Origin of the sequence: Flavobacterium sp., assembly GCF_965262375.1 — a bacterium.
Classification (GTDB): domain Bacteria; phylum Bacteroidota; class Bacteroidia; order Flavobacteriales; family Flavobacteriaceae; genus Flavobacterium.
The window spans coordinates 1,326,120-1,383,790 of record NZ_OZ253527.1 but is presented as its reverse complement, the minus strand read 5'-3'; the positions used below and the strand labels follow the sequence as shown (position 1 = coordinate 1,383,790).

General features: G+C 35.4%; 53 protein-coding genes (2 of these 53 cut by a window edge). 10 read left to right on the top strand and 43 right to left on the bottom strand.

Annotated features, from left to right (window positions below; genetic code table 11):
- Both ACQY29_RS06420 and ACQY29_RS06415 read left to right on the top strand, forming a co-directional pair.
- Positions 1-1,038: the 3' portion of an HsdM family class I SAM-dependent methyltransferase gene (locus tag ACQY29_RS06420; protein WP_428224405.1), read on the top strand. 990 nt of this gene lie to the left of the window's left edge; 1,038 of the gene's 2,028 nt are visible here — the last part of the coding sequence; its start codon lies beyond the left edge, outside the window; the stop codon is at positions 1,036-1,038.
- Between the two features lie 59 nt (positions 1,039-1,097).
- Positions 1,098-2,186, top strand: a complete 1,089-nt coding sequence (locus ACQY29_RS06415; protein WP_428224404.1) for a restriction endonuclease subunit S — start codon at positions 1,098-1,100, stop codon at positions 2,184-2,186.
- Between the two features lie 818 nt (positions 2,187-3,004).
- Here the strand turns inward: ACQY29_RS06415 and ACQY29_RS06410 are convergent.
- The 33 genes from ACQY29_RS06410 to ACQY29_RS06250 form a co-directional block, all read right to left on the bottom strand.
- Positions 3,005-3,817, bottom strand: coding sequence for an SDR family NAD(P)-dependent oxidoreductase (locus ACQY29_RS06410; RefSeq protein WP_428224403.1), 813 nt, complete (start codon positions 3,815-3,817; stop codon positions 3,005-3,007).
- 2 nt (positions 3,818-3,819) lie between these two features.
- Positions 3,820-5,109, bottom strand: coding sequence for a phenylacetate--CoA ligase family protein (locus ACQY29_RS06405; RefSeq protein WP_428224402.1), 1,290 nt, complete (start codon positions 5,107-5,109; stop codon positions 3,820-3,822).
- Complete coding sequence (locus ACQY29_RS06400; RefSeq protein WP_428224401.1) at positions 5,106-6,755, bottom strand: C45 family autoproteolytic acyltransferase/hydolase; 1,650 nt, start codon at positions 6,753-6,755, stop codon at positions 5,106-5,108. The genes ACQY29_RS06405 and ACQY29_RS06400 overlap by 4 nt, the downstream gene beginning before the upstream one ends.
- Complete coding sequence (locus ACQY29_RS06395) at positions 6,748-8,271, bottom strand: phytoene desaturase family protein (RefSeq protein WP_428224400.1); 1,524 nt, start codon at positions 8,269-8,271, stop codon at positions 6,748-6,750. The genes ACQY29_RS06400 and ACQY29_RS06395 overlap by 8 nt, the downstream gene beginning before the upstream one ends.
- Complete coding sequence (locus ACQY29_RS06390; RefSeq protein WP_428224399.1) at positions 8,272-11,940, bottom strand: 1-acyl-sn-glycerol-3-phosphate acyltransferase; 3,669 nt, start codon at positions 11,938-11,940, stop codon at positions 8,272-8,274.
- Entirely contained in the window at positions 11,941-13,122 is a 1,182-nt protein-coding gene (locus ACQY29_RS06385; RefSeq protein ID WP_428224398.1) for a DUF2062 domain-containing protein, read from the bottom strand.
- A gap of 2 nt (positions 13,123-13,124) precedes the next feature.
- A complete protein-coding gene (locus ACQY29_RS06380) occupies positions 13,125-13,607 on the bottom strand; it encodes a hypothetical protein (protein ID WP_428224397.1) in 483 nt (160 codons plus the stop codon).
- 104 nt (positions 13,608-13,711) lie between these two features.
- Positions 13,712-14,275, bottom strand: a complete 564-nt coding sequence (locus ACQY29_RS06375; RefSeq protein ID WP_428225881.1) for a porin family protein — start codon at positions 14,273-14,275, stop codon at positions 13,712-13,714.
- Positions 14,276-14,437: 162 nt separating this feature from the next.
- Positions 14,438-14,809, bottom strand: coding sequence for a 3-hydroxyacyl-ACP dehydratase (locus ACQY29_RS06370; protein WP_428224396.1), 372 nt, complete (start codon positions 14,807-14,809; stop codon positions 14,438-14,440).
- Positions 14,810-14,812: 3 nt separating this feature from the next.
- On the bottom strand, positions 14,813-15,427 hold the full coding sequence (locus tag ACQY29_RS06365) for an outer membrane beta-barrel protein (protein WP_428224395.1): 615 nt from the start codon (positions 15,425-15,427) through the stop codon (positions 14,813-14,815).
- A 3-nt stretch (positions 15,428-15,430) separates the two neighbouring features.
- Entirely contained in the window at positions 15,431-16,066 is a 636-nt protein-coding gene (locus ACQY29_RS06360; protein WP_428224394.1) for a hypothetical protein, read from the bottom strand.
- Entirely contained in the window at positions 16,032-16,649 is a 618-nt protein-coding gene (locus ACQY29_RS06355) for a LolA family protein (RefSeq protein ID WP_428224393.1), read from the bottom strand. Before ACQY29_RS06355 ends, ACQY29_RS06360 begins: the two co-directional genes overlap by 35 nt.
- Before the next feature lie 9 nt (positions 16,650-16,658).
- The gene (locus tag ACQY29_RS06350; protein ID WP_428224392.1) at positions 16,659-17,333 is read right to left on the bottom strand and encodes a polysaccharide deacetylase family protein; all 675 of its coding nucleotides are present in this window, start codon (positions 17,331-17,333) and stop codon (positions 16,659-16,661) included.
- Positions 17,334-17,404: 71 nt separating this feature from the next.
- Complete coding sequence (locus ACQY29_RS06345) at positions 17,405-18,466, bottom strand: beta-ketoacyl synthase chain length factor (protein WP_428224391.1); 1,062 nt, start codon at positions 18,464-18,466, stop codon at positions 17,405-17,407.
- A 6-nt stretch (positions 18,467-18,472) separates the two neighbouring features.
- Positions 18,473-19,666 (bottom strand): beta-ketoacyl-[acyl-carrier-protein] synthase family protein, encoded by a 1,194-nt coding sequence (locus ACQY29_RS06340; protein ID WP_428224390.1) that lies wholly within the window; start codon positions 19,664-19,666, stop codon positions 18,473-18,475.
- Between the two features lie 87 nt (positions 19,667-19,753).
- Complete coding sequence (locus tag ACQY29_RS06335) at positions 19,754-20,011, bottom strand: phosphopantetheine-binding protein (RefSeq protein ID WP_428224389.1); 258 nt, start codon at positions 20,009-20,011, stop codon at positions 19,754-19,756.
- Positions 20,012-20,014: 3 nt separating this feature from the next.
- The gene (locus ACQY29_RS06330) at positions 20,015-20,629 is read right to left on the bottom strand and encodes a 3-oxoacyl-ACP synthase (protein ID WP_428224388.1); all 615 of its coding nucleotides are present in this window, start codon (positions 20,627-20,629) and stop codon (positions 20,015-20,017) included.
- 2 nt (positions 20,630-20,631) lie between these two features.
- On the bottom strand, positions 20,632-21,747 hold the full coding sequence (locus ACQY29_RS06325) for a beta-ketoacyl synthase N-terminal-like domain-containing protein (protein ID WP_428224387.1): 1,116 nt from the start codon (positions 21,745-21,747) through the stop codon (positions 20,632-20,634).
- A gap of 1 nt (position 21,748) precedes the next feature.
- The gene (locus tag ACQY29_RS06320) at positions 21,749-22,198 is read right to left on the bottom strand and encodes an acyl-CoA thioesterase (protein WP_428224386.1); all 450 of its coding nucleotides are present in this window, start codon (positions 22,196-22,198) and stop codon (positions 21,749-21,751) included.
- Positions 22,173-23,453, bottom strand: coding sequence for an ABC transporter permease (locus tag ACQY29_RS06315; RefSeq protein ID WP_428224385.1), 1,281 nt, complete (start codon positions 23,451-23,453; stop codon positions 22,173-22,175). The genes ACQY29_RS06320 and ACQY29_RS06315 overlap by 26 nt, the downstream gene beginning before the upstream one ends.
- Positions 23,446-24,201, bottom strand: a complete 756-nt coding sequence (locus tag ACQY29_RS06310; RefSeq protein WP_428224384.1) for an ABC transporter ATP-binding protein — start codon at positions 24,199-24,201, stop codon at positions 23,446-23,448. The genes ACQY29_RS06315 and ACQY29_RS06310 overlap by 8 nt, the downstream gene beginning before the upstream one ends.
- Positions 24,202-24,204: 3 nt before the next feature.
- Positions 24,205-25,200 (bottom strand): BtrH N-terminal domain-containing protein, encoded by a 996-nt coding sequence (locus ACQY29_RS06305; protein ID WP_428224383.1) that lies wholly within the window; start codon positions 25,198-25,200, stop codon positions 24,205-24,207.
- On the bottom strand, positions 25,200-25,604 hold the full coding sequence (locus tag ACQY29_RS06300; protein ID WP_428224382.1) for a hypothetical protein: 405 nt from the start codon (positions 25,602-25,604) through the stop codon (positions 25,200-25,202). The genes ACQY29_RS06305 and ACQY29_RS06300 overlap by 1 nt, the downstream gene beginning before the upstream one ends.
- Before the next feature lies 1 nt (position 25,605).
- Positions 25,606-26,067 (bottom strand): ABC transporter permease, encoded by a 462-nt coding sequence (locus ACQY29_RS06295; protein WP_428224381.1) that lies wholly within the window; start codon positions 26,065-26,067, stop codon positions 25,606-25,608.
- Positions 26,060-26,506, bottom strand: coding sequence for a hypothetical protein (locus ACQY29_RS06290; protein WP_428224380.1), 447 nt, complete (start codon positions 26,504-26,506; stop codon positions 26,060-26,062). Before ACQY29_RS06290 ends, ACQY29_RS06295 begins: the two co-directional genes overlap by 8 nt.
- Positions 26,506-27,639, bottom strand: coding sequence for a beta-ketoacyl-ACP synthase III (locus ACQY29_RS06285; protein ID WP_428224379.1), 1,134 nt, complete (start codon positions 27,637-27,639; stop codon positions 26,506-26,508). The genes ACQY29_RS06290 and ACQY29_RS06285 overlap by 1 nt, the downstream gene beginning before the upstream one ends.
- The gene (locus ACQY29_RS06280; RefSeq protein ID WP_428224378.1) at positions 27,632-28,543 is read right to left on the bottom strand and encodes a dialkylrecorsinol condensing enzyme DarA; all 912 of its coding nucleotides are present in this window, start codon (positions 28,541-28,543) and stop codon (positions 27,632-27,634) included. Before ACQY29_RS06280 ends, ACQY29_RS06285 begins: the two co-directional genes overlap by 8 nt.
- 15 nt (positions 28,544-28,558) lie before the next feature.
- Complete coding sequence (locus tag ACQY29_RS06275) at positions 28,559-29,434, bottom strand: lipid A biosynthesis acyltransferase (RefSeq protein WP_428224377.1); 876 nt, start codon at positions 29,432-29,434, stop codon at positions 28,559-28,561.
- Between the two features lie 6 nt (positions 29,435-29,440).
- Complete coding sequence (locus ACQY29_RS06270; protein WP_428224376.1) at positions 29,441-29,689, bottom strand: acyl carrier protein; 249 nt, start codon at positions 29,687-29,689, stop codon at positions 29,441-29,443.
- Position 29,690: 1 nt separating this feature from the next.
- Positions 29,691-30,914 (bottom strand): beta-ketoacyl-[acyl-carrier-protein] synthase family protein, encoded by a 1,224-nt coding sequence (locus ACQY29_RS06265; protein WP_428224375.1) that lies wholly within the window; start codon positions 30,912-30,914, stop codon positions 29,691-29,693.
- Between the two features lie 18 nt (positions 30,915-30,932).
- The gene (gene fabG, locus ACQY29_RS06260; protein ID WP_428224374.1) at positions 30,933-31,664 is read right to left on the bottom strand and encodes a 3-oxoacyl-ACP reductase FabG; all 732 of its coding nucleotides are present in this window, start codon (positions 31,662-31,664) and stop codon (positions 30,933-30,935) included.
- 28 nt (positions 31,665-31,692) lie between these two features.
- Complete coding sequence (locus tag ACQY29_RS06255) at positions 31,693-32,799, bottom strand: WG repeat-containing protein (RefSeq protein ID WP_428224373.1); 1,107 nt, start codon at positions 32,797-32,799, stop codon at positions 31,693-31,695.
- A 15-nt stretch (positions 32,800-32,814) separates the two neighbouring features.
- A complete protein-coding gene (locus ACQY29_RS06250; protein ID WP_428224372.1) occupies positions 32,815-34,332 on the bottom strand; it encodes an HAL/PAL/TAL family ammonia-lyase in 1,518 nt (505 codons plus the stop codon).
- Positions 34,333-34,438: 106 nt separating this feature from the next.
- Here ACQY29_RS06250 and ACQY29_RS06245 point away from each other — a divergent pair, with 106 nt between their 5' ends.
- A complete protein-coding gene (locus ACQY29_RS06245) occupies positions 34,439-35,686 on the top strand; it encodes an NAD(P)/FAD-dependent oxidoreductase (RefSeq protein WP_428224371.1) in 1,248 nt (415 codons plus the stop codon).
- A gap of 52 nt (positions 35,687-35,738) precedes the next feature.
- On the opposite strand, the gene ACQY29_RS06240 is transcribed toward ACQY29_RS06245, so the two are convergent.
- The 4 genes from ACQY29_RS06240 to ACQY29_RS06225 form a co-directional block, all read right to left on the bottom strand.
- Positions 35,739-36,224: a hypothetical protein gene (locus ACQY29_RS06240; RefSeq protein WP_428224370.1), complete on the bottom strand. Its 486-nt coding sequence runs from the start codon at positions 36,222-36,224 to the stop codon at positions 35,739-35,741.
- 145 nt (positions 36,225-36,369) lie between these two features.
- Positions 36,370-36,990, bottom strand: coding sequence for a response regulator (locus tag ACQY29_RS06235; protein WP_428224369.1), 621 nt, complete (start codon positions 36,988-36,990; stop codon positions 36,370-36,372).
- Between the two features lie 116 nt (positions 36,991-37,106).
- Positions 37,107-39,917, bottom strand: a complete 2,811-nt coding sequence (locus ACQY29_RS06230; protein ID WP_428224368.1) for a ligand-binding sensor domain-containing protein — start codon at positions 39,915-39,917, stop codon at positions 37,107-37,109.
- The gene (locus tag ACQY29_RS06225; RefSeq protein WP_428224367.1) at positions 39,917-41,173 is read right to left on the bottom strand and encodes an ABC transporter permease; all 1,257 of its coding nucleotides are present in this window, start codon (positions 41,171-41,173) and stop codon (positions 39,917-39,919) included. The genes ACQY29_RS06230 and ACQY29_RS06225 overlap by 1 nt, the downstream gene beginning before the upstream one ends.
- A 114-nt stretch (positions 41,174-41,287) precedes the next feature.
- On the opposite strand from ACQY29_RS06225, the gene purH reads away from it, so the two are divergent.
- From purH to rodA, 6 genes are all read left to right on the top strand, one after another.
- Entirely contained in the window at positions 41,288-42,820 is a 1,533-nt protein-coding gene (purH, locus tag ACQY29_RS06220) for a bifunctional phosphoribosylaminoimidazolecarboxamide formyltransferase/IMP cyclohydrolase (RefSeq protein ID WP_428224366.1), read from the top strand.
- Positions 42,821-42,964: 144 nt separating this feature from the next.
- A complete protein-coding gene (locus tag ACQY29_RS06215; RefSeq protein ID WP_014164948.1) occupies positions 42,965-43,993 on the top strand; it encodes a rod shape-determining protein in 1,029 nt (342 codons plus the stop codon).
- A 62-nt stretch (positions 43,994-44,055) separates the two neighbouring features.
- Positions 44,056-44,886, top strand: coding sequence for a rod shape-determining protein MreC (mreC, locus tag ACQY29_RS06210; protein WP_428224365.1), 831 nt, complete (start codon positions 44,056-44,058; stop codon positions 44,884-44,886).
- Positions 44,879-45,385 carry a rod shape-determining protein MreD gene (locus ACQY29_RS06205; protein WP_428224364.1) on the top strand — a complete coding sequence of 169 codons (507 nt, stop codon included), beginning with the start codon at positions 44,879-44,881 and terminating at the stop codon, positions 45,383-45,385. The genes mreC and ACQY29_RS06205 overlap by 8 nt, the downstream gene beginning before the upstream one ends.
- A gap of 3 nt (positions 45,386-45,388) precedes the next feature.
- Positions 45,389-47,341 carry a penicillin-binding protein 2 gene (mrdA, locus tag ACQY29_RS06200; RefSeq protein WP_428224363.1) on the top strand — a complete coding sequence of 651 codons (1,953 nt, stop codon included), beginning with the start codon at positions 45,389-45,391 and terminating at the stop codon, positions 47,339-47,341.
- On the top strand, positions 47,341-48,597 hold the full coding sequence (rodA, locus tag ACQY29_RS06195; protein WP_428224362.1) for a rod shape-determining protein RodA: 1,257 nt from the start codon (positions 47,341-47,343) through the stop codon (positions 48,595-48,597). The genes mrdA and rodA overlap by 1 nt, the downstream gene beginning before the upstream one ends.
- Before the next feature lie 145 nt (positions 48,598-48,742).
- On the opposite strand, the gene ACQY29_RS06190 is transcribed toward rodA, so the two are convergent.
- The 6 genes from ACQY29_RS06190 to ACQY29_RS06165 form a co-directional block, all read right to left on the bottom strand.
- Entirely contained in the window at positions 48,743-49,960 is a 1,218-nt protein-coding gene (locus tag ACQY29_RS06190) for an NAD(P)/FAD-dependent oxidoreductase (protein WP_428224361.1), read from the bottom strand.
- Positions 49,957-50,619, bottom strand: coding sequence for a glycerophosphodiester phosphodiesterase (locus ACQY29_RS06185; protein ID WP_428224360.1), 663 nt, complete (start codon positions 50,617-50,619; stop codon positions 49,957-49,959). The genes ACQY29_RS06190 and ACQY29_RS06185 overlap by 4 nt, the downstream gene beginning before the upstream one ends.
- A 31-nt stretch (positions 50,620-50,650) precedes the next feature.
- Entirely contained in the window at positions 50,651-52,099 is a 1,449-nt protein-coding gene (locus tag ACQY29_RS06180) for an alpha-amylase family glycosyl hydrolase (RefSeq protein WP_428224359.1), read from the bottom strand.
- Between the two features lie 234 nt (positions 52,100-52,333).
- On the bottom strand, positions 52,334-52,987 hold the full coding sequence (locus ACQY29_RS06175; protein ID WP_428224358.1) for a hypothetical protein: 654 nt from the start codon (positions 52,985-52,987) through the stop codon (positions 52,334-52,336).
- Between the two features lie 41 nt (positions 52,988-53,028).
- Positions 53,029-53,670, bottom strand: coding sequence for a T9SS type A sorting domain-containing protein (locus tag ACQY29_RS06170; RefSeq protein ID WP_428224357.1), 642 nt, complete (start codon positions 53,668-53,670; stop codon positions 53,029-53,031).
- An 85-nt stretch (positions 53,671-53,755) separates the two neighbouring features.
- Entirely contained in the window at positions 53,756-57,157 is a 3,402-nt protein-coding gene (locus ACQY29_RS06165; RefSeq protein WP_428224356.1) for a hypothetical protein, read from the bottom strand.
- Between the two features lie 414 nt (positions 57,158-57,571).
- Between ACQY29_RS06165 and ACQY29_RS06160 the strand changes: the two genes are divergently transcribed.
- On the top strand, positions 57,572-57,671 hold the 5' end (the start) of the coding sequence (locus ACQY29_RS06160; RefSeq protein ID WP_428224355.1) for a peptidase U32 family protein. 1,772 nt of this gene lie beyond the right edge of the window; the window shows 100 of its 1,872 coding nt (coding positions 1-100); the start codon lies at positions 57,572-57,574; its stop codon lies beyond the right edge, outside the window.

The window sequence follows — 57,671 nt, the reverse complement described above, 5'->3', positions numbered from 1 at the left end:
ATGAGTGGTCATGTAGATATAATGGGGGAAATGTATTCTGAATTTTTAAAATATGCCTTAGGAGACGGTAAGGAAATAGGCATAGTGCTCACACCGCCTTATGTTACTAAAATGATGACCCAAATTCTGGAAGTTGACGAGAATTCAAAAGTTATGGATTTAGCTACGGGTTCGGCTGGTTTTCTGATTTCCTCTATGCAATTGATGATAGAATATACCGAAGAGAAATACGGTAAAAACACAAAAAAAGCAATAGAAAAAATTGAAGAAATCAAAAAGCATCAACTGCTGGGTGTTGAGTTGAATGCGCAAATGTTTACGCTTGCCTCTACTAATATGATATTGCGTGGCGATGGTTCGAGTAACATTCGTAAAGGTTCGTCATTTGATGAACCTGCCGAACTTTACAAAACATTTAATGCGGATAAACTATTGCTCAATCCGCCCTTTAGTTTTAGAGAAAACGGAATGCCGTTTATAAAATTTGGATTAGAAAACATGCAAATTGGTGGTAAGGCGGCTATTATCATTCAAGATTCGGCAGGTAATGGTCGAGGGGTGGAAAGTTGCACGGCTATATTAGCACAGAACCAACTTTTAGCCAGTATTAAAATGCCCGTAGATTTGTTTCAACCCATGGCGGGGGTGCAAACTTCTATTTATGTTATTGAGCATACAGGCAAACCACACGATTATAAAAAACAAGTAAAGTTTATTGATTTTCGTAACGATGGTTACAAACGCACCAAACGAGGGATATTAGAAATAGACAACCCTGTACAACGCTACCACGACATTGTAGAAATATATAAAAACGGGATTACGGCAAATGTTTCGGACAAACTATGGGATTTGAAACAAACCGTTGTGATGAGTGTGATAACTAATAAAGGGAACGACTGGAATTATGACCAATACCAAAAAATAGACACTAAACCCACCCTGGCTGACTTTAAAAAAACCGTGGGTGATTACCTGGCATGGGAAGTAACTAATATACTCAAACAACAAACCGCAGACGAAACTTTGGGAAAGTAGATGCCCTGCTCAACGAAAAATTACAAAATGTTGAGTGGGGGGAGTTTAAATTGGGGGATTTGTTTGAAATAAATCCAACAAATTATTATCGTTTACAGAATAGAGAAATAATTTCAGTAAATGGAAAAACACCTTTAATTTCTAATTCATCAACTGAAAATGGAATTATGGGTTTTTCAAACCTAGAACCTCTTAATAAAGGAAATACTATTACTTGTTCTGACACAACTATTGGAGCAGATACGATGTTTTATCAAGAAAATGATTTTATAGGTTATTCTCATATACAACATTTAGTACCAAAGTTTAAACCTTTTAATAAAGCAATTGCTAGTGTTATTATTTCAGTGTCTAGAGTTGCAACATCAAAACAATACGATTATGGTAATAAATTTAATCGTGACGCAATGAATAGTACAATAATCCAACTCCCCACCCAAAACGGCGAGATAGATTTTGAATTTATGGAAAGTTTTATAGCTGAGCTGGAAGCTCAGCGTATAGCTGAGCTGGAAGCTCAGCGTATAGCTGAGCTGGAAGCTTATTTATTAGCCACAGGCTTAAAGGATTATCAGTTAACCCAGGAAGAGGAACAAGTTTTAGAGGAGTTTGAGAGTTTAGAATTTAAACAATTTAATGTAATTGATATATTTGAAGTCAAAAACACCAAAAATATATTATCAAGAGATATAATCGAAAATAGTGGTGAAATTCCTTACTTGACTGCAAGTAAAGAAAACAATTCTATTGGCACATTCATTACATTTGAAGAGAAATATTTGGATAAAGGGAATTGTGTTTTTATTGGTGGTAAAACTTTTGTAGTAACGTATCAAGAAAAGGATTTTTATTCTAATGACAGTCACAATTTGTCCTTACATTTAAAACATAATAATAAGAATAAACTTAATCAATTGTTCTTGGTTACGTGTATTGATAAAAGTTTAGGATATAAATATTCTTGGGGTGGTAGCATTAGCAATAAGAAAATTCAAACTGACAAAGTCTCTTTACCCGAAATAAACAACCAACCTAATTACGCCATCATGGAAACTTTTATTAGGGCGATACAGAAATTAGTAATCAAAGAGGTTGTACTGTATGCTGATAAAAAAATAAAAGCGACTAAAAGCGTGATTGAGCATTGATACATAATTCAAACCATGAGCAGTAGCCCTACTAACACCTCATACACCTAAGGGATGATGAAGTAGATTGTACTTCACCACAAACACGAAAGACTAATACTACTGTTCTCACGAACGGTATTTTACTTCTTAACAAAAAGCTAAAAAAGCTTGCTGTTATTGAGTGTTTTGCTAAGTTTGAGGCTTAAAAAACAAACCACCTTTTTATCCCCCCTTTGGTCCCCTCGAGGGGACAATCCTAAGAAGAATGATTTGAATACTACTGTTTTAACTTTAAATGTACTGCAAGCAAAAAAAGCTTTAAAACATTAAGGAATTAAGAAAATTCAGAAACAACATAATGAATTAAATGACTAAATTAAAACGGTAATTTCAGAACTTAAATGGTATTACATAACCTATATAGAAACTAACGATGTTTACATAGGGTCTGCTGAAAAACTATAATCCTCATAAAAACCAGTAATTCAGAGCTTGAATTTTATTATTAGGTGCAAGGTTTTTACACAAACATCTTCAAAAACCTTGCACCAAAAAATCAAATGTTTGCAATTTATAATTTTTAAACTCAAATTTACAAGCTCTAATAGAATTAATAACTTTCAAAAGTTACTAAAATTGAAGATTTTTAGTAGAAAATGATAGGATTTTACGTTGAGTTAGTTTTTCAGCAGACCCTACATAGCATTTTACGATACGTATATAAATGTTTACATCACTTAGACAGTTTTTACGACAGAGACTCGAAGTGATGGTTAAAAAAAACCTAACAGGTCTTGAATACCTGTTAGGTTTGGTTAGTATAAAAAACAACTGTTTTACAACACCTGTTTTCTTATTATTTTATTAAAAATTCGATAGCCCAATACCGAGCGTAAGGTACTCATGGCGTTCGCATCAAAACCTACGGTGTACCGTGTAAACTTCACTCGGGGTTTAGTAGCGATGGCAAAAAGAGTTTCCACGATATCGCTAATCAATTGGGGATTTTTGGATTGTTTTTTAAGCAATAATCCCGAAATTTTATCCATCATCGCATCGTAAACGGCTACTCCTGTGTTTTCGCTTTTTACCACATTTTTTTGAAAGGCGGTGGGCGCATTTCCAAATTGTACGGTACTCACTCCGATGCCAAAATTCATCAACTCATACGACATGCATTCCGAGAAACTTTCTACCGCACATTTGGTCGAATGATAAAAACTTCCTAAAGGCAAATTAACCAATCCAGCTATGGAGGTGACATTGATAAAATGTCCAAAACCTTGCTTACGAAACACTGGAATAAAGGCACGGCATACTTTGACACAGCCTAGCCAATTAATATCAACAATTCTGTCAATTTCTTCATCTTTAGAAAACTCCACAAACGAACGGTAACCTACTCCTGCATTATTAAGCACTACATCCACCACGGCATGGTCTTTCAAGATAGCTTCTTTAGCCTTAGCAATACTCTCAGATGAGGTAACATCCAATAAATAACTGCTTACATTAGGCAATTGTACAATTTCTTTACCGTGTTCAAAACAGGTCATAGTAGCAATTACATGCCAGCCGTTTTCAGAAAAATAACGTGCTGTACTAGCTCCAATTCCGCTAGAGGCACCCGTAATTAATATGGTTCTCAATTTTAGTTGCGTTTATCAATAAAAGTTATGGGTTTACGACTCATAGGCGGGAAAATAATTTTTTGAATCACTTCCATAGGCAAAACTTCCAATTTAGGCGCAACCCGTAGTTTGGCTCTAAAATGGTCTTTCACTTCTGTTAAAAATCTATCCGAAGTATCTTTGGAAGCAATTTTAATCACAATTTCATCTGTTCCTAGCTCGTTGGTAGAAATTTCAAATACATGGGCTTGAATGGGTTCAAAACAGGTCATCAAATCATGCATAGCCGGCGGATACAAGGTTGTTCCTTTGTATTTTATCATGTGTTCTTTGCGACCTACTACAGGTCCAACACGATATGTATTACGACCACAAGCACAAGCATCTGTATGTAATTGCACCATATCGCCCGTTTTGAAACGTAATAAAGGCATGCCTTCGACTCCTAAAGTCGTGATGACCAACTCCCCTACCTCACCTAAAGCGACGGGTTGATGGTGTGCATCTAACACCTCCGTGATGATTAATTCAGGATGATGATGCCCTCCATGTTGCTGACTACACTCGGTAAATGCTGTACTCATTTCCGTAGACGCATACGTAGAATACAAAGCGATAGGCCATTGCTCCTGAACTTTTTGTGTTAACAAGCTGGGTGAAAAATCTTGATTTCGCAGGGATTCCCCTATACAAATCACCCCTTTGACACTCGAATTTTTATAATCAATACCGTGTTTTTCGGCATATTCAATCATTTTGAGCAAAAAAGAAGGGACCGCAATCAAATATTTTGGTTGGTATTTCAAAATAGAATCCCATTGCAATTCAGGAATACCAGCGCCTACGCGTATGATACCAGCTTTTAGTTTTCGCAAACCTAAAAAATAAGCCAATCCTGCCATAAAACGACGGTCCATGGTGGTCATTAACTGCACCACATCGCCTTCCTGTACACCCGCACAAGCAAAAGAAATGGCTTCGTTATAGGCCAAACGCTCCAAATCGGCATCGGTTAAACCAAAAGTCACTGGGCTTCCTAAAGTCCCTGATGTAGTGGCATAATCAATAATTTGATGTTTGGGCACACAAAAGAAATCCTCATTATACTGTTGCAAATCCGTTTTAGACGTCACGGGCAATTGCTGCAAATCTTCTAAGGTTTGAATGCTGGCAACATTAATGTTTTGTTCCAAAAAAAGTCGCTGATAATACGGCGAATTTGCTTGGAGATATACCAGTAACTCACGTAATTTTTGCTCTTGAAATGCTTTGATTTCAACTGCGGATGCTTTTTCTATTTCTGGTATCATGGTAATTTCTTTTTTGTTTTGTGCCAATATTTTTCCACCTGTTTTCGGTCTGGCAAGGTAGTAATTTCTAATTGCAATGCCTTTTGAAAAGCGATTTCCGCTTCTTTATATTTTTTTTGTTGGTACCAATATGTCCCGAGTTTATAATGTACACTCCATAAATTTGGATTTGCCTGCACATAATTAGCAATAAAATCGTCCGAAAGGAGTTCTTTATTGGCTAAAACCTTATCGAGCTCCCGGTCCATTAATCGGTATTTTTCATAGCTTTTATACGTCTCCGACTTCAAAAAAGCATCTTCGGCAATTTCAAGCGAAGCGACAGTAGCTACTTTGGGTTCCTTTTGGTCAAACACCATATTCAAATCATACGCTACAAAAGCACCTAATTGGTAGGGATTTGAAGACACCCACATCAAACGACTTTCGGGTTTAAAAATCACCGCATGATGCGCTAACAGTTGATTGATGGCTTTTTCGTTACCATACCCTATAGCCATTTTATGTAATCCTTCTTTATTTCTAAGAACGCTTGCCATTTGCGCTGGTGTTAACTTATCATTATCCTGCAACAATTCTTGCATGCGCTCCATACGGTAGTAGGAATGGCTCTCCTTAATGTGTTCTTGATTCCGTTTATCTGAAAGATAGGATGTACTTTGAAAATGATTAGTACACAAAAGTTGATTGGTATTTTCGACTTCGTACACTCCAAAATTCTTTGGAGAAACTTCAATGAGTACCACTTTTTTATCTTTGGCACTTCCTACCATAATGGATTCCGAAACAAATACAGGACGCTTTTTAGCAATGGCTACCGCTTCCTCAATGGTAGAAGCATATTGGAGAATTTCTCTAGTCAATAAAGAAATGGGCGTTTTAGCCACTAACGGCACTTTGGATTTCCCTGCGTTTATCGTAACCGTTAAGCCTTCTTTATTCATTCCTGACAGTACCCCAACCATACCTGCCCACGCCACCGAAGCATACGGAATTCCTTTATCGGGCTTGACAAAAGTGACTACTTTATCTTGAGCAAATTCATCACCTGCATAAAAATCTAAATTTCTACCGATGAGTAATTCACCATCGGCACTTTTATCTCCCCAAACGGCTAAAGAGGTACAGCCCACTAAAGCCAAATCTTGCATGGCATGACCTATATCGTGTGCACCGTGCAAATACAAACTTCGTAAATAGGGCGGTGCAATGTAATTATATTTGGCATCCGTGTACATAGACAAACCATAGATTTCGGTTTTGAACTCCTCCGTAACATTGAGATATAGCTTTCGATTGTACCATTTTAATACATTACGCAACAACCATTGTTTGGTTTTGGACGGTACGAATTCAGCTACTTTCGAAAAAAAGATTCGTTCTTGTTTTTTCACTAAAGGTTCTGCCAGAGCTCCAGCTAACATTCCTCTAGCGGAAGCGGAACCCGACACATGGAGTTCCCAAATCTTTTTATCATTTTTAACCAAAAAACCATTGGGATGCGTAACTAAAGTATCAGAAAGTTTAAACACTGTAGGTTTTTCCTTTGGTAATTCCACAGGAAGATGATGTATGGATTTTGAAATTCCACACGAACTCAACAAGACGAGTAATAGTACCTGTATGTAGTACCCATACTTACCCATTGGCAATTTCTCGATTAATTTTATTAACCAAATATTCCCCTCCTACTATCTCGGCACAAGTAGCCACCGCACCAATTGTTACTCCTAAAACCCCGTGCATATTGATACTTTGTCCTGTTAGATACAAATTATCGATTTTGGTTTTGGGTGAAATAAAGGTTAACATAGGATTATTAGAATCCTTAACATAACCGTATAAATTACCGTTATGACCGCCTATGTAGTCTCGGTAAGACAAAGGTGTAGAAGCGTGAATCGACTTGATACAGGCACGAATATTCGGGAATTTCTTTTCTACTTCCTTCAGAAAAACTTCTATTTTCTCCTTTTTAAAAGCTTCATACGCTTCCCCTCGAGATTCTTCTTCTGAAACGGTATTATGCGTATCTGCCCATTGTGTCACTTCTTCAAAACGCATGTAAGTAATTCCTGTCAAACTCTCTGCCCATTGCTGGTCATCAGTAGCTACATTCATAGACAGCATATAACTTTCTGGCCAGGATTCCTGTGTATATTCAGCGGCATTCCAAATACGATTAACATCTTTGAAATGATAATAATTATGATTCATATACGGAAACGACTCCGGCTTAAAAACAATATAAATACTAAAAGGCGCAATTTGCACTTCCAGTTCTTGAATACGTTTAAAATAAGATTTTCGAAAATATTTTTCACCTACTAATTTTAAAGTTGTTTTAGGTTCGATATTCGAGATAAATACATTCGCAAAATATTCTTCCCCATTTTTGGTCAAAGCTGAGGCTAATTGACCATCGACCATGGTAAATCCATTTACTTCACGGTGTTTAAAAACATCTCCGCCGTATTTTCGAATAACTTTTATTAATTGTTTCGTAATTTGACTCCCTCCATTGATACAACGCCAAGCACTTTGCATATAGGAGTTAACCGATAACGCATGAACATAAAAAGGAGTTTTATCAGGTACACCCGCGTACAAAAAATTAGAACCCGCTAGTACAGCTTTAAGTTTTGCATCTTGAGTCAATTCATCAAAATAATTTTGTGCATTGATAGACAAAATTTCTTGTTGATACCCTTCACCAATTTTCAAATTATATAAAGGAAATGAATCACAGGTATATTGCAATTTCATACAATAATCATTCAAAGCCTTAATTTGATTTGGGAAAAAAGGTTCTAATTGATTTACAAAATTTTTGTACCCTTGGGCATGCGGATACTCATTAGGGTCTCCGTCAAAGGTAATTAAGTCATACCCATCAGGGGCCATCAATTTTAACTTGAGCTGGTCGATGATTTCGATATATTTGAAATAGCTATGCAAATTTTGCCCTTCAGCCAAACCGCCTATATAATGAATCCCCGTATCAAAAATGGTTTTATCGCGCACAAAAGTCTGCAAATTTCCTCCGTATTGGTTATTTTTTTCCAATACACAAACCTTTTTCCCTTCCTTAGCAAGAATGATGGCAGAAACTAAGCCTCCCAATCCACTTCCTACGACCACCACATCATACTTCCTTTCCATTTATCGCTTTAAAACTATTAAATTCCCTTTTTGGCGTACCACATTAAACCCTTGGGCTTCTATTACCGAAACATACTTTAAGGCTTGGTATAAAATCACTTCATTTACCTGAGTTGATAACTCAACAACTTTCTCATTGCTAAAAACTTCAGCTGAAACCAATAGCAATTCGTAAGGTTTTCGCTCATCTTCCAGCGACAAACAATTGATTTTACGTTTTACATTAAGATAAACCGTAGAAGCAATTGCGCATTTATCATCATTTAAATATAGCGCTTGTATTTTTCGTTTAGGATGTTGTAAGCTCAAAACAGCATTTAACTGTCCATAATCATCTGCTAGATGTAAAATTTTAGCATCTTCTTTTATCAGAGTAAAAAACTCAAAGTAATCTTTTTTATTCTTTTCAAAATCAGATTTAACGGCGGTATAAATTTCCTCTTCCTTATACAAATACCCATCAACGACTTTTCTTCGGAAGAAACTTTCATCTTCTAGCTCTTGACGAACTTTGAAAAATTCAGCCCTAAAAAACTTATTGATTTTTTTGGTTCTCGCTGAATAATCTGCGCCAAAACTACTATCGGCATACGATATATAGTCACCAACAACTACGGTCAAGCTTTCGTTGTGAATCATAAAATCGCCTTTGGGAGAAGTTTCAGCATTACCATGTAAATAGACAGGTAAAATATCTAGCTTAAACTCTTCTGCTAAGAAAAATGCCCCTTTATGAAAACGTTTGACCCCATTATCATCCGAACGTGTTCCTTCAGGAAAAATCATTAACGAATAGCCTTCTTTTATTTTTTCACGCAAATGGTCTACCCCACCTTCTATTCCTTGAGAAACTGGATAATATCCCATGGCTCTTACTGCTTTTCCAAAAATAGGGGAATTGTACACCCAATCATTGACCAAATACACGATTTTATGGGTGAGCATCCCAAATGTCAACGTATCTAAAACAGAAACATGATTAGCAATTACAATGGCTTGTTTGCTAAAATCAATCAAATGCGGATTAATAACTTTTTTCTTTACAATTGGATTCATTTGTAAGACAGTTTTCAGGAAATGTGCCATTACCTTTCTAAAGAAAAGCATTTTCTTTTCCTTTTTCCCAGGTAAAATCCACACAAAAAAACGTCCAATAGTAGACAGTACTATTCCACCAAGAGCATAATAAGTCAACGCTACTATGGAAATAAGCACGGTAAAAAACCGAACGGGCAGATTCCCTTTTTGTTGACGTTTAAAAAACAACCACTTGAAAACTATGGGATAAAAAACAAAAGTAATTAATAACGCACTTACAACCCCCAATAAAGAAACCGACGAAATAGAGACCAATGCTGGATGCTTCGCAAATATTAATGCACCAATAGCTAGAATAGTGGTCAGAGCCGCAAGAATGATAGAAATACGATAAGCAGGCATTTCGTCTTTCCCTGTGGTGTATTGTTTTTGGAGCGCACTGGTCATAAAAATAGTAAAATCAACTCCATGTCCAAAAATCAGCGTACACACAATGGTACTGAAAATGTTTAATGGAATCCCAAAAAGCCCCATTAAACCAGCGGTTACAAATCCCGTAGCGGTAATAGGCAACAAACTAGCCAAAACCAACTCGATACGCTTAAAAAACACAAACAAGATGAGAATGACTGCTAAAAAGGAATAATTGATGAGGTTTTCGAAATCATCACGCAATTTCCCTAAAAAAGTTTCATTGAGTTGTTGACGGTCTATCGCCACAACATTTTCAAAACGGTCAATCGTTTTAACAAAATCATTTTTATGTTGTTCCTCTAATTTCACAACACTTGCTATCGTATATCCCGCTTTAGAATTAGCAACATACTCATCCGCTAAATTAGGAATAGCTTGTTTGATTCCTTGTAATTCCAAAGGTTGTATATCTGAACGAATCAAATCATAAAACGGTTGATGCGTTTCGGGTTTAAAACCAAAAGTGTTTCCTTCTTGTACTAACATCGTTTGTACTTTCTGGCATTGTGCATCGGTCCAAAAGTTGTTCCATAATGCCAATTTCTCTTGTTGTGCTGAGGCTGACGGCAACAAGCCCGCTAAGGAACTATAGGCATTAATTTTATTTACCTTTTTTTGTTGCACCAAAAAGCTATTCAATTTTGCATTAGCTTCTATGGCTTCCTTTTCGGTAGCCCCGTAAGCAACCACATAAATGGCTTTTGACGTTAAACTGGTAGATGCTTCTAATTTTGCTTCTGCTTCTTTAACATCGGCAGGAATAAAATTCAAATCACCTAAATTATTATTAAAAGTAACTCTATTGAAAGTAAAGCAACTGATAATTAACACTAAGAAAGTTCCAATCACCAAAAACTTATTACGTTCAAAAGGAATTTTAGAAAGTCTATCTAAAACCCCAGCATGCGCCAAACCATCATTTTTGGGTTGGTACAAAAGCGGGATAATAATTAATGAAAACAAAGCCGAAATCATAACACTTATGGAGGCAAAAATCCCCAAATCTTTCAATGCATCCGATTTTACAAATAACAAACACAAAAAAGCTATCGCCGTGGTAGAACTACTCATAATAAGCGGTTTGGCTGTATCTTTATACAACTGCTTGATATCGGCATTATGTCGATAATGCGTCATGATGTGCAACGAATAATCAATTGTTACTCCTAACAAGACTGCACCTACACTTAATGAAATAGCGGAAATGGTTTCGCGCAAGAAATACAAACTGGCAATGGCGAACAAAACACCAAAAACCGTAGGGATAAAAATGACAACAGGAATGCTAATTTTTCTAAAAAAGAAAATCAAAATCAGCATTAAGGTTCCCATAGACAGTAAAACCGTAGTGATGATATCCGATTTAATTTGATTTGCATTGGCCACAGCTATAATGGGCGAACCAAAGTACGATAAGGTTGTTTTATCTTTAAAAGAAGCGTTAATACCCGTTTGAAAAGCTTTTAACTGAGCTACAAACTGAGAGTTTTTTTCAGTTTCTGCACCGCCAAATTTTGGATTGATAAACAATAATAGTTTACTTCGGTCTTTCGTTAACAGATACCCATCTTGCATTACAAACTCGTCACCTATAGAGAGTTGCTGCATTTTTTTGAGCCCTATGAAGCTAATGCCTAGCGGGTCATTAATAATAAAATCGCGCGTAATCATCCCCGACGGACTAATTAGCGATTTGTAATTACTTTCTACAATACTTTTAATACTATCCGATTGGATTTTTTGCCCAATATTTTTATAATCACCTTCTTCTAAAAAAAGCGGTGCATTTTGATATACAAAATCAAAAATCCCTTTAATATTTTCCTGTACCACCACACCTTGCACTTCTTTTACAAAAGGTTGAACTGCTTGAAGACTATCCATAAACACAGTGGCTGTTTCGCTCAAATCAGCTTCTGTGCCTTTTCCCGTACGTTCAATAATCACCGTGATTTTATCGGCAAATTTTAATTGCTTAATGATTTTTGACGTGATATCGGCTTTATCATTTTTGGGTAGTACGCGTGTTATATCTTCCTCAAACTTGATTTGAAAAGCAAAAAAAGCCAGTACTACTAATAGCACTAGCGACAATAAAAAAGTAAGAATCTTGTTCTTTTGAACAAATTCGTGTATTTTAATAAAAAAAAGATGCATTTATCCCCTGTTTTTACCCCGATGCGAAAGTACTAAATAACTTCCAACTCCGAAAACAATTGCCATACCGATTGCTAGGATAAAACTACCTACTAGATATTGAAATAAATGTTCTTTGAGTTGAGAAAAATCGAAGGTATCGGCTAATGTAAAAGATGCTTCTTTTTCTACAAATAAACTGCCTACTTTTAGCGAACCATAGACCACCAAAGGAATCATAGGCGGTATACTAACATTAGAAAAAGCAAAGGCAAGGGGTTTATTCAATCGGAGCAAAACGGCAGTAGTAATAACTATAGCGGTTTGAAACCCCCAAAAAGGCGCAATACCACAAAAAACACCTAACGCAATGGACTGTGCCTTGGTCAAAGCGGTATCTTGTGTTGAAAATAAATCTTCTCTTAAAAATACTTTAAAACTTTTTTTTTTAAAATTTCTAATGAAATCTCGAGGTTTGATATATACGAAAAGTAATATTACCAAAACAGTATTTAAAATACTAATTCGGGTAAAATCTTTGAACGGTCGGAAATGCGACACACGTTCATTTGGGTCATATAAAACTTGAATGGGTATGTTTTTCACTGGTACCCCATTCCAAGCGGTGCGCACAATAATCTCGATTTCAAATTCGAATTTATTGGTAAAAAACTTTTTGGGTAACGCATGTAAGGGATACAAACGATAACCCGATTGAGTGTCGTTTAATTTAATTCCCGTTTCGAACCAGAACCAAAAACTCGAAAATCGATTGCCAAAACTACTCTTTTTAGGCACCGAATCGTGTTCCATATTACGACTTCCAATCAACAAGACATCTTCATCCGATTCCTCCAGTGCTTGTACAAAAACCTCCATGTCTTCTGGAAAATGTTGCCCATCAGAATCAATAGTAATAGCATGGTCGTATCCTAATTCTAATGCTTTTCGGAATCCAACTTGCAATGCATTTCCTTTTCCTTTATTTTGTGGTAAATGAATTTGGGTGATTTTATCGGTATAATTTTTTAAAATCTCGGGAGTAGTATCGGTTGCCCCATCATTTATGACAATTACTTTTGATGTAATAGCCAAAACACCATCTAACACACGATTTAAGGTTTTGTGATTATTGTAGGTGGGTATGATGACACAGATATTTAACTTATCGATACGTTCGGTCAAAGATATATTTGTAGTCATTCTTAGTTCAATTTTGCTTTTTCAACTTCAGTAAAAACCTTAGACTGTGCCACATATTTCTGGATATAGTCTTTCAACCCTGCATTTTGCCTGTTGAAATTTTGCATGATTACTTTTTTATCCTCTTCAATATTCGCTTTATATTTTAAAAACTTAGGCGTATTTTCCTGAATACTCAAACGCACCAATCGTATTTCTACATTATTAGTTTCCTTAGCTACCGCTTGTTCAACCATTTTGACACCACTTTGAAACTGCTCTTTACGCTTCTCCTTATTCGTTGCAAAACGAGAAACAAGTAATGTCCCTGCGCCTTTGTAGGCTATAATAACCGCCGATTCGCTATTCATTTTCTGTACATACTCATAAAACTTTTCAGCATTTCCTTTTGATTTTGAAGCTTGATGGTATTTTTCACGAAGTTCCGAGAAATTCTGAAACGATAAAAACATAAGACTAAAACAAACCGCAAGTATAGATTTCATATTATTTTTTTAAAAAAGAAACGACTTAATTGAGTTTGTAAAAATACAAACTTAAAATTAAGTCGTTTGAAATTATTAATTAAGCTTTTAATTTTAAAGAAAAACTATTTGATATCAAATTTATAATATGCTCCTAAGGAGAAAACCGAATTCACATAATTTCTAGTTTCGTAAGAAAAACCATTCGAATTTGCAAAAGTAACTTCAGTCACAGGTAAAAGTCCTCTTTTATATCTTAATTCAACCCCAAAATTTTTGGTAAAATCATATCCTACTCCTAAAGCAATAGCAATATCAGCATCATTTTTAATTTTATAATTATTAGAAACTACAAAATCAACGGCAGGACCAAACTGCAAGTTAAATTTATGCAAACTAAATTTATTCATAATTTGAACGCCCAAATAAGATAAATCAATTGAACTATTCATTGTTTGTTTAGTTAAAGGATCATAAATCAAATCTCTACTACCCCCTTGCTTAGAAAAATTCAATTCAGGTTGTAAAGCATAGCGTCTTGTAAGCTTTAATTCACCTGCAACACCTAAATAAAAGTTAGTTACAGTTGAAAAAGCACTTTTCGGTTCATTACTTGTAGTCTGACCAGAATTTGAATTATAAGTCATATTATAACTCATGTCACTATCGGATAGTTTTGAAAAATTCAGTCCTCCACGTACTAGGGGTTTAAAACTTACTTGGGCATTAGCTCCGATAGAAGCAAAAAAAATAGGGCTGTCCCTAAAATTCTTTTCATTATTTTATTTTTTTACAAAAAAATGACTCCCTTTACATAAATTATACAAAGGGAAGTCGTTTGAAATTATTGATTAAGCTTTACGATACGTATTGGTCAATTTCAAGGCAACCGTATCCCCAAACTTAGTTGTATTTTTCACTTTCATTTCTGAATCCAAATCACCTACTAAATCCAACTCTAAAGTCAATTCAGGGTTAGTCTCTGGATTGATGATAGCCATAAACTTCACATTCGAAGATGCTGTCATTTGCAAAGGCACACCTACAATTTCTTGAGTAAGTTCCTTTATAATTTGCATCATACATACACCAGGTGTTACTGGATTACCAGGAAAATGCCCTTTAAACACCTCATGTGAGGCATTCAAAAATACCTGAGCCTGATATTTATTTTCAGCCAGTTTATCTAACTGATTTACGGTATAAAAATCTTTTAGAAGCATTAATTACTTTATATCAAATTTATAATAAGCACCTGCTGAAAACACTAAATTAGTTCGTGAATCATTTATGTCAATAACAGGCAATATTCCTTTTTTCACACGAGCTTCAAGCCCAAAATTTTTAGTAATATCAAATCCAGCTCCTAAAACAAACGTAAAATCTACAGGCACCTCTTCTTTGAAATTACTTTCCATCATAAAATCTAACCCTGGACCAACTTGTATGTTAAATTTATTAAAATTAAACTTATTCATAACTTGAACTCCCATATAAGAAGTTTTATACTCCCTATTTGCTATAACACCTCCATCATAATAAAACGAATTGTAGTAAACTTTATCGGCGATGGCTCCTTGACGAGAATAATTAATTTCTGGTTGTAGCGTATAAACTTTTGACAAGTTCAAAGCAGCAGCAAATCCTAAATAAAAATCAGTAGTGGTTTTAAATTTTGTATAATTATTACTTGAATTCCCATAGTAATCATAAGTCTCGCCACCATTTGTAAAACGTGAAAAATTTACACCTCCACGAATCGTCGGATTAAATGTTACCTGCGCTTGTGAAGCTGTGATGCCAGCTACTACTAAAGCCAATGCTAAAAATACCTTTTTCATTTGTTACTCTTTAATTATTTGTTTTAAATCTATTTTTATATCGAAATTATAGTGTTCTATCGTTATTTGCTCGGAAAAATTAGTATTTTTAGCATCAAATACTATAGAAAACTTTGCTTTGCGTTTGGAACTTTGCACCAGCTTCAATAATTTATTTTCTTTTATATCAAAGAAAAAATAATTGCTTCTGGACTGTTGCTTGACTTGACTTACCGTTTCATTTCCTTTCTGATATTCTGCCAACGTCTGATGCTTTTCTTTTACCAACAGCCTTAAATCATTAGTTAGAATGTTTAAAATCATTTTCCGATTCAAATCTTCAACCACATAATTCATCAAGACCTCTTCAGCTGTAATGGTAAAATCCATTAGTTTGTTCCCAAAATCGGTGGTCATTACCACACGATGAGTGTCCTCTGCCGTTTTTTTAACCACTAACAATCCACTTAAGGCATTGCCGTAGACGTCAATTTGTGCTTTGTACACATAGTCCAAAGCGGGGTTTGCAAAATAGGGATTGGCAATCTCTTTGACGACCATTTCCTTCTTAGCATCGGCAATAGGCTCATAGCTTTTACAGCTTTGTAGCCCTACACCTAAACTACTAATTATCAAAAACTTCGTCGCTAAACTTCGCATTTACTTGTTTATTTTTAAAAACAATACGGGTAAAATCGCCCGAAGGCTCTACCAATTTCACTTGAGAAACACTTGGGTCTTCTTTAGGGAAAGTCAATTCAATTTGCTTGATGTATTTCTTCACTTGATTCGCTTTTGACAACAATTTTACCACATAAGCCTCTTTAGTTTTGAAATACGAAATCGCAAACTCCTTATCATCAAACATATTTCCGCTCACACTCCCTATTATCATTTTGTTGATTTTCTCAAAAAGCTTCCCGTCCACTGTGCTTTTCTTTCCTTGGTCGTTAATAAAAACCTTATTATTTTTAAAAACGATACTGTATTGATACGGTTTGTTGTATTGCCAATTCAACAAATTAGGCAACTTGAAATACATTTTCCCTGAACTTTCAATATCTTTTGATAAAAAGTCCATGTGTTTGTATTGCACAAAATCTGTTTTAATCGTTTTAATGGTTTTATTTTCTTTTTCTACTGTAGCTTTAAATTGAGCAATTTCAGCATCCGACAATTTTTGTTCTTGTGCAAAAAACACTAAAGAACATAAACTCGTTAGTAGGATAAATATATTTTTCATGCTGTATATTTATTTTTTTAATGAGATGCATTCCGCAATGGTAACGGATTTGTATTTTTTTTCTTTCATGAATACCAATAATCGTTCCAAAACTGCAATGGTTTTCAGTGAAGTGTCATGCAACAGCACAATTCCTCCTTTGTTAACTTTAGAAACGATTCGTTGATAAATCACTTCTTCCTCTTCAATCACCGTATCTAACGACCTGATATTCCAGCCAATAACTTGATATTTCATTTTTCGAACGGCTTGAGCAATATGTGGATTTGTCACTCCAAAAGGAGGTCTGAAAAAATTATTTTTTTTCCCCGTAATTTTTTCAAGCAAAATATCAGTTTGTTCAAATTCTTCAATCAATTTTTGTGTTCCAAAGAACCCCATTTGATTGGAATGACTATAGGTATGATTGGCTAACTGATGTCCTTCTGCTTGTATTCTTTGGGCTATTTCAGGATACGATTCCAATTGTTTGCCTATACAAAAAAAGGTAGCTTTCATTTGATACCTGGCAAGCAAATCTAATACTTGTGGCGTAAACGCCGTAGGCCCATCATCAAAAGTTAACGCAATGCTATTTTCATTGGTTTTAAAACTTGAAATAGCGGACAAAAAATAATTCAGACGAATATCAAAAGCCCCCCAAGCGGTCATACCCAAAAATCCTAACAAAAGTACTACATACATCCACCAAGCTATTTGCATATAAATACACCCCAATAGCAGAACACAAACAATTATACTTATGTAGGTATGTTTTAACATTGAGACAACAATACTAAACTATGGTCAATTCCTTGATATTGATTGTATAAAAGTACTTTTTTCAAAGACGCTGGCTTAACAGTGTTCCATTGCAAAATTTCAGGTACTACTTGATTTTTAATCACATGAGAAGCCATCCATAATCCAAAAGCTGATGCCGTATTGTATTCCCCCGAAATGTTCTTATAATACAATTGCGACGTATTAGTAAATAACGATGCTACTTCATCATAGTACCCATCAAAATTCACATCGCCATTGTACCCTAAAATCACTGCATCTATATCTTGCGTTGTTAAATTTTGGGAAACTAAAAATTCTTGTACAAAACCTGCAACATCCTCTTTAGCTAACACATTTCGTAACTCTACCGCTTCTAATTTAGCATAAGTCGATTCCTTTTGCTGATTGTCTAAGGCAAAGAAAGTAGCTCCTTCGCTAAACACTACTCCAGGAGTTTCAGTATTCTTAATCGCATAAGGCTGAGCTTCCTCTTTTTTAATCAAATCAATTAGTTTGAATAACTCTAAGGTATGCGCCGAGGTTTCGTCAATTCCTCCTACTAAAACACTTTGAGCTTCTTCGGTCTCAATTTGCATTTTTCCATCTAGCAAAGCAGTTTCAAAAGAAACAGCTCCGTTAACATACGTAAAATTGTAACTCTTACACTGTAAACCTAAGGCTATTTGCCCTGCCACCGTATTGTGAGTCGATTGAATAAAAGATGTTGGCGTAAGAAACTGCTCTTGATTATCTATAATCGCTTTCAAGAACTTTTCTGAATCTTCCACACATCCCATACCTGTACCCGTAATAATTGCATCAGGATAGGTAATTTCAGCTTCCGCCAAGGCTTTATTTGAAGCAAAAATTCCCATTTTAACTCCTTTAGCCATACGACGAATCATAGCTGGCGGAATCATTTCTTTATAAGAAGGTTGTTGAGCAAAACGTACGTTTAGTGTTTCATCGATAGCAATCTCTGCTAAGAAATCCCCTTCAAAAGTTTTCTGAGAGGATACAGAACCCAGACCATTTATATAACAAGCTTTCATGTCGTTCTAGTTTTTTGAAAAAATCAAGGTTGAACAATTTCCACCAAATCCAAAAGAATTAGACAATACACAATTGATTTCTTTGTCTTTTACTTCTGTTTGCGGAATCAAATCAAACTCTTTCATAGGCGTTTTGAAGTTCAAGTTTGGAAAAACTTTTCCATATTGCATCGCCAAGACACTGTAAACCGCCTCAATAGCAGCTGCAGCAGCCAACGTATGACCTGTAAAAGCTTTCGTTGAACTAAAATCCGGTACGGAATTGCCTTCAAATGCTCGTAGAATAGCACGTCCTTCAGATAAATCGTTATTAGGTGTTGCCGTTCCATGGGCATTGATGTAGTCCACAGATTCGGGAGTAATTTGAGCCATAGCAAATGCTTTTTGCATCGCTAAAAAAGCCCCATCGCCGTTTTCTGAAGAAGCGGTTTGATGGTAGGCATCATTTGCATTACCAAATCCTTTTAGGTATGCCAACACTTTTTTCCCCTGTTGCGCCACCACTTTATCAGATTCAAGTACGATAAAAGCCGCCGCCTCCCCTAAATTCAATCCTTTTCGATTATCGTCAAAAGGAGTATTAAAGGTATCTGAAAGTATCATTAAGGTTTTAAACCCATTGATTGTAAATTTTGACATGGCATCAGTTCCACCAACAACCACTCGGTCCAATTGTCCAGAAGCAATCATTCGTGCGCCTAACATAATCGCGTTTGCCGCTGAAGAACAAGCCGTACTTACGGTGGAAACGAATCCTTTTAATCCAATATAATCGGCTATTTTATGCGAACTATCTCCTGCATCATGCGCGCGTATGTATTTTTGTACGGCTGGATTTTCAAAATATTCGTAATAATAACGTTCCGTCATATCCATCCCGCCAACACTAGTTGCAGAAATCAATCCTGTACGGTATTCATTAATATCCGATATTTGGGCATCTTCAACAGCTTTCTTAGCAGCATACGCACCTAAGAGCGCCGTACGACTAAAACTATTTGACGCTGGTAAACCTAAAAGAGATTCTAACTGTTGATTCGTCATCTTGATTTCGCCAACTTTGATAACCTCTTTGTGTAAGGTATCAAAATTTTCAATTTCCGAAATACCCGATTTCTTTTGTAGCAACGCCTCATAATTTTCTTCTACTGTTTTACCAATAGCAGAAATAATTCCCATACCTGTAATAGCAATTTTCATTTGGATGAACGTTTATATATTCGTATTCCTGTAAGCTTTTAATAAAAAAGGCTGTTTAAAAAAGAATTTCTAAACAGCCTAATGTCTTTATTTTGTTCTATTCTTTGCAATAAAGTCAGCCATTGTTTCCACTGAAGCGAAAATAGTTTTACCTTCTTTCGGGTCAGTCAATTTGATACCGTATTCTTTATCTAATAAAACAATTAATTCTAAAGCGTCGATTGAATCCAATCCTAAACCATCGCCAAAAAGTGCATCGTTATCTTGGATATCTTCTACAGCTACATCTTCCAAATTTAATACTTCGATAATCTTCGCTTTTAGTTCTTGTTTTAATGCTTCCATAACTTAATTAAAAATTTGATTTATATTCTCAATTTGGTGTTGCACACCATTTTCTTGTTTATCTACTAAATATAATACTGCTTTGTAGTTGTCTTGATACAACTCCACCCAACCGCATAACACCTTATCCGCTTTGTCCGTTTTTAATAGTTGCTCGGTATAGGTATGCATAAACGACGCTTGAAAGGAATCGAACACAAAGAACGCATTTTCTGAATTCAATTTATGCTTGATACTCACTTCACCAATACAAATATTAGCCAAGGTGTACACAAAAACAGCAGGACTTGGAAAATAATTTTCTTTATCCGCAATGGATTCCTGATGTTTTACATCGGTATCCAAACTAGCCGACTGGTTGGCAAATATAAGCGCAATATTATTTTCTTCCCCTTCTTTTACAAACCCTGACAATACAATTTCTGATGCCAAAAAAGCCAACTTACTTAAGTTATCCATTTTAAAAAACTTAGGATAACTCATTTCATAATGCTTGTAAATACGCTTTGCAAATTCGGAAAAAGTATCACTGGAATTTGCCATTACAGCAACTCCATCAACTTTTAACCCTTCATTGGAAAGGGTACAAACTTTTTGTATGTTATATTTTGCTTCCAAAATTACTGTATTTTTTTAAAAACTACCGCGGTATTACAGCCTCCAAAACCAGAAGCCGTTTTTAAAACGGTATTTATTTCTAAGCCATCCGCTTGTGTAATTACGTGTATGGGTTGACTTACGCCACAAGATTCATAGCCTTTTGAAACGATTAATTGATTGCGTTTGGCACTTTCTAAAGCCAGTACTGTTTCTAACAGCCCTGACGCTCCTAAAGTGTGCCCAAAATAGCCTTTCATACTATTAACAGGCGTATTTTGCAATCCTAAACGATTGAAAGCGATGGCTTCCATTTCGTCGTTATATGGAGTTGCTGTTCCATGTGCAGAAATCGTATCTATAGTGTCAGATTCTAGGTTAGCTTCTTTCAAAGCAGATTGGATACTACGAAACAAACCTTCGCCGGTACGCGAGGGTCCTGAAATATGATTCGCATCGTTGACTGCACCTTCACCTAGAATTTCAAAATCATTTGGTTGCACTTCCTCTTCATTAGAAGTTACATAAACTGCCGCAACGGCTTCGCCTAGCGTTACTCCAGTACGATGCACATCGTAAGGTTTACAAGGCGCATCGCTCATGGCTTGAAAAGAATTGAATCCAGAAAGTACAAACTCCGTAACTTCATCACCTGCAATCACATAAGCATTATCATACAAACCTCCTTGTATCAAACGTTTTGCTACCGAAATGGCTAGAATACCCGAAACACAAGCATTAGACACCACTATAGGCTCCGAACTAAATCCGAAATGGCGTGCTACTTTTTTAGCAAGGGTAGATAAATGTGCTTTTTCAATGTTAGCTGATTTATCTTCTAACTGAACAATATCACCTTTGGTCGTAGAAAAAACAAATGCCGTACGTGCATTGATTTTAGTTGTATCCAGGATAGGTTCTAAAACTTGGATTAATAACTTTTCCATTTTAGAACTTGATTCAACACTTTCCTGCAACAAATCCGCTGGAATAATAGAAGCATAAAAGTCTCTTAACATCCCCATTTGAGTATGCTTCTTGATACCTGAATTACCAGCTTGCATCGCCTCCCAGTTAGTTACCACAGAACTTCCAAGGGGTGTTATACAATTGGTTTTTGTAATATAACAGCGTTTCATTTTATTCAATTAATCCACATTTACGTTTCCATGCCTCAAAAAAAGGAGGAAGACTTAACGATAAATCGCCATTGCTATCCAGAAAGACTTGTACCGTTTCTCCCGAACAAACCACTTGGTTATCGTTATCGTAAATTTTATATCTAAAAATCATTTTTGCCGCAGGCGTATCCACAAAAGTGGTTTCTATTCTTGCTACATCGCCATAACGTAGTGACAATTTATGCTCACACGACGATTTTACAATAGGCGTTGTATAGCCATTAGCTTGCACATCTAAATAAGAAATTCCATGCTGACGACCGAATGCTTCGCGACCATCTTCAAAATAAGTAATATAATAGCCATGCCAAACGATACCCAGTGGGTCGGTTTCATTAAATCGAACACGAATATCATGCGCAATCGTTAATTCGGGGATTTCTTTACACAGCTCTTTTCTTTTTATCATAAGTAATGGCAATCGTAATGGTTAAAACAAAAAATAACACCAATAAAAACAAATTGGGCAAAATGGTCGTCACATTTGCATTTCGTAACAAAACATCATAAAACGCATTAAGTCCCCAATTCATAGGTGAAATATGTGAAATGTACTGCATGATTTTAGGCATAGCAAAAACTGGTACCCAAACTCCTCCTACAGCCGCTAATATAACCACAGAAGTAGCTCCAAATGGCGCCGACTGTTCTTGTGTGGTAGCGATAGTTCCTAATAAAATTCCTAAACCAATAGCCGCTAATCCTGCGCAGATGGCTACTAAATTCATCAACAGAAAACGTCCGTTGATGTCCAGTTGAGGCAAGCCCAAATAAGGAAATACAAATAAACCTACTAGCATCATTAACCAAAACTGGATGAGACAGATGAGTAAATAAGTAATGGTTTTTCCCAAAACTACGGTACTATACGAAACTGGATTAGTAATTAATCGAATAAAAGTTCCTTGACTTTTTTCTTTAACAATATTGATAGACAAAGGAACAATGATAAAGAAGATAGCAAATAACGTCCAGGCTGGCACATTGTGTTGCACCGAATTTGGAATCACTTCCTTGTCATCAATTTTAGGTACAATTTCTTTATAATTGATAAAACTTTTCTGTTCAAAAAGTTCTCCCTCTGTTTCCCCCATTTGCTCTTGAAAAGATGCATAAATAGTTTTGTTCTCAATAGTGGCTACCATTTTATCAATAGCATTCTTGATACCATTTTTAAAACTTACCTGAGTAGCTGGGTCGAAATATAATTTAATTTCTTTAGAAGCAATATTTTGAACCTTTTGGGTAGAAGTTTCTTCTGACATCCCAAAACTACTCATGATTTTTTCTACATTTTGATTGACCTTTGCTTCTAAATCTGTACTTAGTTTTGCAGGAACAACAATAGCTAGTTGATACTTACCTGCAAATACTAAATCTTTTGCTTTATTTTCCGTTAAAGCTTTCCCTTCGGAAGTAGTAATTACTTCAAGAGAACCGCTTTTATTAAGATTTTCGATTATCGTTTTTGAAATATTCCCGTTATCTTGGTCTACTAATAAAACTGGAATTTTAGCATCCGAAACCGTTTTGAAAGCCCCATCTTGAATCAATGTAATGGTAATAATTAACACCAAAGGCATGACAAACAAAATGACCAAACCGCCAAAATCACGTTTGAGCAGTATCATTTCTTTATATATGGACATCCACAACTTATGCATTGTCTCGTAATTCTTTTCCAGTTAAAGCAATAAAAACATCTTCCAAATTATGTGCATTGGGAGTGTTTTGAATAAGTTCCTCAGGGGTTCCTTCTGCAAAAATAGTTCCTCTATCGATAATGGCTATTTTATTACAAAAATCCTGAGCTTCTGTTAAATGGTGCGAGGTGTACACGATAGTGGTACCTTGTGCATTTAACTCTTTTAGAAAGTCAATAATCACATTTTTAGATTGCACATCAACCCCAACAGTAGGCTCGTCCAAAAAAAGCACTTTAGGATTATGCAAAATCCCAGCGATTAAATTCACACGACGCTTCATCCCTCCCGAGAAGGTTTCGACACGTTTGTCGGCAAATTTCAACAACCCTAGGTGTTCCAAATATTCCTCTACTTTTTGGCGAAGTTCCTTCCCTTTCAACCCTAACATACTTCCAAAATATAGCAAGTTTTCACGAGCTGTCAAGGTAGGATACAAAGCGTATTCTTGTGGCACTACTCCAATGCGTTGTTTAATCAAACGTGCATCGGTAGCATACGTAAGTCCATCGATTACAAAAGTCCCCGAAGTAGGTTTTACGAGTCCACACAACATAGAAATCAAGGTGGTTTTCCCAGCACCATTAGGCCCTAACAATCCAAAAATATCATTTTGAGCAATGGCTAAATTCAAATCGTTGACCGAAAAAAAATCAGCGCCTTTATATTGTTTATACAGCTTGGTAATATGTATGATATCAGTATCCATCAATTACACTGCTTTTTTAAGTTTTTTGAAAAATTGTTCTTCCAACTGTGCAAGTGCTTCTAGCTCGGTTGCTAAGGCATTATATACATCGTGTTGGTTACTTCTATTTTTATATACGCGAGCCGCCATCACAGCAAAATCTCTCCAACGGTCGCCTATGGCGGTCATTTCTTTTGATAATTCTGACAACACCTCATTTTTTAACACCACAGAAGCTTCTTGCAAAAATGCGGCATAAATGAAACGAAATCCACCACCACCGGTTCCAATTTCTTCTTGCATACGCACCATTTGAGCCAAATAATGATTAGCTACTTTTACCCCACGCTTGCTAGGCCAAAGGCGAATATGTCTAGCCAAACGACGCATAGCGGCAACACCTACAAGAGGCACAGGTGCAAGCATATCTTTACACGTATTTTTTATTCCTTTTACAATAGCTTTTTCTAAATGTAATTGATTAGGAATATTGACAGGGAAATACATGTGCCCTTTTGGCGCTAAAGCACCTTTTGCAAAACGTACTTTTTCCAATTCTTTTTCGGACAAAGTGGTTACGGTTTCCATGACAGGGTCGCTAATTAGATACGTATCGTTTTCTTTGCCATACACAACCAAATTGTGTGCATTAAAATGAAAACGATATTCGTCTGGGAAATAGGTAAGATTATATACTCCTACTTGTAGTCCTGTAGGGATATTATTTTTTAAATTAGTATCTAATGCCAATTGCGCTTTAGTTTCCGAGCCAAAACGTTGCCTTTTTACCGTAATCCCTAAACGCTTTGCAGCTTTGTTAAAGATACTTCCAGGCATAGGACGATAACTGATAGCGGGTGCGTGGTTAACTTTCAATAAAGGAAAATAAAAGAAAAACAAACCAGAACCAATCCCGAAAACCATAGGTTCGCTCAAATTGATACCATGAAACTTTAACAAGTTTGAGGCTACTCCATTTTCACAATGTGCAGACTGATGATGTGTAAAATTAATCTCCATTATATCCCTCTAAAATTTTTCAATTCATCTATCGTGATTTCAAACGCATCGGCATAACGCTGCAATTGTTTTTGAGAAAGTTTTTTAAAAACGTTAGGTTTACCATGACGTTTTACCCGCCATGTCCACATAGAAACATAGCCTGCTAGGGTTACCCAGTCCATTTTGTGTAACTCCATAAAATATACAATGGGACTTGCCAAGCCTTGCTTCACTAGCTCATTAGCCACTTGCACTCGTTCTTTAATATCTTCCATGGTATGCTCCAAAGCAATTGCTTTAGGTTCCCATCCACTGCTTAAAGCCGTAGTATAGTTCCCGTCGGTATCAACTGCATAACAAAGTTCTTTCATATTATTTTTAGAAAGATTACTTTGGTCTTGAGGCACTTCTTCTTTTTTCATTTTAATTCGTTTCTTGTATAAACAAATTCAATTCTGCTTCCAACAATAACTTGTCAGCCACAAATGTTTTGCACTCCATGGTACAAATACAATAATTATCACTATCAAAACGCGATTTTAACACGGATTCCGTAATTATTGTTTCGCCTACTTTAGGCAAATCAAAAAGCGTTACTTTTTTAATTCCGCTTATAAAACCGATAACTTTTACATCTTCTTTTACTTGTTGATTTTCATCTACAAAAAAGGTTTGACCTACAATAGAAGAGCAAGTTTGTGCGGCATTCTCCACCATTCCTGCTTCTGCAAAAACACCTTCTGCAACAAATATGTTATCTGTTTTAATCTCGAATACTGTTTTTACAGTAGTATCTGAAAGATTCAAGATATAATCCACCATAAGCATAGGAGCTCTGTGGGGCAAAAAATTTTGAATTTGAATGAGTTCTTCCGTATTATTCATTTGCTCCTGCAATTACAGTTTTCATTTTTCCAGTGGCAATAACTTCACCAGCAATCGTCGAACACATTTCAACTAAAGTCACGCCCATAAATTCTTGCAATATGGTTACTTCCGTCACAACATCTTCGCCTAACTTAGGCAAACGCTGGATTTGAATTCCATTAATAGAACCGATATACCCCGTAGGTGCAGGTTCATTTTTTAAAAAATATTGGTAACCCGTATAAATCGCTACCGACTGCGCCATGTGCTCTATCAGTCCAGATTCCTGAAAAATAGCCTCCGCAGTAAAAATATTATCCGTTACTATGGTAAGTCCAGCTGTAACGCTTCCTTCTTCATACAATAGCAACTTATCTACCATAACAAAAGGAAATTTCTGCGGAATTAATTGCTCCACAAAAGTTTTATCTAGAATTGGAAACACTTGAGTTGTCATTAGCAAACAGTTAAATAAGCATACGAATAGGAAAATCTTCCACTTTCAGGAACAGACAATAAAATCTTATCGCCTTTTTTCAAACGGTCAGAATGCATAAGTTCTTCTAGCATTAAATAAATAGAAGCAGAACCCACATTTCCTACTTTATGTAAATTCATAAACCAATTTTCCATAGGTACTCCTACCCCTACTTTTTCTAATTCTTCTGCCAATCCTTTTACAAAATAATGCGAAGACACATGCGGTAAGAAATGATCAATTTCAGTTGAACTTACATTATTTTTTTCAAGAGCCTTTTTCATACTCTCTGCCCCTTTAATCAAAATTTGGGCATCTAATAATTTTACATCTTGTTTGATAGAAAACACCGATTGCTCTAACCACTCATTAGTAGCATAATCACTCCAAGGTTTGATAGAACCATCTTCTCTTTTGTCGCCACCAGCATACATACACGCTTCTAATTCGTGAGCATACGAGTAAGACTCCATCCACTCTACTTTCAAGGAACGCTCCCCTCTGGGTTTATTTTCTAACAAAAAAGCACCCGCACCATCAGACAACATCCAACGTAGAAAATCTTTTTTGAATGCTATAATGGGTTGTTCTTCTAAAGCTTTTAGGTTGACAATTTCATTTTCAAAACGGTCTGCTAACATCCAAGTAGAAACACGTTCCGACCCCGTAGCAATAGCATTAGCCGTATTACCTGATTTTACAGACATATACGCAAATTTCAACGCTATCATGCCCGCATTACAAACTCCAGAAGAAGAATTTAACTCCACAGGTTTGTTTTGCAACAATCCATGCACCATAGCCGCATGCGACGGCAATAAGTGGTCAGGAGTCGATGTCCCGCAAGACAGTAATTCGATGTTTTGCGCATCAAAATCAGTATCAAACAAGGTCTCGATTGCTTTTTGAGTTAAATCAGCATTAGAATGTGTAGGCACTCCTTGGTTATCAATAGCATAATAACGTGAAGTAATTCCGTTATTACGCAAAATGATACGTCTTGCTTTAGAGGCTTTATTGTCAATTAATCCCAAATACGATTCCATCTCCTCATTGGCAATGGGATTATTAGGTAGAAATTTTCCTGAACGAGTAATGTAAACGTCAAACATAAGTTTTAACTCCTTGATAATAGGCTTTTAGTTTCTTAATTTTAGTATTAATAAATGGGCGTTTTAAAAGGTATATTAAATACACCAAGGGTGAAATAAACCATATCGCTACAAACAAATAAACATTGAAGACTTTTAACCAAGTAGGTCGACTTGCCTTCTTTTTAATGATAAGATTCGCCCAAATCTTAAACATTTTATTTGCTTTTTGGTCCATTTCTATTAGAAAAGGTCGAATTTCCACAGCCCCTTGCTCAAGCAAAGCTGGTTGCAAATCTGTACCCTTTTCATGGAGGTACGATTGCATTACACGACCAAACTTACCCGCACCTTCGATTTCTGATTGTGCCACGCCAGGTTTAGGAAAAACACCCAAATATTTTTCTTTTTTCCCAGTAAACATCCATTGTACAATGGTAATCACACTGATATGATTGATATTTCTATCCACCAGTACAATATTCCCTTTCAAACGAGCGCCTACTTCTAGCAATTGCTTTTTAACTTTTTCCTGTGCCAAAGCCCACATATTACGAGCACCAATAACGGTAACTACTTCCGTATCTTTCAATAAGCGTTTAGCTTGAGGACTCTTTAAAAAAGAATTCATAGGAATCGAAGGGCTCAAATACCATACTTGATAGGCTAAAATAACCAAATCGTATTTTTGGTACAACACCTCGTTTTGAGGGTCTTTTAAATCATACGGAATTTGCAAAAAAGATTCAGGAAAAGCATCAAAAAAAGAGGCTTTATCCCAAGGGAAAGGAAAACTACGTTCAATGGAAATTGTATAATAACTCAGCTCCACAGCACTATCTTCTACTAATGGTGTTACCAAATGGTGAAGAATATCTGTTAATTGTCCAGACTGACTAAATTGAACGACTAAAACTTTTTTCATTGTTTTTATTGGCTCTTATAAGGCCTTCCAAAAATCAAAATAATTAAACCATTGCAACGGATATTTTTTCAACATCCCTTCCACATTTTGCGTATATGCTTTAAGCAAGCCTTTTTCGTCTCTTTGTTTCACTTCTGCCACACGAGCATACAAATGATAATGTAAATTGACTTCTTTCATTACGTAAACAAATACAACCGGTGCTTTCAAGCGAGAAGCAATTAAAAACGGTCCTGCAGGAAAAAGTGCTTTTTCCCCTAACAATTCCTCTTCAAAACATTTGTTCCCTTCAAAATAACGGTCGCCAGTAAAACAAATCAACTCATTATTAGCTAAAGCTTGATTAATTTCAAAAATGTGCGATAAATCTTCGCGAACGATGATGAACTTCACCGAAGGCTTTTTAGTAACCGATTCTAAATATTTTTTAATAACCGAATGTTCTAAATCGGTAGTAACCAAATTGATTTGACAATCGAAATCGATTTCACCGAAAAAATGTTCCGCTATTTCAAAATTCCCAACGTGCGCACTAATTAAAACACCACCTTTTTTTTCAGCTAACAACTGCTTGAGTGTTTCCACCCCGTCAAACTCATAGGTAAACTTATTTCGTAAACCTGCTGAAATGGCGGTTTTGTCAATCAAAGTCTGTCCAAAAACAAAATAACTACGATAAACATTGAAAAATGCTTGGAACTTATTTTGCTTTTGACGTTGGTGCAAATAATAAAAAATGGCTCTATTAGACTTGAACTGCGTTAGAAAATAATAAAAAGCTACGAAAACGAGAACGCCGTAAGCCATTCTGATTCCTAGCTTTTTAATACAAAAAACAAAAATTTTGTACCCTAACAGAGTCCCTTTGGATTTACCATCCCACTGACTCATCGTATATTATTTTTGTGCTATTTTTGCTTCAATTAAATTGTAAAAATCTTGAAACGTTTGGATACCTGCGAAATCCGCTTCTACTAATTTTACGCCAAAGCTAGACTCAATAGAAACTACTAAATCCACATAATCTAAACTGTCTAACCCTAAGGTTTCCTTTAAATTAGCTTCTGGTGCAATAGCATCCCCATCCACTTCAAATTCATCTACAAGAATTTCATTAATTTTTTCTAAAATAACCGTTGCTTCCATTTTACTCTTTAAATTTCTTAACTATTACGGCAGAATTAGTTCCACCAAACCCGAAAGAATTTGACAAATATAGGTCAAAATTTTGATTCACTGTTTCTTTGACGATATTTAACTTGGCTGAATCCTCATCAGGTTCGTCAAAATTAATATTAGGCGCGATAAAATCATTTTGCATCATCAAAGTTGAATATATCAACTCACTCGCACCAGCCATCCAGCATTCATGTCCTGTCATGGACTTTGTAGAACTCACATAAGGCTTACTACCAAACACTTCATAAATCGCTTTTGCCTCATTAGCATCGCCTAAAGGGGTTGAAGTAGCATGTGCATTAATGTAAGTAATTTCGTCAGGTGAAACTCCAGCTTGCTCTAAAGCACGACGCATAGCAGTTGATGGACCATCAACATTCGGTGTAGAAATATGTCCTCCGTTAGAAGAGAAACCATAGCCTACCACTTCTGCAATAATAGGCGCACCACGTTTTACTGCAGATTCATAACTCTCTAAAATCAAGGTAGCCCCTCCGCCGCTTGGCACGAGTCCGTCGCGATTTTTATCAAAAGGTCTTGAGGCTTTAGTTGGGTCTTTTTCTCTTGGTGAAAAAACACCTAAGCCATCAAAACTAGCCATTCCAAACTTATTGATTTCTTGCGCTCCACCACAAATGATAATATCTTGGAGACCGCTTTTTATCAGATGAAAACCAAGTCCCACCGAATGCGAACCACTGGCACAAGCCGCACTGATGGTCATATTTACCCCTCTTAATCTAAAGATAGTGGATAAGTTCATGGTTACCGTAGAATTCATTGACTTGAAAATAGCTCCTGAACCTATAAGAGCTGTGTCTTTTTTTTCACGAACAATATCGGTTGCTTCAATAACAGCTTTAGAAACGCTATCGTTTCCATAAAGAATCCCTACTTCATTTTCATCAAAAAAAGAATCCTCAATTTTGGCATTTTTCAATGCTTCTATCGTCGCCATATACGCATATTCTGTTTCTTGTCCAATGCTAATACGCTGACGTCTATTCAGAAGTGCCTTCAATTCAGGATTTGGCACCATTCCGGTTAATGCAGACTGGAAACCAAATTCTTTTCTTTCTTCGTCAAAAATAATTCCTGATTTCCCTTGATACAAAGACTCCTTTACTTCTTCTAAAGAAGTTCCAAGACAAGAATAAATCCCCATACCGGTAATCACTACCCTTCTTTCCATCTTATTTACAAGTACTAGTTACGAATAAATTCCTCCATTAATATTTATCACTTCACCAGTGATGTAACCTGCATTTTTAGAAGTTAAAAAACCTACTAAAGCAGCCACTTCCTCAGCTTCGCCAAAACGATTCGCTGGAATCATTTTTACCAATTCCTTTTCATCTAAATCTCCAGTCATATCCGTACGAATAAAACCTGGTGCCACCGCATTCACCGTAATATTTCTTTTTGCTACTTCTTGCGCTAAAGCTTTAGTAGCCGCAACTACAGCACCTTTAGCCGCTGAATAATTAGTTTGTCCAGCAGTTCCTTTAACTCCAGAAACCGAAACCATATTAACAATACGTCCGTATTTGTTTCGCAACATTTTCTGGATAAAGAAATTAGTTACATTATAAAAACCGTTCAAACTGGTGTTGATTACATTATTCCAATCATCAGGGGTCATCCACATAAACAAACCATCACGCGTAATACCAGCGTTGTTTACTAACACTTCCACTACCGCATTCGGATTAGCCTCTTGCCATTGGGTTAACACTTCCGTAACTTCGGCATGGTTACCTACATTGAATTTTAGTATTTCTCCAGTAGCCCCTAAAGCTTCTACTTCTTTCAAGGTCGCCAAAGCTGCTTCTTGATTACCTTGATAGTTGATTAAGATATGATAGTTATTTTCGGTAGCTAACTTTTTGCAAATTGCACTTCCAATTCCTCTTGACCCTCCAGTCACTAATGCACACTTCATTTTATATAAGTCTATTTATTTAATTGTATTATTTTGAAAAGAGTTCGGCGTTATCGTACCATCTTTCAGATAACAAAGTTCCATCCGTTTTTAAAAACCCCCAACGGTTTTCGTACTTAACCCTCATTAAACCATTCTTGAAACACTTATCTTTCCAAGACATCCCACTATATTCCGGAGTTATGAGATACTTAAATGGAATAATAATTTTACCTGTTTTATTTATAAAACCCCAGCTACCTAATTTTACAGCAGCTAATCCATCTTCACTAAAAGCCTCTGCATCTTCAAATGCTGGATTAATTATCCAGTTTCCTTTCAGATCAATATACCCCCAACGGCCATTTATTTTTGCAGCAGCAAGACCATGAGTCAATCTCTTTAATTTATCATATTTGGGTTCTAAAATCCAGTTTCCTTCGGCATTTATAAAACCAAAGAGTCCATCTTTTTTAGCAGGTGTAAATTCTTGATCATCAAAATCTAAAATCTTATCTACACCTTCTATTATTTTAAATGTGTTATCCTTAATAATTCCGAATGAATCTCCTTGTCTCGCCCAAGTTACATTTTTAGAATAATCACCAATCTCATCATATTGTACGGACACAACTTCCTTACCTGTATTATCAATAATACCCCATTGCTCACCTAACTTTACTTTAGCAAAGCCTTGATAAAAAGAACGAATCAAATCATACTTTGGTGCAACTATAACTTGCAAATCAGTATTAATTAACCCCACCATTTCTTCAATTTTTATAAAAGCCACCCCGTCTTCAAAATCAAATAATTTTTCACTTACAGGAGCACCTACTTTATTACCCTTCTTATTGATGTAAAACCAATTCTCATCATTTTGAACAATACACAATCCATCATGAAAAGCCCTGACTCTATCAAATTGAGGTTGAATTACAAAATTTCCAGTATTATCTATGAATCCCCATTTTTTTTCAACCAAAACAGCAGCTAAGCCTTCCGAAAACTTTTTAGCGTCTCTATACAAAGGAGATTTGAAATAATTTCCAGATTCATCTATATAGCCTGATTTCCCCTCATAGCGCACTAAAGCATATTCCTGCCCAAAAACACTATGTACAACAAGTAAAAAACAAATTAAAAACTTATTCATCTAAACCACTAACAATTACTGCATTAAATATTCTTTTACGCCTTGAACATAAGGATACATTACCATATCATCTTTAAAAGTAGGTACAATGGCACGTACTTCATCATAAATTTTACGCGTTTGTGTTGAAATTTGACCAGCATACCCTAAAGCATCGATAGCTTGAACTATTGTAATCATTTCGATGGCTAACACTTCAAAAGCATTTTCAATTACTTTTCCTGCCATTACTGCAGCATTAGTTCCCATAGACACGATATCTTGATTATCGTTGTTGTTTGGTATACTATGTACATACATAGGGTTAGACAATGTTTGCGATTCTGCCGTAGTAGAAACTGCTGTAAACTGTACACCTTGCATCCCGAAATTAAACCCTAGCGTACCTAAGTTCACAAATGGCGGTAACAATTCATTGATTTTAGAATTCAACAAATAATTTAATTGTCTTTCCGCTAACATAGTCATTTTAGCCACTACAATTTTCAATTTATCCATTTCCAAAGAAATATAATCGCCATGAAAATTTCCTCCGTGATAAACATGCTTGTTTTTTACATCAATAATTGGATTATCATTAGCAGAGTTGATTTCATTTTCCAATACTTTAGCCGTGCTATTAATTGTATCCAACACAGGCCCTAAAATTTGAGGCACACAACGCAACGAATAATATTCTTGTACTTTTTCTTTAAATACCTCTTCTGTATTTTCGCCACTATACAAATGTTCTTCGCGTTTACGCACTAGAGTACTATCACTCAAATGCTCACGCATCATTTTAGCGATTTCTTGTTGTCCGAAGTGATGTTTGGTATTATTTAATTCTGCTGATAGATGGTCGTCATACGCTTGTACGATTTCATTAATCGCACTTGATATTTTTACCGACCAATCCAACGCTTTTTGCGCATTATACACATTAACGATACCTATTCCCGTCATCACAGAAGTTCCGTTCATTAAAGCTAAACCTTCACGCAATTCAACTTTAATAGGTTGCAATCCTTCTATTTCTAAGACTTCTTTAGTCGCTCTTCTTTTTCCTTTATAAAAAACTTCGCCTTCCCCTATCAAGGTAAGCGCTAAGTGTGCCAACTGTACTAAGTCTCCACTAGCACCAACACCACCATGTTCAAAAATCAACGGCGTAATATCTCTATTGATAAATTCTTTCATCAAAGCAATTACAGAAGGATGCACCCCTGAATTCCCTAAAGAAAGCGTATTCAATCGTGCCAAAATAGCTGACTTTACATTTACAGGACTTAAAGGTTTTCCTGTACCCGAAGAGTGACTTCTAATTAAGTTGTATTGCAATTGCAAACGGTCTTCATCCTTAATACGGTATTGTGCCATAGGACCAAAACCAGTATTTACACCATAAATCACTTTATTCCCTGAAAACTCTTTTAAGAAATCAAAACTCTCCTCTACTCTATTTAAAACCTCGTTGCTAATTTCTACTTTTTGGTTTTTAAATACTATAGCAACAAATTCTTCTAGTTTTAAATATTCGTGTATCACTGCCATTTCAATATTTTTTATACGATTGATTGAATATCTTTTTTTATTTGATATTATGTCTTTAATTTTGAACCTGCAAAGTTAATACATTCTGAAAAAGAAAAAAGAAAATATGAAACAAGAATTTGTTGATGTTTTGGTAATTGGGGCAGGACCATCAGGTTGCGTATCAGCATCTTATCTACATAATAACGGCACCAGAGTAAAAGTGGTCGAAAAAACAAAGTTTCCAAGGCTCGTTGTAGGCGAAAGTTTGATTCCTCGAGTAATGGACCATTTTTATGAAGCAGGTTTATTTCCTGCTCTAGACGCTATGAATTTCGAAAAGAAACTAGGCGCTCGTTTTATTAGAGGGGAAGAAATATGTGTTTTTGATTTTAGTGTAAAACATGGCGATGGTTGGGATTGGACTTGGCAGGTACCTCGTGCGGATTTTGACAATACTTTAGCACAAGAAGTTATTCGTAAAGGTATTGATTTAGAATTCGAAACTGAAGTATTAGATGTAAAATTCAATGGTTCAGACTCAATAACGACAGTTAAAGACAAAAACGGGGAAATGAAAGAAATTCACGCAAAATTCATCATTGACTCTAGCGGTTATGGTCGCGTGTTACCTCGCTTGTTAGATTTAGACACCCCTTCTAAATTAGACCCACATTCCTCTATTTTTACTCACGTGAAGGACATCAATAGACCTGAAGGCGAAGAAGGGACTTTAATTTCTTTTGATATTTTAGAAACGGAAGTTTGGTTATGGGTTATTCCTTTTTCAAACGGAAACACAAGTTTAGGGGTAGTAGGCCCTACCTCGTTTATTAATGATTTGTCTGAAAACAACGATACTGCTGAAGCTTTAAAAAATGCAATCCAAAAATCGGATTATTACATCAAGCGTTTTGGCGGTGTTGAGTTCTTATTTGAGCCCGTGAAATTAGAAAACTATTCGCGTTCTGTAAAGAGTATGTATGGCGATGGATTTGCATTGACTGGAAACAGCTCCGAATTCTTAGATCCAGTTTTCTCCTCTGGAGTTGCTTTTGCCACGGAATCAGGAATGTTATCTGCCAAACTAGTTCATAGACAACTACAAGGCGAAAAAATTGACTGGGAAGTTGAGTTTACACAATACATGCGTTCGGGTATTGGCGTGTTTACCACTTATGTAAAGGAATGGTACACAGGTAACTTGCAAACTTTATTTTTCCACCAACCTGAAAACCCAGATGTGAAAAAGAAAATTTGCGCAGTACTTGCTGGTTATGTTTGGGACCAAACTAATCCTTTTGTAAAAAAGCACGATAGTGTTATTAAAAATATGGCCCATTTATTACGAATGGAAAAAGAGCAAAATATTTAACAAACAAAGCCGTCTCAATACAACTGAGGCGGCTTTGTTTATTATATTAGTTTTATCCTCTTTTAAAAATAAAATAATTATAACTCATCGCTTTATTCGCATCCTTTTGAGGCAATACAGTACCATAACGTTCCACCCACTTCAGTTTTAAAGTAGTGGCATCTAATTGCAAAACTTCATAAACATCACCACGCTTAGAATCTACATTTTCAATAAAGATTTTCTTTCCAGCTTCTTTCCATCCCCATTTTAGATTAGTGTAAGCATTAGGATTATCACAACCATTCCAATAATAAGTTTCATTAACTTTAGTATCAGCCGAAAAAATTCTAAAATCCTTAGTCGTACTACAACCATGTTTATAATCCACATATTTAGACGGGTCTTCAGCAACATCGTAAAATCCTGCTTGCTTCTCAAAAGTCCATTTACCTACTAATGATGGTTGTTCAACTGTTGGTTGTTCCTCATCTTTTGAACAGCTAACTAAAGTAACTACGAATAAAAAAGCTACTGCTAATTTTGAAATTAATTTCATGATTTATAATATTAAAATTTAGTTGAGGCAAAAATAACTTCTAATACTCTACTGCGCATCACCCGTTTTGGGTGATGTCTTTTGTTTTTTTAACTAAAAAGCCCCAGCAAAATTTACTGAGGCTCTTATTAATCTTTTTAACTTTTTAATTTCTTTGTTGCATTTGTTGGTAAATGGCAATCACTTCACTTTTACTATTTACATGCAATTTTTCATAAATCTTTTTAATATGCGTTTTTACAGTATTAAGTGTAATTTCTAATTCTTCAGAAATACTCGAATACGTTTTTCCTTGTGATAACAGGCGCAACACATCGTTTTCCCTGTCGGTCAAATCTTCTGCTTTCTTTTGCTGAAAAGATTCCACAATCAATCGAGCAATTTTATTACTCATGGGAGCGCCACCGCTTTCTAACTGTTCTAAAGCTTCTATTATTTTTTGTTTGCCACTCACTTTAGTGATATAACCAATAGCTCCTGCACATAAGGCCTCAAACACAAACTTAGACTCCTCATTTACCGTTACCACAATTACCGCAACCTCTGGCATCATTTCACGAATCTTCTTAGTTCCCTCAATACCATTCATGCCTGGTAAATTGACATCCATAAAAACCACATCAGGACATAAGTCTTCCAATTGTAAAAAGGCTTCCTCACAAGATGCAAAATCCCCAACTACTTTATACTTTTGGGTACTATCTATAATCTCCTTATATGTTTCTCGGACTAATTCATAGTCTTCTATAAGCACAATCCTTTTCATTTTTTTAGTTTTATCGCACTTCTGACATTAAAGATACGAATGTATATGATTTATATTGACTGTAAAATTAGTTTTCTTCATAATGCAAAAAATCACCCATTATGGGTGATGAAAATTCATAAAAACTTAGGACAAATTAGCTTGATTAAAGTTCCTTTTTCAGAATGAATCTCTAAAACAGCATTCAATTTTTGTGCCCGTTTTTGCATGTTTTTCAATCCATTAATACGCTTTAATTCATTTTCTTTAAAGCCAATACCATCATCATCAAAGGCAACCCTCAATTGATTATCGATAATTTCAAAACTCAATTGACATTTTTGAGCTTTGGCGTATTTCATCGTATTGGTCATCGCTTCTTTAAAGAGCAACAAAATTTGTCTGGACCAATAATAAGGCAATTTAAACTGAGTATTATCAACTAAATTAATTACGCTAAAAGCCGTATCTGTATACATAAATAGTTCATCACCGAAATCCTTTAAATAAAAAACCAATTCATTTAAATCATCATTTTTACTATCTATACTCCAAATAAAATCTTTAATTCCATAATACAATTCTTCAGAATCTTTATGAATTCGGGAAATTTGCTGGAATTTTTTAGAATCTTTATTCGACACATCTTCTTTCATTAGTGCCGACAACACCGTAATACCTGCCAATTTATTTCCTAATTCGTCATGAAAATCTTGCGCTACATTTTCTCTAACTTCTTTCAATTCTTTTTCCAGTGTTTCTTTGGCAGAAATGGTATTTCGCAAAAATTCATTGCGTTGTTGAATTTTCTTAAATCGAATTAACCCTATTATAGCCAAAAGAAGCGCTGTTAAAAAAACTATCAACGTTAGTCCCCACCATTCTTTATACCAAGGCGCTTTGTTTACCATTTGAATTTTAGAAGAATACTCCCAATTGGAATCACCCAAACGGTTACGAAATTGGACGGTATAGTTGCCAAATTGCAATTTAGAAAAATCTATTTCATTGCCCGTAACAGGTTTCCATGTCTCATCATTCCATCGCACTTGCACCCACTGCGCATTTTCTGAATAAGAAATCACCTCATGAGTTAATTTCTTATTGTTCTTGTACAAATATAGAGACGAAGTTTTTACCGGTTGAAATGGTCTTTCATTGGGCATCATAAACACACCTTTGTTTCCTGTTCCCCATATTTGTCCTTTAGCATCGCAATAAATTTTAAAAAGATAACTAGAAATGGAAGGATTACTAAAACGGAACGTATAAAAAGTATTTTCTTTGCAAAGCGCTAATCCTTTTTGAGTTGCAATCCATAATACTCCATGCTTGTCTAAACACATAGAAAAAATACTTTTAGAAGGCAATATATCTGCTTCTGGAGACGCATAAATACGGTTATTTTTTAAATACACCAACCCATTTGCGGTAGCAATCCACAATTTATCTTTCTGCAAAACCAAATCAATGATTTTATCATTAGCTAATCCGTTTTGTTTGAGAAGGTATTTAATAAAAGTTTCTTTTCGAATATCAAAAACTAACAGTCCTTTGTCCAAAGCTATATAAACATAATCCCCAAAAGGAACAATATCTACTACTTCTTTAATCAACCTGTACGTTTTTGCTTTAGTTTGATTTAAAATAGTTAAATGAGTACCCTTATATTGAAAGCGCCAATTTCTATAAGCAAATTCCGAGAAATCATAAGTCCCACCAACCTCATAGCTTTTTCCATTGATAGTGACTTTTGTTAAACTATGAACATCTTTAGTTAAGAAATTCAAATCACCTTGTCTATTTCGATAACTTTTCCAAACCACATTTGGAAAAGTATACGTACTTGTTTTTTGAGTGTGTTTATTAAGGGCATGTATTTTATTACCAGCTATAAAAAACAAATTGTAAGCATCTTCGTTTATATCAGAAACATTTTCATTTGGGAAATAAAAATTATTGACCCCAAAATTCTCTTCAAATATTTTAAACAAACCTGCCCCATACGTACTTACCCAGTAGTTCTGGTCTTTGTCTATCAGGATGTCACTAATAAGCTTGTTTTCAAAAACTTCTGGTTGCCAAGTTTTAAATTCACCAGATTTTAAATCCAGCAAAGCGACAAAGTCCGTTGCTTTTCCAGAATCAAACAACTGAAACAACGCTTTATCCTTTTTAACCATGACCCTTTTTACCTTCACATTCCCAAAAGGCAATTGGACAACTCGCAACAATTTTTGATGATTAAAAAGAAACAAATGCGTATGGGTACTCGCATAAAAATTACCATCAGCCGTACTACCAAAATACTTAATCGTTAAATTTTTAAGAAATGGGAATACAGGTCTTAACGTATAACCAGTAGTATTAAATTTGAAAATTCCTGATGTACTTTTTTCAAAGGCACTAAAAAAATAAACGCCATCCCAAGCTTTTTCAAATTCAAAATTGACAGCTTCTTCTAAGAGAGCCTTCTCTCTTAACTTATAAAGGTTTCTATCAACAACAAAGGCTCCTGAAATGGTTTTTTTGGCATCTAATATATAGAAATCGTTACCAATACTTTTACAAATAAATTTCCCACCGAGAACAGCTACTTTACTAACTTTTTTCTTATCCCCAAGAGGAACAAACTTACCTTTTTTAAACTCATGCAAACCAGCTCCCCAAGTGGCAGCGTAAATTTTAGCATTCTGCGTTTGAAAAACATCTATTACATAATTCGATTCAAATCCTTCTGAGTAGCCATAGGTTTGAAACTGATTTCCATTGTAGCGCATCAACCCATCATCAGTACCTAACCAAATGCGTCCTTGACGGTCTTGCATCATGGCATAACATAAATCGTGTGCTAGCCCATCTTTAGAAGTATAGTGCTTGATACTATACTGCGCCTGGCTAACAAAAGAAATTAAAAAAAATAAAAATCTGATTACATTTTGATGCATTACATTCCGCTTCTAATCGCTTCCACAGGGTCAAGTTTAGAAGCTGCTATTGCTGGAATAATTCCAGAAATCAAGCCTATAAATCCTGCTAAAACAGTCCCAAATATAATATTTGAAAGACTTAAAACGAAATCAAATTCTAAAGCATTAGTCAAAATTATTGAAATTATCCATACTAAAAGTATCCCTACAAGTCCGCCAATAACACATAAAACAACAGCTTCAAACAAAAATTGCAGTAAGATAAATTTGTTTTTTGCCCCTAATGATTTTTGAATCCCTATTAGATTGGTACGCTCTTTTACCGAAACAAACATGATATTAGCAATACCGAAACCACCAACTAAGAGAGAAAATCCAGCAATAATCCACCCTATCAAATTCATCTCCCCTATAAGTTCGTCCAACATATCAGTAGCCCCTTTTAAAAAGTTTAAGAAAAAATTATTCAATTCACCAGTTTTCAAACCTCTAAAAGCTCGCAATTTTTGTGTAATCTCACCTTTTATTTCTGCTTCATCAATTCCTTTTTTAGGTTTGATAATGATAACAGGCATGAACTTATCGCTATTATCTCCATAAAGCGAACGGACTTTGTTCAAATTGGTATAAATACTCACATCAGGATTTGCACCAAAATTCACCATACGCGTACCTATTTTTTTCAAAACCCCTACTACTTTAAAGCGTTGTCCGTATAATCTGAGTTCTTTTCCTATAGGTGACAATCCATCGAAAAGTGTTTCCGCTACTTCGGCTCCTATCACCACTACATTAGTACCTGAATTCGACTCTTGTTCCGTAAAGAAACGCCCTTCGGTAAAATCCATTTTATCAATTTCTATAAACTCGTGGGTACAAGGTACCACACTGGCAGACCCCATAGATTTTTCTTCGAATTTCACATTTTCTCTACCTGTAAAATACTGATAACATGCGGTTTCAATAATAGAAACTTGATTTTTAAGGTATTTATATTCTTCATAATTCACCGTCGGGAATTGTTCAATTTTCCAATCTGGAACTTCCGTAGGTGCAAATGAATATTTGAATAAATAAATCGAACTGTTGTCCAAACTACCAATGTCATTTTTAAATTTTCTATCCAAAGAATCAACCGCAGACAATACGGCAATAATGGAAAAAATACCAATTGTAACCCCCAGCAACGAAAGCAAGGTTCTTAATTTATTATTACGCAAGGCATTTAAGGCAAATCCTAGACTTTCTTTAAATAAACGCAGGTAGATAATCATAAGTTCGTTTTTACTATTCGTATGCAAAAACCTCTATTTGTTACACTTTTAACTTTCATATTTTGAATAGGCAATAAAATAAACTATTTTTGCGCCTTAAATCACAACAACACAATGAATACAACAAAAACCATCAAATCGGCATTGATTTCAGTGTTCGATAAAACCGGATTAGAACCAATTGTAAGAAAATTACACGAACAAAATGTAACTTTTTATTCCACTGGAGGAACAGAAGAATTTATTCTAAACTTAGGCATTCCTGTAGTACCTGTAGAAGAAGTTACGGATTACCCTTCTATCTTAGGAGGTCGTGTAAAAACGTTACATCCAAAAGTTTTTGGTGGTATCCTAAACCGTCAAGATAATGAGAGTGATGTTGCACAAATGCAAGAATATGCGATTCCTCAAATTGACTTGGTCATTGTTGATTTATATCCATTTGAAAAAACAGTTGCTTCAGGCGCTAGTGAAGCAGATATTATTGAAAAAATTGACATCGGTGGAATTTCATTAATTCGTGCAGGTGCAAAGAATTTCAAAGACACTGTTATTATTCCGTCAGTTAATGAATATTCATTATTATTAGATATCATTTCAGAACAAAACGGAGCCACAACTTTAGAACAAAGAAAAGTTTTTGCAACGAAAGCATTCAATGTTTCTTCGCATTACGATTCGGCTATCTTCAATTATTTCAATAAAAACCACGAAGAAGCAGTTTTGAAAATCAGCGAGACTAAAGGTGAAGTATTACGCTACGGAGAAAATCCTCACCAAAAAGGGTTTTTCTTTGGTGATTTAAATAAAATGTTCGACAAATTAAACGGCAAAGAATTATCATACAACAACTTGTTAGATGTAGATGCGGCCGTTAATTTAATGTCAGAATTCAAAAACGACCAACCTACATTTGCTATCTTAAAACATAACAATGCATGTGGTGTGGCTACACGTCCTACAATGAAAGAAGCGTATGTTGATGCATTAGCTGGCGACCCTACTTCTGCCTTTGGAGGTGTATTAATTGCAAACGGCACTATCGATTTAGCTACTGCAGAAGAAATTAACCAATTATTCTGTGAAGTTATCATTGCACCAAGCTATAGCGAAGAAGCGGTAACTTTATTAAAAGAAAAGAAAAACAGAATCATCTTAATCCAAAAAGAAGTTGAATTACCTCAAACCACTGTACGTACTTGTTTGAATGGTGCTTTAGTTCAGGATAAAGATTTAATCACAGATTCTGAGACTATTTTAAAAACCGTAACAACACTTTCTCCTTCAGAGCAAGAAATTGAAGATTTGTTATTTGCTTCAAAAATTTGTAAACATACCAAATCAAACACTATTGTTTTAGCTAAAAACAAACAATTATGCGCTTCAGGTACTGGACAAACGTCACGTGTAGACGCCTTACGTCAGGCTATTGAGAAGGCAAATTCATTCCAATTTGAATTAAAAGGAGCCGTGATGGCGAGTGATGCTTTCTTCCCATTCCCTGATTGTGTGGAAATTGCAAACAACTCAGGAATAAGCGCGGTGATTCAACCAGGAGGTTCGATTAAAGATGAATTAAGCATTACCTATTGCAACGAAAACAAAATGGCAATGGTGTTTACTGGAGTAAGACATTTCAAACATTAACAGTTTGCATTTTTTTTATAACAAAATCGCGTTAAAAAAAGTTATTTTTAACGCGATTTTTATTTTCATATATACCAAAATAATTTCATACTTTTGCGTATTAGTAAAATACTTTTAAACATAAGTAACCCGCAGTAGGAAAATATGGGATTTTTTGACTTCATGACTGAGGATATAGCAATTGACCTTGGTACCGCAAACACACTGATTATTCACAACGACAAAGTTGTTATAGATAGCCCTTCAATAGTAGCTCGCGACCGCATTTCTGGCAAAATCATTGCTGTAGGAAAAGAAGCGAATATGATGCAAGGGAAAACCCACGAAAACATCAAAACCATCCGTCCCTTAAAAGATGGAGTTATTGCTGATTTCGACGCATCGGAACAAATGATTAAAATGTTAATCAGAAGTATACCTGCATTACAGAAAAAATTGTTCACCCCTGCTTTACGCATGGTTATCTGTATTCCATCAGGTATTACCGAAGTGGAAATGCGTGCGGTAAAAGAATCAGCGGAGCGTGTTAATGGAAAAGAGGTGTATCTTATCCACGAACCTATGGCAGCCGCTATTGGTATCGGTTTAGACATCATGCAACCTAAAGGAAACATGATTGTAGATATAGGAGGAGGTACAACTGAAATTGCAGTTATTGCATTAGGTGGTATTGTTTGTGACAAATCCGTAAAAATTGCTGGTGACGTTTTCACAAATGACATCATCTATTATATGAGAACCCAACATAACTTATTTGTAGGGGAAACTACTGCTGAAAAAATCAAAATCGAAATAGGTGCTGCCATCGAAAATTTAGATTCACCACCAGATGATATGTCGGTTCAAGGTCGTGACTTATTAACTGGTAAACCAAAACAGGTTGAAGTTTCTTACAGAGAAATTGCTAAAGCCTTAGATAAATCAATTCAGCGTATTGAGGATGCTATCATGGAAACCTTATCGCAAACACCTCCAGAATTAGCTGCTGATATTTACAACACAGGTATTTATTTAGCAGGCGGTGGATCTATGCTAAGAGGCTTAGACAAACGTATTTCTCAAAAAACAGACTTACCGGTTTTCATCGCAGAAGATCCATTAAGAGCCGTTGTTAGAGGAACTGGTATGACTTTAAAAAACCTAAACCGTTTTAGAAGTATCTTAATAAAATAATACCCCTACTCCTTCAAGGAGCAGAACAGTATATTTATTTTTAAAAATTTATATTTTTTTAGATGCAGCAAATTCTAAATTTTATATTAAAAAACAGCACAAGGTTGCTGTTTTTGCTGCTTTTGGTCACCTCATTAACCTTAACCATCCAATCACACTCTTATCACAGGAGTCAAATGGTTAATTCCGCTAATGCCGTAACTGGAAGTATATATGAAGAAGTAAATGAAGTTCACTCCTATTTTGGTTTACGAGATCAAAATGATAAATTAGCCAAAGAAAATGCTTATTTAAGAAAATTACTTTTCAACAAAAAAGACAGCAGTTCTACTTTACTTAAAGATTCGGTTAAAGGGTATGATAAATTAGAAGTATTACAATCGAAAGTAATCAATAATTCCTACAACAAAACAGAAAACTACCTCACTCTTAATTCAGGCGCTATAAAAGGCATAAAACCTGATATGGGGGTAATTAGTAGCGAAGGAATAGTTGGGGTGATTGAAAAAGTATCACCGCGCTACGCTACAGTGATTAGTGTTTTGAATTTAAAATCTAAAATCAACGCTAAAGTTAAACGAACCAATCATTTTGGTTCTTTAATTTGGAAAGCTAAAAATGCAGGATATGCACAATTAATAGAAATTCCAAGATTAGCTACGGTGAAAAAAGGAGATACGATAGTTACTGGTGGACGTTCTACGATTTTCCCAGAAAACATACCTGTAGGAATCATAGACCGTATCTATATGGATACGGAAACCAATTACTATACGCTTGATGTACGTTTGTTTACAGATATGACTAACTTAAATCATGTGTATATCATAAAAAACAAAGAAGCAGCCGAAATTAACAAACTTGAAGCCGAAACTATAAAGAAAGATGAATAGCACGATTATAACCAACATAATTCGATTTATCTTATTGGTAATCGTACAGGTCGTTATTTTTAATCATATCGATCTATTCGGATTTATTAATCCTTTTCCGTATATACTATTCATTTTATTATTTCCTGTTAATTCTAACAGAGCTGCATTGTTAGTTGCTAGTTTTCTATTAGGGTTATCTATCGATTATTTTGAAAACTCAGGAGGGGTTCATGCAACGGCTTCTCTAGTTTTAGCCTATTTGAGACCAAGTTTTTTTAAATTCGCATTTGGTTTGAGTTATGAATACCAAACTATTCGAATTAACGACAGAATTTCCCCTGAACGCTTGACTTTTATAGTTATTTCCATAATTACACATCACATTATTTTATTTACACTTGAATTTTTCAAGTTTGTATTTTTATTAGACGCTTTAATTAGAACCTTGTGCGCCACTGCATTTACCCTAATTATAAGCATCACTTTAATCTATTTGTTCAAGCCTAGTAAACGATAAAAAATGAGAAAGCTTTTATTACCCGTTATGGTTATAGTTTCTGCTATTTTAATCATAGCAAGGCTTTTTTATTTACAAATCATAGATGAAGAGCTTCGTTTAAAATCAGAAAATATCTCCATAAAAATCAAATATGAATACCCTGAAAGAGGATATATTTTTGACCGAAAAGGTGAATTATTAGTGGCCAATCAACCATCATATGATATCATGGTTGTACCCCGAGAGATAAAAAAATTAGACACTTTAGAGTTTTGTAAACTTCTTGGTATAACGAAAGACGATTTTAAAAAGCGAATTGAAAAAGCTGTTGTTTATTCTCCATTATTACCATCAGTTTTTATGGGGCAATTAAACAAAATGGAATATGCTGCTTTCCAAGAAAAAGAACGCAAGTTTGACGGTTTTTACATTCAAAAACGTTCGTTAAGAGACTATCAATTTCATCATGGTGCTAACATTTTTGGCTTCATTACTCAGGCCAATGAACGTATTATTGAAAAAAATCCTTATTACAAAAGCGGCGACTTATTAGGTAAACAAGGGGTTGAAGAAATGTACGAAGAAGTACTTCGTGGACAAAAAGGAGTAAAACACATTCAAAGAGACCGTTTTAACCGAGAAATTGGGTTATATAAAGAGGGAAAATACGATACTATTGCTGTTCAAGGTAAAGATATTACCTTAACCATTGATTCCAAACTACAGCAATACGGCGAACAATTGATGAAAAATAAACGCGGTGGGATTATAGCTATTGAACCTAAAACAGGTGAAATTCTATGTTTAGTAACTGCGCCTACTTACGACCCAGCAATTTTAGTAGGCCGACAACGCTCAAGAAATTACACTAAACTTTACAACGATTCATTAGCAAAACCCTTATACGATCGCAGTTTATTGGCAGAATACCCTCCAGGATCTCCTTTTAAAATCTTAACAGCTTTAATTGGACTTCAAAAAGGCGCAATTGACACAGAAACAGGAGTAAGTTGTCGACATGGTTTTAGCTACGGTCGTCGTTTTATGCGTTGTCACTGTGGCGGTGGTGTACGAAAACTCCATATGGGTATTGCTAAGTCATGTAATGCCTATTTTGGGACTACTTATCTGAGAACTTTAGGCATGTTCCCTAACGCTTCACAAGGTGTAGACTATTGGAGCGACCACTTAAAAAGCTTTGGATTAGGTCAATTTATGGGTTATGACTTACCTACAGGCAGAAAAGGAAACATTCCTACGTCAAAAACCTATGAAAAATATTACCCTAATGGTAGTTTAAAATCTACAATGATTGTTTCCAATTCTATTGGACAAGGTGAAATTTTGATGACCCCTATCCAATTGGCAAATATGATGGCCACCATTGCGAATCGCGGTTATTATTACACCCCTCATATTATCAAGAAAATCAAAGGACAACAAATTGATAAAAAATTCCGCACAAAACATGTCACTACAATTGACAAAAAACACTTCCCTCCTGTTGTTGAAGGTTTAGCCGAGGTATTCAAAACAGGTACCGCCTATTTCTTAGGGGTAGAAGGCATTGAAATTTGTGGTAAAACAGGGACAGCTGAAAATTTTGCCATTATCAACGGAAAGAAAAAACAATTAGAAGACCACTCTATCTTTGTTTCTTTTGCCCCAAAAAACAACCCAAAAATTGCTCTAGCTGTTTTTGTTGAAAACGGGGGCTACGGAGCAACAACCGCAGGTCCAATCACCTCATTAATGATTGAAAAATATCTAAAAGGGAAAGTATCTAACAAATACAGAGAGGAGAGTGTTATAAACAAAAGTTTACAACATCAGTATAATAAATTCACTCGAAAATATATAGATTCTATGTACAAAATTAGGCTTCGAAAAGACTCTTTAAACCGAGTAAAAGCTAAATTAAAATTAGACTCTATCAAAAAAGCAGGAAGTACAAACCCTACAAAAACTAATTAATGAAAAATCAAAGTGTAAGCAAAAATATTGATTGGATCACTGTATTAATTTACAGCTTGTTGGTATTAATCGGTTGGGTAAATATTTACTCAGCAGATTTAGTTCCCGATTCTGATTACATTTTTGATCTTTCACAAAACTATGGAAAACAACTCATTTTCATAGGCTTTACCATTATATTAATAATAGTTGTATTAAGCATTGATGCTAAATTTTACGAAAAATACACCAGTATTATTTATGGAGTAGCTTTGCTATCACTAATGGGGCTTTTTGTAGCAGGAAAAACTATAGCAGGACAAAGATGCTGGTATGGTATAGGACCTTTAACACTACAACCCTCAGAATTCACTAAATCGGCCACAGCTTTAGCTCTAGCAAAATTTTTAAGTGATAGCCAAATTAACCTCAAAAATTTCAACCATCAACTCATAGGATTGGGCATTCTTTTTTTACCCATTGGCCTAATCATGCTACAACCCGATGCGGGGAGTGCACTAATTTTCATCATGATGGTCTTTGTATTACACCGCGAAGGTTTACCAGCATGGTATTTATGGACTGGCGTTGGGGCAATTGTACTTTTTATAATGGCATTACTTTTAAAACCGCAATATGTAGTTTTAATAACATTAATTGGGGTTATCATTCAATATTTTTACTCAAAACCAGTAAGACGTAATGTAATAGCTAGCGGTATTGTTTTTGTTTTAATGGCTGGTTTTAGTGTATCTGTTGATTATGTTTTTGAAAATGTGTTCCAGCAACACCACCGTGATCGCTTTAATATCCTATTAGGCAAACAGGTAGACATGGCAGGTATCGGTTACAACACGAATCAATCGGAAATTGCTATTGGTTCAGGTGGCTGGATAGGTAAAGGCTGGCTGGAAGGCACACAAACCAAAGGAAATTTCGTACCTGAACAACATACCGATTATATTTTCACTACCGTAGGAGAAGAATGGGGATTCGCAGGCTCAGCTATAGTTATACTCCTATTTGCGGGTTTATTATTGCGTATTTTATATTTAGCTGAGAACCAAAAAACAAAATTTAGCCGTATCTATGGTTATGGCGTGGCATCAGTACTCTTTACCCATTACTTTGTAAACATTTCAATGGTTGTTGGTATTTTCCCTACGATTGGGGTTCCTCTTCCATTTTTATCTTATGGAGGATCTAGTTTATGGTCCTTTACCATTTTGCTTTTTATCTTCTTAAAAATGGATGCAAATAAAGTAAATGAATGGTAGAAATCATTGTAATGTTATTTCAACAAATAAGTCTGACTTGCTTTTGTAAAACAAAAAAATGACCAATATTGATTTTCAAATTTTGGTCATTTTGTTAAATTAAATAACAACTTACACAATTTCTAATTTACCTTTTAATCTTTGCCTAAACCTCAAAATTCTTTGCAATGACAAAACCACCCGTCCAAGCATTTTGGAAGTTGAAACCACCTGTAATTGCATCAATATTCAGAATTTCACCAGAAAAATACAAGTTAGAAAACAATTTGCTTTCCATGGTTTTGAAATTAATTTCTTTCAAATCGATACCTCCAGCCGTAACAAACTCTTCTTTGAAGGTACTTTTCCCATTTACTTGGAATTCAGCTTGAGTTAATTGTTGTGCTAAATCCGCGAGTTGTTTTTTAGAAACATCTGCCCATTTGGTTGTTGTAGTAATTCCTGATGCCGTCAATATGCTTTCCCATAAACGTTTTGGAAAATCGAAGGGACAGAACTTATTGACCAAGCGTTTGGCATTTTCTTCTTTAATCTCTTTTAAATCTTCTAAAACCGTATCAAAATCCAAGTCGTTTAACCAATTGACTTGTAAAACAAATTGGTATTTCTTGTCAAACAATTCGCGAGCTCCCCAAGCCGAAACACGTAAAATTGCAGGGCCACTCATGCCCCAATGCGTGATTAATAATGGACCTGTAGCTTTCAACTTGGTTCCTTTTACTTTAACCGATGCCAAAGCAGTAGAAACTCCCATTAAATCTTTAATGCGATTGTCTTTGATATTAAAAGTAAAAAGTGAAGGTACAGGCGAAACTATCGTATGCCCAAACTCCTGTAGCATATCCCAAATCTTAGGATTACTCCCTGTAGATAAAATCAGTTTACCACATTTAAAAGTACCTTGATTGGTGGTAACTTTCCAATAGGTGTCGCTTTTAAATAATTCTTGTACACTTTGTCCAGTGAGCACTTCTATTTTAAGCTTTTTAGCGGTATTTAAAAAACAATCAATAATGGTTTGCGAACTATCCGTTACAGGAAACATACGTCCGTCCTCCTCAATTTTTAAGGCTACACCATGCTTTTCAAACCATTCGATGGTATCCCCACTACAAAATTGATGAAAAGGGCCTTTTAATTCCTTTTCACCGCGTGGATAAAACTTTGCTAATTCATTTGGTATAAAACAAGCATGGGTTACATTACAACGACCGCCGCCTGAAATACGTACTTTAGACAATACTTCTTTTCCTCGTTCTAAAATGGCTATTTTCAAGTGAGGATACAATTCGGCCAGGTTGATTGCCGTAAAAAAACCAGCGGCGCCACCGCCTACCACTACCACATCATAATTTGCTATCATACTCTATCGGGGTAGTCGGTAATAATGGCATCGACACCCATTTTTTTTGCAAAAGTAATATCTTCTGGAGAATTTACGGTAAAAGTATGCACTTGTATTTGATGTTGACGTGCCAAAGCGATGAGTTCCGGCGTGAGTAGTTCAAACCAAACATTGACAGAATACGCTTCGATTTCCTTAGCAAACGCCAAAGCCTCCTTGCTATTTTCTTCTGACAAAACGCCTAATCGAATATCTGGATTTATCTGGGAGAGTTTTCCCAACACCTCCCAATGAAACGATGAAACAAGAACATTTTCATAGTGGATTTCCCCGAGTCGGACAAACTTCTCAATTTCATCAGCAACCACCAAAGTTGCCTCAGGATTTTTAATTTCAATATTTAAAAAGGCATCTTCGGGTAACACATGAAAAACTTCCACCAAAGTAGGAATTCCCACTTTAGAACAATCGGCTACAGTAAAATCTTTGATAAATCCAGAAGCATTTTTTATAGTTCTGTCTACCGTTTCATCATGTATCACCACGGCTTCACCATCGGCAGTCAAATGAATATCGAGTTCAATTCCGTCAGCTCCTAACTCAAAAGCTTTCAGAAATGACTCCATCGTATTTTCGGCTACATGCCCTTTGGCTCCTCGGTGTCCTATATTTAGCATAACAAAAAAAGTAGGCTAAATATCGTAAAAATTATTGGTTTACTAAAATTTTATACGCCCAAGATTTCAAATTAAGCGATTGATTATCATTTATTTGAATAACTTCACCCGTCATATAGTCTCGATAAGCACCTTTTTTATTTAAAGCAACTATTTTCTCTTCTTTCGAAAGATTAGCCACAAAAAGGAGTTTTTTCCCTTTTTTAACCCGTTCAAAAGCAATGATGTGATTGTCGTCAGAGGTTTTTATACGTGTATACGTGGAAGCATTTTGACCACTATGCAAAGCGGGATGCGTGGTCTTCAACTGGCCTAATTTTTCATAAACACCCCACATGTTACCCAAGGTATGAGGCACTGTATCTTTTTGATAGGGACGCAATCGTTTGTCCATATCATATTCTTGCCCGTTATAAATTAATGGCATTCCGTTAATCATATAGGTCAGAGCCGTCATTACCTCCACCGCATCACCCATGCGCTCGTATTCAGAACCGTTCCAAGAATTTTCTTCACTAGTACTTATAAAATTCAAGAAAATTGATTCAGGCAGATGCGTCGCTTGTAAATTTTGAAGATAAGTATCTAATTCCTTTACTGACATTTTTCCTTGGGCGATGTTGTTAAGGATATAATGTCCTTCCCAAGCATATTGAGCATCAAACGCTTTTTTAAGCAAACTAGGCTTTTCAGCTTCTGCCAACATAAAAATCGGGCGTACTTTTTGTAATTCTGCTTGAGCACGTTCCCAAAACTGTGTAGGCACTTCACCAGCAACTTGACAGCGGAATCCATCTAATTGATAATTCTTTAGCCAATAGCGCATTTCTTCAATCATGGCATAATGCACAGCAGGTTTAGTATAGTTTAACTGTACTACATCCCTCCAATCATAAGGTGACTGCATCAAACCCTCATTGCCTTTCACATAAAAGTCGGGGTGTTTTTTCACCCAAGCATGGTCCCAAGCGGTATGATTAGCCACCCAATCCATGATGACATACATTTGATGATGATGTGCCGTTGCAATGAGTTTTTTTAAATCATCAGCCAAACCGTAACTAGCTTGTATACTTCGGTAATCTTTTAGGGCATAGGGATTCCCCATGATTTTCTTTTGAAGCACAGAATCTTTGAGTTGTGCTGCCAAAAGTTTCCGTCCAGCCTTTCTATTTTCTAAACCTATTTCCTGTACGGGCATCAGATAGATAATTTTGACTCCTAATTTTTTTAGCTTAGGAATATCTTGAGTAAAAGCATTAAATGTACCTTCAGGACTATAATTCCGGATGTGCACTTGGTACATCACGGCATTTTCTGCCATTTCAGGGCTAAAGGTTTTGATGAGATTTTTAGGAATGATAACCGCTTGGGGCTCTTGCTTACAAGCAACACCCAAAAGCATCAGTAATAGTAAAACTAGTATTTTTTTCATTCCTCCTTGCAAGGCGTTTGCCACTGCTTCCTTTTTAAGTTGCAAAAGTAAAAATACCTTTTCAATTAAAGAATTTTGACTGATTAAATATTGATTCTAACAACAGTTATCATTTTACTTTTAAATCGCTCCAAGCTTGTCTAATTTTTAAACCTAGGAATTCAGAAGATTTCTATTCTTCTCTAAATCAATAATTCCTACACAAACCAAGATGCCTAATAAAAAAACCTAACAGCTTATTCATGCTATTAGGTTTCAAATAATACAAACGTACTGTACTTATTCTACTTGGTCGTCGTCAATGTAGGTTTTATTTCCATTTTTGTTAATGTAATATTTCCCACCACGAGGTCCTTCATATACTTTTCTTTCTTTATATTTTCCTATCACTTTGTCAGTCGTGTTAGGATTAGCCTTTTCAGTAGTTTCTCTAACTTTTTTAGTGGCTTTAGCTTTAGCTTCTTTAGCTGGTTTTTCAACTTTTTCAGCAACTTCCTCTTTCGCTTTTTTAGCTTTTGACTTTGCTTTGTCAGCTTCGTCCTTTACTTTAGCGTCTGCTTTGTTTGCTTCCGCCTTCGCTTTTCCAGCAGTCGATTTTGCTTTTCCTGTTGTAGAAGTACTATTTTCTTTAGCTTCTTTCTCTTTCCTAGCTTTTGCGGTTTCCTTTTTAGCTTTTGCTTTTTCTGCGGTTGCTTCAGCTTTTTCTTTGTCTGCTTTCGCTTTTTCCTTATCTGCTTTAGCTTTCTCTCGCTTCGCTTTTGCTTCTTCTTTTTTTGCTTTAGCTTTTTCTTCGGCAGCTTCTGACTTTTCTTTAGCTGCTTTTTCTGTTTTAGCTTTTGTTTTTCTTGATTTTTTAGCAACTGTTTCTGTTTCTTGGGCTAAAAAGGAATTCGAAAACAAAAACATCAATGTCAGTAACAATAATTTTTTCATACTAGTTTGATTTTATTCAGAATAAATATACAAATTTTAAATTAGTTCTTTAAAAGACGTTTTACATTTTTTTTGTTATCCACATCAATTTGCAAAAAATAGACACCTGCAGATAAACCACGCAAATCCATAACCGCTTGATCAGTTTGAGCAACCCTTTGGGTAAAAACCTTTGCACCAGTCATATCAAAAAGATTTAACTCAACATTTTCTTTACTTGCTTTAAATATAATTTTTAACTCATCTTGCACCGGATTAGAACTCGAAAAACTAAAATCATTATTATCAAAAAAAGTCTCTGTGCCCAAAGGGAAAGTCAAATTTAAGCGGTTGTTATAATATTTATTTTGTTGAAAATGATCGTGTATAAAAGTATAATTTGTAATACTCTGATCAATAATAGGTATTTCAACATAAGCATTAGGCGCAATAGTTTTATATTGTGTTTGACCAATTGAAGGCACCAACATACAATCCATCACCCCATTTGTATTCGTAATTGTATAGGGCAAATTATTAGTAAATCGGATTATATCACCTACAACAACATTCTCTGTACGTTGATATAAATTACCCGTTGAACTCCCATTATTGATATTAAAAACAATAATTCTTGAAAAAGTCACTTGTGAAAACATCAACAATACTGTTAAAACAAACAAGGAAAAGTAATTTTTTTTCATTTTATTATATTTTTAGGATTAATTCAACCGCAAACATAATAATTAACTAAACACCAAATACTTAGATAGAAATCTTTCTACAAACTTAGAAATAAGCTCTTAATTGCACATTACCTGTGTGTATGACTTGGGAAGTTTCACTTTTGCGTCCTTGGTAATTTACATTGAGGTCTAAATACTGCGTTAAATTCTTTTGTAGCAACAAACGCCAAGTATAATTTTTATTGATTTGTAGCCCTTCTAACATTTGAAAACCAACAGGAGAATTTGGGTTTCCATCGAAACTATTGTTAACATAAGCAAACTCGCCACTCATGGTAAAACGTTTTTCTGTAGCCACATTAAAAGAAGTGCCTAATCTTGATTTATGCAAGAATTCATTTTCTCCTATTTGATTTTGCTTTTTTTGATATTCGTAAAAGAAATCCCAACTGGCATTTTTAGAAAACAAATACCCAAGTTTGAATTCCAATTCATTTCCATCGATGGTATAATTCCGACTCGCATAATTCAAGGAACTTACACGGGTTGAAAGAACACTTGCTTGCGCATTGACCAGCCAAGATTTTTTGAGAAGATGTGTATACAACAATTGATGCGTACTGTTGGTATTTTGCAATTCATCAGCTAACAAAAGGCTTTTTAAATCATTTTGAATAAAATTGTAAGTCACAGAGTGGGATTGTTTTCCACGATTATAGTACAAACTATTTTTAAAACTAGAGGTTAATCCCAATAAGTTTTCTACGGATTGGTTAAAAGGATTTAAATCGAAATTATCTCCAATTCTTTTCACTTTGCGTTCCATTAAAAAGGAAGTCTGATTGTAAAAATGCGACAACACTTTTAGCGTCCCTTTGCGATTTATCCAAATATTTGGATTCAAAATAAGGGCTTGCGAAAACCTATTTTGATGTGTTTTCACAAAGGTTTGATTCGGCAAAAACACTTTCACATACTTGGCTTGGTCTGGAAACTTAGCGATTTCAAACTCTTGCAATTCTTTAATTCCGTTTTGGTTGTAATCATTCCAAGCATAAATCCCTCGACCCGCCTCAACTTCAATAAAATTAAATTCTTGCTGAGGAATAGTTCCTGAAGCTGTTTCATACGAAGTAGTCCACTGTACCAGTTGTTTGAAAAAGCGGTCGTTGTACAACACACGAGAATTCAAAGAAGATTCGGCACCTCTCGCATCCTCAAAGGTAAGCTGGCGATAATTGACAAAAACCCATAAATCAGCTTTTTCATTCTGAATCAATTTTGATTTCAAATAATACGAATTCGAACGATTCACCCGTTTCAGCAAACCCAATTGCAAACTATCATTCAAACGGTGCAATAAACCTAACTCGGCATATACTTTAGTAGAATCGCCTCGCCCCATAAAAGCTCCCCATTCTGAAAAACGCTGGCTTAAAGAAGTTAGTTTTTGTGTTGCTTTTTCACGTTCTTGATTGTTTTCAAGACGCTGACTTCCCCCTATCCAGTTTTTTCTAAAGTGCCATTTGGTTTGCAATTGATTGCGTAAAAATTGAGAAATTGCTTCGGTACCATTGCTTTGCATCAAACTTCCTTGTTGATGCAATTGCCATTTTCCAGTTTTTATAAAACCCGAAACACTATGACGATTTCCTGAAAAGGATTCTGAGAAATTCAAATTTTCATATTGGTACTTCCAAAATGATTTTTTAGGCAATTCAAAAGTCAAATGGGTTGCTAATAAACTTTGATTTCCTCTAGTGTTCTTTAAATTCCAATCCCGGTCAAATTCTATATTGAATAAACGCTCTACAGTTTTGTACTTAGCTTGTACATATTGCCAATCGCTCGAGGCATTGACTAACCATTTTTTAGCGAATAACTGTTGCTTCCAGTTTAATTTCCCAGCTACCCCTTGATTATTTGCATCATCTAAACTAGAAAAAAGATTTTGGTCAGAATTACTCATTCCTAACTCAAAATCGACGGTTGTTTTCTTAAAGGGAGCGAATTTTCCAAGTAGCGTAGCAATTTGCAATTTGGTAGGTGCTATCAGTTTGATTACGGGTTCATATTCTCCTTGTAACACTCCAGAAACAGGAGCTTTGTATTCATAAATCCTCCCGTTGCCTACCGAAGCTTTTATAATGTAATTTCCTTTGTTTTTTCCGACTTGACTAAAACGCACATTGTATAACTCGTCTTGAGGGTTAGCACTATATTCGTATACCAATACGCCATTTATAGTAGTTTTTTTATACAAAATCTTTTTATCAGAATACGCTTCCAAAGTGGCTGAAGGAGCATTCATTAGCAAAGGATTGTCGCCTGCTTGTGCTAACACTTGTACCTGTTCAGGCGAGAGATTTTGCTGTAAAGGCTGGTTTTTTGAATCGTTTTCAGAATACAAATAGGCTCCTAAACTCCATTTTTCATTCTCATGCTGTGCCCCACCATAAGTTACAAATCGCGTATAACTGCGTTCTGAAAATTGATATTCAATCACGATACGCATTTCGGACGTAATGGGAAACAGCGAGGTAAAAGTCACTTCACCCGCATTGTAATCAATTACATACTGGTTGTTTTCACCTCGTTCCAATAAAATACCGTTCACATATACCCGTTCAGAGCCAGAAATTACTAAAACATACAATTCGCCATTAGGTCCACGTAACTTATACGGGCCTTGATTTCCTTCTTGTCCTGTAAAAGTACTTTTAGCATATTGCCCGCGTACTACAGCACCCGCTAATAGTGTTTCGGTCTTACGTTCTGGATTCCCGAGTTGCAAACGAGCAGAAACACCTTGCACTTTTTTATTGAAATTCAAAAACCGCGACTTGCGATTTTCTAAAAACAAATCGCCTCCACGAATACTCCATTTGTCAGCAAAAAGTTCTATAAAAATTTGGTCAAATTCATCCAGTCGCTGGGAATAGCCCCCTTGTTGTAGCGGTATGTTATTATCTTGCAAGGAAGCACGAATACTCACTTTGTCCGAAAGCTTACCCGTAATCTGTAAATCTAAATTGGAATTGACCGAAGCATTTTGGTTGTTTCCAATGGTTACACCCCGTGTGATACTTCCAGAAGTAGTTAGTCCATCAAAAGGTTTAAATTGAGTTCCAAAATTAGACTCCGCTCGATAAACCACTCCCGAACCCGTGGTATTCACTAAGCGTTTGGCATCGTAAACGGAATAAGTTTTGGTTAAGAAATCTGGGAAATTAAGAAAACGCACCGTCAGCGAATCTGTAGTAAGTGCTTTATTTTTAAGCACCAAGGTCGCCTTAGAAAAATCGACTTGATAGTTCGTAGAGTCTAATTCAACCTCATTTTTATCCAACAATTTAAAAAAAGAAGCGTTGATACTTACGGTATCCAAATGGATAGTATCTTGGGTTACTTTGATTTTCTTGCGTTGGTATGGAGTGTTTTGTGCTAAAACCAATAGCGGAAAACATAGGAACAGGCTAAGGATTTTGAACTGTTTTAGCAACATATAGTATAAACTCTAAGTGTTCAAAGATATTGTAAATAGAAAAAATATACTACTAAGACGATTTAAACTTAAAATTCACAGATCAATACATCAAGTTCAATTTTGCAACACCTCGATATATTTTCTATTTTCATTTCAAAAAACACAACCACTCACACTTGAATCATAGTAAGAATCTCATTTAAAAAATAAAAATTTATCCTGCGAGGGGTTGCTCATTAAAAACGATTCGAATGCACAAACTGCAAAAAATCGCTAGTAAAATTTCCAAAAACATTTTACGGTAATGCATAAATATTCGGGTACCAATTTTGAATACTTCTTAAATTTATTCCATAATTATCATTTTTATCTTTTTTTTCGGAACTTTGCACTCGTTTTTTTGGTAACCTCCAAAAAATTAGCTTTTTAAAGATGAAGAAGAAGATTGAAATTTTAGCTCCGGCAAAAGATTTAATTACAGGTATCGCAGCTATCAATGCGGGTGCTGATGCGGTTTATATTGGCGCACCTC

Coding starts and splice junctions, on each gene's coding strand:
- ACQY29_RS06405 (WP_428224402.1), bottom strand. CDS start 5,109: ATGATACCAGAAATAGAAAAAGCATCCGCAGTTGAAATCAAAGCATTT.
- ACQY29_RS06400 (WP_428224401.1), bottom strand. CDS start 6,755: ATGGGTAAGTATGGGTACTACATACAGGTACTATTACTCGTCTTGTTG.
- ACQY29_RS06395 (WP_428224400.1), bottom strand. CDS start 8,271: ATGGAAAGGAAGTATGATGTGGTGGTCGTAGGAAGTGGATTGGGAGGC.
- ACQY29_RS06390 (WP_428224399.1), bottom strand. CDS start 11,940: ATGCATCTTTTTTTTATTAAAATACACGAATTTGTTCAAAAGAACAAG.
- ACQY29_RS06385 (WP_428224398.1), bottom strand. CDS start 13,122: ATGACTACAAATATATCTTTGACCGAACGTATCGATAAGTTAAATATC.
- ACQY29_RS06380 (WP_428224397.1), bottom strand. CDS start 13,607: ATGAAATCTATACTTGCGGTTTGTTTTAGTCTTATGTTTTTATCGTTT.
- ACQY29_RS06370 (WP_428224396.1), bottom strand. CDS start 14,809: ATGCTTCTAAAAGATTTTTATACCGTAAATCAGTTAGATAAACTGGCT.
- ACQY29_RS06365 (WP_428224395.1), bottom strand. CDS start 15,427: ATGAAAAAGGTATTTTTAGCATTGGCTTTAGTAGTAGCTGGCATCACA.
- ACQY29_RS06360 (WP_428224394.1), bottom strand. CDS start 16,066: ATGCGAAGTTTAGCGACGAAGTTTTTGATAATTAGTAGTTTAGGTGTA.
- ACQY29_RS06355 (WP_428224393.1), bottom strand. CDS start 16,649: ATGAAAAATATATTTATCCTACTAACGAGTTTATGTTCTTTAGTGTTT.
- ACQY29_RS06350 (WP_428224392.1), bottom strand. CDS start 17,333: ATGTATGTAGTACTTTTGTTAGGATTTTTGGGTATGACCGCTTGGGGG.
- ACQY29_RS06345 (WP_428224391.1), bottom strand. CDS start 18,466: ATGAAAGCTTGTTATATAAATGGTCTGGGTTCTGTATCCTCTCAGAAA.
- ACQY29_RS06340 (WP_428224390.1), bottom strand. CDS start 19,666: ATGAAAATTGCTATTACAGGTATGGGAATTATTTCTGCTATTGGTAAA.
- ACQY29_RS06335 (WP_428224389.1), bottom strand. CDS start 20,011: ATGGAAGCATTAAAACAAGAACTAAAAGCGAAGATTATCGAAGTATTA.
- ACQY29_RS06325 (WP_428224387.1), bottom strand. CDS start 21,747: ATGAAACGCTGTTATATTACAAAAACCAATTGTATAACACCCCTTGGA.
- ACQY29_RS06320 (WP_428224386.1), bottom strand. CDS start 22,198: ATGATAAAAAGAAAAGAGCTGTGTAAAGAAATCCCCGAATTAACGATT.
- ACQY29_RS06315 (WP_428224385.1), bottom strand. CDS start 23,453: ATGCATAAGTTGTGGATGTCCATATATAAAGAAATGATACTGCTCAAA.
- ACQY29_RS06310 (WP_428224384.1), bottom strand. CDS start 24,201: ATGGATACTGATATCATACATATTACCAAGCTGTATAAACAATATAAA.
- ACQY29_RS06305 (WP_428224383.1), bottom strand. CDS start 25,200: ATGGAGATTAATTTTACACATCATCAGTCTGCACATTGTGAAAATGGA.
- ACQY29_RS06300 (WP_428224382.1), bottom strand. CDS start 25,604: ATGAAAAAAGAAGAAGTGCCTCAAGACCAAAGTAATCTTTCTAAAAAT.
- ACQY29_RS06295 (WP_428224381.1), bottom strand. CDS start 26,067: ATGAATAATACGGAAGAACTCATTCAAATTCAAAATTTTTTGCCCCAC.
- ACQY29_RS06290 (WP_428224380.1), bottom strand. CDS start 26,506: ATGACAACTCAAGTGTTTCCAATTCTAGATAAAACTTTTGTGGAGCAA.
- ACQY29_RS06285 (WP_428224379.1), bottom strand. CDS start 27,639: ATGTTTGACGTTTACATTACTCGTTCAGGAAAATTTCTACCTAATAAT.
- ACQY29_RS06280 (WP_428224378.1), bottom strand. CDS start 28,543: ATGAAAAAAGTTTTAGTCGTTCAATTTAGTCAGTCTGGACAATTAACA.
- ACQY29_RS06275 (WP_428224377.1), bottom strand. CDS start 29,434: ATGAGTCAGTGGGATGGTAAATCCAAAGGGACTCTGTTAGGGTACAAA.
- ACQY29_RS06270 (WP_428224376.1), bottom strand. CDS start 29,689: ATGGAAGCAACGGTTATTTTAGAAAAAATTAATGAAATTCTTGTAGAT.
- ACQY29_RS06265 (WP_428224375.1), bottom strand. CDS start 30,914: ATGGAAAGAAGGGTAGTGATTACCGGTATGGGGATTTATTCTTGTCTT.
- fabG (WP_428224374.1), bottom strand. CDS start 31,664: ATGAAGTGTGCATTAGTGACTGGAGGGTCAAGAGGAATTGGAAGTGCA.
- ACQY29_RS06255 (WP_428224373.1), bottom strand. CDS start 32,799: ATGAATAAGTTTTTAATTTGTTTTTTACTTGTTGTACATAGTGTTTTT.
- ACQY29_RS06250 (WP_428224372.1), bottom strand. CDS start 34,332: ATGGCAGTGATACACGAATATTTAAAACTAGAAGAATTTGTTGCTATA.
- ACQY29_RS06245 (WP_428224371.1), top strand. CDS start 34,439: ATGAAACAAGAATTTGTTGATGTTTTGGTAATTGGGGCAGGACCATCA.
- ACQY29_RS06240 (WP_428224370.1), bottom strand. CDS start 36,224: ATGAAATTAATTTCAAAATTAGCAGTAGCTTTTTTATTCGTAGTTACT.
- ACQY29_RS06235 (WP_428224369.1), bottom strand. CDS start 36,990: ATGAAAAGGATTGTGCTTATAGAAGACTATGAATTAGTCCGAGAAACA.
- ACQY29_RS06230 (WP_428224368.1), bottom strand. CDS start 39,917: ATGCATCAAAATGTAATCAGATTTTTATTTTTTTTAATTTCTTTTGTT.
- ACQY29_RS06225 (WP_428224367.1), bottom strand. CDS start 41,173: ATGATTATCTACCTGCGTTTATTTAAAGAAAGTCTAGGATTTGCCTTA.
- purH (WP_428224366.1), top strand. CDS start 41,288: ATGAATACAACAAAAACCATCAAATCGGCATTGATTTCAGTGTTCGAT.
- ACQY29_RS06215 (WP_014164948.1), top strand. CDS start 42,965: ATGGGATTTTTTGACTTCATGACTGAGGATATAGCAATTGACCTTGGT.
- mreC (WP_428224365.1), top strand. CDS start 44,056: ATGCAGCAAATTCTAAATTTTATATTAAAAAACAGCACAAGGTTGCTG.
- ACQY29_RS06205 (WP_428224364.1), top strand. CDS start 44,879: ATGAATAGCACGATTATAACCAACATAATTCGATTTATCTTATTGGTA.
- mrdA (WP_428224363.1), top strand. CDS start 45,389: ATGAGAAAGCTTTTATTACCCGTTATGGTTATAGTTTCTGCTATTTTA.
- rodA (WP_428224362.1), top strand. CDS start 47,341: ATGAAAAATCAAAGTGTAAGCAAAAATATTGATTGGATCACTGTATTA.
- ACQY29_RS06190 (WP_428224361.1), bottom strand. CDS start 49,960: ATGATAGCAAATTATGATGTGGTAGTGGTAGGCGGTGGCGCCGCTGGT.
- ACQY29_RS06185 (WP_428224360.1), bottom strand. CDS start 50,619: ATGCTAAATATAGGACACCGAGGAGCCAAAGGGCATGTAGCCGAAAAT.
- ACQY29_RS06175 (WP_428224358.1), bottom strand. CDS start 52,987: ATGAAAAAATTATTGTTACTGACATTGATGTTTTTGTTTTCGAATTCC.
- ACQY29_RS06170 (WP_428224357.1), bottom strand. CDS start 53,670: ATGAAAAAAAATTACTTTTCCTTGTTTGTTTTAACAGTATTGTTGATG.
- ACQY29_RS06165 (WP_428224356.1), bottom strand. CDS start 57,157: ATGTTGCTAAAACAGTTCAAAATCCTTAGCCTGTTCCTATGTTTTCCG.